The organism is Pseudomonas putida, from assembly GCA_041879295.1.
In the GTDB taxonomy this organism is placed as follows: domain Bacteria; phylum Pseudomonadota; class Gammaproteobacteria; order Pseudomonadales; family Pseudomonadaceae; genus Aquipseudomonas; species Aquipseudomonas putida_Y.
In genome coordinates, this window is sequence record CP047152.1 from 1832640 (window position 1) to 1890310 (window position 57671).

The window sequence follows — 57671 nt, forward strand, 5'->3', positions numbered from 1 at the left end:
CGACTACCTGACGCCTATGTCGTTCGGCAAGTCGGCAACTGCGATTCGTTTCCTGTTCCAGGCGGTATGCGGCGTTGCGATGTTCGCTTACTTCGTCTGGGGTGTGCAGATTCTCTGGGGTATCTGATCCATGGCTAGCATTCCAACCATTTCCTTCGACGCCATCATCATCGGTGGCGGCGGCGCCGGCATGCGCGCAGCGCTGCAACTGGCTCAAGGCGGCCACAAGACTGCCGTAGTCACCAAGGTCTTCCCGACCCGTTCGCACACCGTATCCGCCCAGGGCGGCATCACCTGCGCCATCGCTTCGGCCGACCCGAACGACGACTGGCGCTGGCACATGTACGATACCGTCAAGGGTTCCGACTACATCGGCGACCAGGACGCTATCGAATACATGTGTCAGGAAGGCCCGGCTGCGGTCTTCGAGCTGGACCACATGGGTCTGCCGTTCTCGCGCACCGAAACCGGCCGCATCTACCAGCGCCCGTTCGGCGGTCAGTCCAAGGACTTCGGTAAAGGTGGCCAGGCCGCCCGTACCTGTGCCGCTTCGGACCGTACCGGTCACGCGCTGCTGCACACCCTGTACCAGGGCAACCTGAAAGCTGGCACCACGTTCCTCAACGAGTACTACGCCGTTGACCTGGTGAAAAACCAGGACGGCGCATTCGTTGGTGTGATCGCCATCTGCATCGAAACCGGCGAAACCCTGTACATCAAGTCCAAGGCCACTGTGCTGGCCACTGGCGGTGCGGGCCGTATCTACGCTTCCACCACCAACGCCCTGATCAACACCGGTGACGGTATCGGCATGGCCCTGCGTGCAGGCGTGCCGGTGCAGGATATCGAGATGTGGCAGTTCCACCCGACCGGTATCGCCGGCGCCGGTGTACTGGTCACTGAGGGTTGCCGCGGTGAGGGTGGCTACCTGATCAACGCCCACGGCGAGCGCTTCATGGAGCGTTACGCGCCGAACGCCAAAGACCTGGCCGGCCGCGACGTGGTTGCCCGTTCCATGGTCAAGGAAATCATCGCCGGCAACGGCGTGGGCCCGAACAAGGACCACGTACTGCTGAAGCTGGACCACCTGGGCGAGGAAGTGCTGCACAGCCGCCTGCCAGGTATCTGCGAACTGTCCAAGACCTTCGCCCACGTCGACCCTGTGGTCGCACCGGTGCCGGTAGTGCCAACCTGCCACTACATGATGGGCGGCGTTGCCACCAACATTCATGGCCAGGCCATTACCATGGACGCCGACGGCCAGGATCACATCATCCCGGGTCTGTTCGCCGTAGGTGAAGTGGCGTGCGTATCGGTTCACGGTGCCAACCGCCTGGGCGGCAACTCGCTGCTCGACCTGGTGGTGTTCGGCCGTGCTGCCGGCCTGCACCTGGAGAAGGCGCTGAGCGAAGGCGTGGAATACCGCGACGCCAGCGACACCGACGTCGATGTTGCCCTGAACCGCCTGAACAAGCTCAACGAGCGTACCAGCGGTGAAGACGTTGCCAGCCTGAAGCGCGAGCTGCAGAGCTGCATGCAGAACTACTTCGGTGTATTCCGTACTGGCGAATACATGCAGAAGGGTATCGAGCAATTGGCCGGTCTGCGTGACCGTATCGCCAACGTCAAGATCAACGACAAGTCCCAGGCCTTCAACACCGCGCGTATCGAAGCGCTGGAGCTGCAGAACCTGCTGGAAGTTGCCGAAGCTACCGCCATCGCGGCGGAAGCCCGTAAAGAGTCCCGCGGCGCTCACGCCCGTGAAGACTTCGAAGACCGTGACGACGAAAACTGGCTGTGCCACACCCTGTACTACCCGGGTGAGAAGCGCGTTGCCAAGCGCGGCGTCAACTTTGCGCCGAAGACTGTTCCAGCCTTCGAACCAAAAGTCCGGACTTACTAAGGGTGGCTGCTATGTTGAAAGTCGAAGTTTATCGTTACAACCCGGACACCGACTCGGCGCCAAAAATGGAGTCGTTCGACGTCGATACCGGCGGCAAGGACCTGATGGTGCTGGATGTATTGGCACTGATCAAGGAAAAGGACGAGGGTTTCTCGTACCGTCGCTCCTGCCGTGAAGGCGTTTGCGGTTCCGATGGCATGAACATGAACGGCAAGAACGGCCTGGCCTGCATCACCCCGCTGTCGGCGGTTGTGAAGGGCGGCAAGCTGGTTCTGCGTCCGCTGCCAGGCCTGCCGGTCATTCGTGACCTGGTGGTCGATATGAGCATCTTCTACAAGCAGTACGAGAAGGTGAAGCCGTTCCTGCAGAACGACACCCCGGCACCGGCCATCGAGCGCCTGCAGTCGCCGGAAGACCGTGACAAGCTGGACGGCCTGTACGAGTGCATCCTGTGCGCTTGCTGCTCGACTTCCTGCCCGTCGTTCTGGTGGAACCCGGACAAGTTCCTGGGCCCGGCAGCACTGCTGCAAGCTTACCGCTTCCTTGCCGACAGCCGCGATACCAAGACTCAGGAGCGCCTGGCGTCCCTGGATGACCCGTTCAGCGTATTCCGCTGCCGCGGGATCATGAACTGCGTAAACGTTTGCCCGAAAGGTCTGAACCCGACCAAGGCAATCGGTCACGTACGTAACATGCTGCTGCAAAGTGGCACCTGATACAAAGCGTTGTACCTGCAGTAAGCCGAGGTGCGGGTGGTGAGCCCGCACTGAGGTAAAACCCGAACAAGGGCCCACAAAGCCCGCGTTCATTACCTATGAAGATATGAGACCAGCAGGGGCTTTCCGGGCTGGTACCCGGAAAATCAGCAGGATCCAGGTGGCGTGGTTCAGTCGCTGTTTTCGGACTTTTCCAGGTTTGCTGTGGCTCTCGCCGATCAGTCCCCTAATCGAGGGTGACCAAGCATGCAAGAAAGCGTGATGCAGCGCATGTGGGATAGCGCCCACCTTTCAGGTGGTAACGCTGCATATGTGGAAGAGCTCTACGAGCTCTACCTGCACGACCCTAACGCTGTGCCAGAAGAGTGGCGCACTTACTTCCAGAAGTTGCCAGCCGACGGCAGCACCGCTACTGATGTATCGCACTCGACAATCCGCGACCATTTCGTACTGCTGGCAAAGAACCAGCGCCGCGCCCAACCGGTTTCCGCCGGGAGCGTGAGCAGTGAACACGAGAAGAAGCAGGTTGAAGTTCTGCGACTGATCCAGGCCTATCGTATGCGCGGCCATCAGGCTGCCAAGCTCGACCCGTTGGGGTTGTGGCAGCGCCCTGCGCCCGTAGACCTGTCGATCAATCACTACGGCTTGACCAATGCCGATCTTGATACGACCTTCCGTGCCGGCGACCTGTTCATCGGCAAAGAGGAGGCGAGCCTACGCGACATCTTCGATGCACTCCAGAAGACATATTGTCGCACCATTGGCGCCGAATTCACCCACATCGTCGATTCCGAGCAGCGCAGCTGGTTCCAGCAGCGCCTGGAAAGCGTGCGCGGCCGTCCGGAGTTTTCCGCTGACGTGCAGGCCCACTTGCTCGAGCGCGTGACCGCCGGTGAGGGCCTGGAAAAGTACCTGGGCACCAAATACCCGGGCACCAAGCGTTTCGGCCTTGAAGGCGGCGAGAGCCTGATTCCGATGCTGGATGAAATGATCCAGCGTTCCGGCTCTTACGGCGCCAAGGAGGTCGTGATCGGCATGGCCCACCGTGGCCGCCTGAACGTGCTGGTGAACACCTTCGGCAAGAACCCGCGCGAGCTGTTCGACGAGTTCGAAGGCAAGAAGATGAACGAGCTGGGCTCCGGTGACGTTAAGTATCACCAGGGCTTCTCCTCGAACGTGATGACCCCGGGTGGCGAAGTGCACCTGGCCATGGCGTTCAACCCGTCCCACCTGGAAATCGTATCGCCGGTGGTCGAAGGTTCGGTGCGCGCCCGTCAGGACCGCCGCAACGACACCGTTGGCGACAAGGTGCTGCCGATCTCGATCCACGGCGACGCTGCATTCGCTGGCCAGGGCGTGGTCATGGAAACCTTCCAGATGTCGCAGACCCGCGGTTTCAAGACCGGCGGTACCGTGCACATCGTGATCAACAACCAGGTTGGTTTCACCATCAGCAACCCGCTGGATGCGCGCTCCACCGAGTACGCGACCGACGTTGCCAAGATGATCCAGGCACCGATCCTGCACGTGAACGGCGATGACCCGGAAGCCGTGCTGTTCGTCACCCAGCTGGCCATCGACTACCGCATGCAGTTCAAGCGTGACGTGGTCATCGACCTGGTCTGCTACCGTCGCCGTGGCCACAACGAGGCTGACGAGCCTAACGGCACCCAGCCGCTGATGTACCAGCAAATCAGCAAGCAGCGCACTACCCGTGAGCTGTATGCCGAGCAGCTGATCCAGGCTGGTCGCATCGACGCCGAGCGCGCTCAGGCCAAGATCGACGAGTACCGCAACGCGCTGGACAATGGCCTGCACGTGGTGAAGAGCCTGGTCAAGGAGCCGAACCGCGAGCTGTTCGTCGACTGGCGTCCGTACCTGGGCCATGCCTGGACCGCGCGTCACGACACCCGTTTCGACCTCAAGACCCTGCAGGACCTATCGGCCAAGCTGCTCGAGCTGCCGGAAGGTTTCGTGGTGCAGCGTCAGGTGTCGAAGATCTACGAAGACCGTCAGAAGATGCAGGCCGGTGGCTTGCCGATCAACTGGGGTTATGCAGAGACCATGGCTTACGCCACCCTGCAGTTCGAAGGTCACCCGATCCGTATGACCGGCCAGGACATCGGCCGTGGCACCTTCTCGCACCGTCACGCGGTGCTGCACAACCAGAAGGACGCCAGCACCTACATCCCGTTGCAGAACCTGTTCCCTGGCCAGCCACGTTTCGATCTGTACGATTCGTTCCTGTCCGAGGAAGCGGTACTGGCCTTTGAATACGGCTACTCCACCACCATGCCGAACGCGCTGGTGATCTGGGAAGCCCAGTTCGGCGACTTCGCCAACGGTGCGCAAGTGGTGATCGACCAGTTCATCACCAGTGGTGAGCACAAGTGGGGCCGCCTGTGCGGTCTGACCATGCTGCTGCCACACGGCTATGAAGGGCAGGGGCCGGAGCACTCGTCCGCGCGTCTGGAGCGTTACCTGCAGCTGTGCGCCGAGCACAACATCCAGGTCTGCGTACCGACGACGCCGGCACAGATTTACCACCTGCTGCGTCGCCAGGTCATCCGCCCGCTGCGCAAGCCGCTGGTCGTCCTGACGCCGAAGTCGCTGCTGCGCCACAAGCTGGCCATCTCGACCCTGGAAGACCTGGCAGAAGGCTCGTTCCAGACCGTGATCCCGGAAATCGACGCAATCGATCCGGCCAAGGTCGAGCGTCTGGTGCTGTGCAGCGGCAAGGTCTACTACGACCTGCTGGAAAAGCGCCGTGCCGAAGGCCGCGAAGACATCGCCATCCTGCGTATCGAGCAGCTGTATCCGTTCCCTGAGGACGATCTGGTCGAAATCCTTGCCCCTTACACCAACCTCAAGCATGCGGTCTGGTGTCAGGAAGAGCCGATGAACCAGGGCGCCTGGTACAGCAGCCAGCACCACATGCGCCGTATCCTGGGCCGCCACAACAAGGCATTGACCCTGGAATACGCCGGTCGCGACGCTTCCGCCGCGCCAGCCTGTGGTTACGCTTCGAAGCACGTCGAACAGCAGGAAAAACTGCTGCAAGACGCCTTCACTGTCTAACGCCTTCGCGCACCTGAAACCGAATTTAAGGAAACACAGATAATGGCTATCGAGATCAAAGCCCCAACCTTCCCGGAATCGGTTGCCGACGGCACCGTTGCCACCTGGCACAAGAAGCCGGGCGAAGCCGTCAAGCGTGACGAGCTGATCGTCGACATCGAGACTGACAAGGTTGTCCTGGAAGTACTGGCTACTGCCGATGGCGTGCTGGGCGATATCGTCAAGGGCGAGGGCGACACCGTCCTGTCCGACGAACTGCTGGGTTCGATCGTTGAAGGCGGTGCTGCCGCAGCACCAGCCGCGGCAGCCGCTCCTGCTGCTGCTCCGGCCGCTGCTGCCGCTGACGCCGGTGAAGATGACCCGATTGCTGCCCCGGCCGCGCGCAAGCTGGCTGAAGAAAACGGCATCGACCTGGCTACCGTGGCAGGTACCGGCAAAGGCGGTCGCGTCACCAAGGAAGACGTGGTTGCTGCTGTTGCCAACAAGAAGTCGGCACCTGCCGCTGCACCGGCTGCCAAGCCTGCCGCTGCTGCCGCTGCCCCGGTTGTCGTCGCTGCTGGCGACCGTACCGAGAAGCGCGTGCCGATGACCCGCCTGCGTGCCAAGATCGCCGAGCGTCTGGTCGAAGCCCAGTCCAACATGGCGATGCTGACCACCTTCAACGAAGTGGACATGACCGAAGTCATGGCCCTGCGTTCGAAGTACAAGGACCTGTTCGAGAAGACCCACAATGGCGTGCGCCTGGGCTTCATGTCGTTCTTCGTCAAGGCTGCTACCGAAGCGCTGAAGCGCTTCCCGGCCGTGAACGCCTCGATCGACGGCAACGACATCGTCTACCACGGCTTCGCCGACGTCGGTGTTGCCGTGTCCAGCGACCGTGGCCTGGTGGTACCGGTGCTGCGTAACGCCGAGTCGATGAGCCTGGCTGAAATCGAGAACGGTATCGCTACCTTCGGCAAGAAGGCCCGTGACGGCAAACTGGCCATCGAAGAGATGACCGGTGGCACTTTCACCATCACCAACGGTGGCACCTTCGGTTCGATGATGTCGACCCCGATCGTCAACCCGCCGCAGGCCGCCATTCTCGGCATGCACAACATCATCCAGCGCCCGATGGCCATCAATGGCCAGGTCGTGATTCGCCCGATGATGTACCTGGCGCTGTCGTACGATCACCGCCTGATCGACGGCAAGGAAGCGGTAACCTTCCTGGTCACTATCAAGAACCTGCTGGAAGATCCGTCCCGCCTGCTGCTGGACATCTAATCGCGCAGCTGTAAGCTGCAAGCCGCAAGCTTCAAGCTGAAGCCTGCTGGTCTTGCGGCTTGCAGCTTGCCGCTTGAAGCTAAAAAGGAATCTTTTATGACCCAGAAATTCGACGTAGTGGTGATTGGTGCAGGTCCTGGCGGCTATGTGGCTGCCATCAAGGCTGCCCAACTTGGTCTGAAGACTGCCTGTATCGAGAAATACACCGACGCCGAGGGCAAACTGGCCCTGGGCGGCACCTGCCTGAACGTAGGTTGCATCCCTTCCAAGGCGCTGCTGGACAGCTCCTGGAAGTACAAGGAAGCCAAAGAAAGCTTCAACGTCCACGGTATCTCCACTGGCGAAGTGAAGATGGACGTCGCCGCGATGGTTGGCCGCAAGGCTGGCATCGTCAAGAACCTGACCGGTGGCGTTGCCACCCTGTTCAAGGCCAACGGCGTCACTTCGATCCAGGGCCACGGCAAGCTGCTGGCCGGCAAGAAGGTCGAAGTCACCAAGGCTGACGGCACCACCGAAATCATCGAAGCCGAGAACGTGATCCTGGCTTCCGGCTCGCGCCCGATCGACATTCCACCGGCTCCGGTCGATCAGAACGTCATCGTCGACTCCACCGGCGCCCTGGAATTCCAGGCCGTACCGAAGCGCCTCGGCGTTATCGGTGCAGGCGTGATCGGCCTGGAGCTGGGCTCGGTATGGGCTCGCCTGGGTGCTGAAGTCACCGTGCTGGAAGCCCTGGACACCTTCCTGATGGCTGCCGACACCGCCGTGTCGAAAGAAGCCCAGAAGACCCTGACCAAGCAAGGCCTGGACATCAAGCTGGGCGCTCGCGTCACCGGCTCGAAAGTCAACGGCAATGAAGTCGAAGTGACCTACACCAACGCCGAAGGCGAGCAGAAGATCACCTTCGACAAGCTGATTGTCGCAGTCGGCCGTCGCCCGGTGACCACCGATCTGCTGGCTTCCGACAGCGGCGTGACCATCGACGAGCGTGGTTACATCTTCGTCGACGATTACTGCGCCACCAGCGTTCCGGGCGTGTACGCCATCGGTGACGTGGTACGCGGCATGATGCTGGCCCACAAGGCTTCGGAAGAGGGCATCATGGTCGTCGAGCGCATCAAGGGCCACAAGGCCCAGATGAACTACGACCTGATCCCTTCGGTCATCTACACCCACCCGGAAATCGCGTGGGTCGGCAAGACCGAACAGGCCTTGAAGGCCGAGGGCGTTGAGGTTAACGTGGGCACCTTCCCGTTCGCGGCCAGCGGCCGTGCGATGGCTGCCAACGACACCGGTGGTTTCGTCAAGGTCATCGCCGATGCCAAGACCGACCGCGTTCTGGGTGTTCACGTGATTGGCCCATCGGCTGCCGAACTGGTGCAGCAGGGCGCAATCGCAATGGAATTCGGCACCAGTGCCGAGGATCTGGGCATGATGGTCTTCAGCCATCCAACCCTGTCCGAAGCGTTGCATGAAGCAGCGCTGGCGGTGAATGGCGGCGCCATTCACGTGGCCAACCGTAAGAAGCGTTAATTATAAGAAACCACGGCGGGCTGCCCGTCGTGAGTCTTGCGTGCATGACTCACCGCGGAAAGTCCGCCGGACCGGATCACATGGGATAACCCGGGGTCAACGGTCACAGGTGGTGCGGCGCCACTGATGGCGCAGCGCCGAAGCGCAGTACCTAACGAAGACGGTAAAAAGCATGAATCTTCACGAGTATCAGGGTAAGCAGCTGTTCGCTGAATACGGCCTGCCAGTTTCCAAGGGTTTCGCAGTCGATACCCCTGAGCAAGCTGCAGAAGCCTGCGACAAGATCGGCGGGAACGAGTGGGTTGTAAAAGCCCAGGTTCACGCGGGTGGTCGCGGTAAAGCGGGCGGCGTAAAGCTGGTTCGCAGCAAGGAAGACGCCAAGGCGTTTGCTGCACAGTGGTTGGGCAAGAATCTGGTTACCTACCAGACCGATGCCAACGGTCAACCCGTCTCCAAGATTCTGGTCGAATCCTGCACTGACATCGCCAAAGAGCTGTACCTGGGCGCTGTAGTCGATCGTTCGAGCCGCCGTATCGTGTTCATGGCTTCCACCGAAGGTGGCGTGGACATCGAGAAAGTCGCTCACGAAACGCCTGAGAAAATCCTCAAGGCCACCATCGACCCACTGGTCGGCGCTCAGCCGTTCCAGGGTCGCGAGCTGGCATTCCAGCTGGGCCTGGAAGGCAAGCAAGTTCAACAGTTTGCCAAGATCTTCGTTGGCCTGGCCAAGCTGTTCAAGGATCACGACCTGGCGCTGCTGGAAGTGAACCCGCTGGTGATCAAGGCCGATGGCGACCTGCACTGCCTCGATGCCAAGATCAACATCGACGCCAACGCCATGTACCGTCAGCCGAAGCTGAAAACCTTCCACGACCCGTCGCAGGACGATGCCCGTGAAGCCCACGCTGCCAAGTTCGAACTGAACTACGTTGCCCTTGAAGGCAACATCGGCTGCATGGTCAACGGTGCCGGCCTGGCCATGGGTACCATGGACATCGTCAACCTGCACGGCGGCAAGCCGGCCAACTTCCTTGACGTTGGCGGTGGTGCTACCAAAGAGCGCGTAACCGAAGCGTTCAAGATCATTCTGTCCGACAGCAATGTCGCGGCCGTTCTGGTCAACATCTTCGGCGGCATCGTTCGCTGCGACATGATTGCCGAAGGCATCATTGGTGCAGTGAAAGAAGTCGGCGTCAAAGTTCCGGTTGTCGTTCGCCTCGAAGGCAACAACGCCGAACTGGGCGCTAAAGTACTGGCAGAAAGCGGTTTGAACATCATTGCGGCAACCAGCCTGACCGACGCTGCTCAACAAGTTGTCAAAGCTGCGGAGGGCAAGTAATGAGCGTCCTGATCAATAAAGACACCAAAGTCATCTGCCAAGGCTTCACTGGCTCGCAGGGTACTTTCCACTCCGAACAGGCCATTGCCTACGGCACCAAGATGGTCGGCGGCGTAACCCCAGGCAAGGGTGGCACCACCCACCTGGGCCTGCCGGTGTTCAACACCGTCAAGGAAGCCGTGGAAGCTACCGGCGCTGATGCTTCGGTCATCTACGTACCGGCTCCGTTCTGCAAGGACTCGATCCTGGAAGCTGCCTTTGGCGGCATCAAGCTGATCGTCTGCATCACCGAAGGCATTCCTACCCTGGACATGCTGGATGCCAAGGTCAAGTGCGACGAGCTGGGCGTTACCCTGATCGGCCCTAACTGCCCAGGTGTCATCACCCCGGGCGAGTGCAAGATCGGCATCATGCCAGGTCACATCCACTTGCCAGGCAAGGTCGGTATCGTTTCGCGTTCCGGCACCCTGACCTACGAAGCTGTGAAGCAGACCACCGACGCCGGCTTCGGCCAGTCGACCTGTGTCGGCATCGGCGGTGACCCGATCCCGGGCTCCAACTTCATCGACATCCTGAAGCTGTTCCAGGAAGACCCGAAGACCGAAGCGATCGTCATGATCGGTGAGATCGGCGGTTCGGCTGAAGAAGAAGCTGCGGCCTACATCAAGGCCAACGTCACCAAGCCTGTCGTTTCCTACATCGCCGGTGTTACTGCACCTGCGGGCAAGCGCATGGGCCACGCTGGCGCCATCATCTCCGGCGGCAAGGGCACTGCGGACGAGAAGTTCGCCGCCCTGCAGGACGCGGGTGTGAAAACCGTGCGTTCCCTGGCTGACATCGGCAAGGCCCTGGCCGAGCTGACTGGCTGGGAAGCCAAGAAGTAATACTGCTACACCCCCCACGCGCACAAAGGCCACCTTCGGGTGGCCTTTGTCGTATGTGGGGTTTCTGTATGCCTATGCCGCCCTCTTCGTGGGTAAGCACGCCCCCTCAGAGAGATGACAATCCCTGGGGGGCTATGCAGTACCTGTGGGAGCGGGTTCACCCGCGAAGGGGCCGGTGCTGGCGATAGGGATTCTTCGATAGGTTTAATAGGAATTTTCACGCAGACGAATGTTTCAATCCGAGGATAATTCCTCCTGTCCTCGGTCGCACAGACGACAAACATGTACGTACATCGGACAAGCAGCACTGTGCCAGTGCGTTTGACTGACAAAACAGTTACATTACGCGTTCACTCTGTGCCCGTACCCCAAAAGGGAACGACACGCTAAACGGGTCTGGCCTATCAAGCCGGGCAGCATTTCCCCTCATCCAAAGGGAAATCCCCTCTCGAATCCCGATTTCAGCAGTGTGGTACTACCTTAAATGAAAGTTCTCAAAGGCCAGGATATCCTGGCGCTTGGCTTTATGACGTTTGCGCTTTTTGTGGGTGCAGGCAACATCATCTTCCCGCCTATTGTCGGTTTGCAGTCTGGCCCGCATGTATGGATGGCTGCACTGGGCTTCCTGGTGACTGCCGTCGGCCTGCCGGTCATCACCGTGGTCGCCCTGGCCAAGGTCGGTGGCGGCATGGACGCCCTGAGCAGCCCGATTGGCAAGTTCTTCGGTGGCTTGCTGGCGGCCGTGTGCTACCTGTCGGTAGGCCCGCTGTTCGCCACCCCGCGTACCGCGACCGTGTCGTTCGAAGTGGGTGTTGCGCCGCTGACCGGTGAGAGCCCGCTGGCGCTGTTCATCTACAGCCTGGTGTACTTCGCCGTGGTACTGGCGGTGTCCATGTACCCAGGCAAGCTGCTCGATACCGTAGGCCGCTTCCTGGCACCGTTGAAGATCATCGCCCTGGCGGTGCTGGGCATCGCTGCCTTCGCCCTGCCAGCCGGAACCATTGGTGACGCACAGCCGGCCTATGCCGCTGCCGCATTCTCCAAGGGCTTCTCCGACGGCTACCTGACCATGGATACCCTGGGTGCCCTGGTGTTCGGTATCGTCATCGTCAACGCCATCCGCTCGCGCGGGGTGGAGTCGCCGAAGCTGATCACCCGTTACGCCATCATCGCTGGCCTGATCGCCGGTGTCGGCCTGGCGCTGGTATATATCAGCCTGTTCCGCCTGGGTGCCACCAGCCACGATATCGCGGCTGACGCCACCAACGGTGCCGCGGTGCTGCATGCCTACGTACAGCACACCTTCGGCTCGCTGGGCAGCGGCTTCCTGGCCGTGCTGATCGCGCTGGCCTGCCTGGTAACCGCAGTTGGCCTGACCTGTGCCTGCGCCGAGTACTTCAGCCAGATTCTGCCGCTGTCGTACCGCGCACTGGTGGTGATCCTCGCCGGCTTCTCGCTGCTGATTTCCAACCTTGGCCTGACCAAGCTGATCATGTTCTCGATCCCGGTGCTCACCGCCATCTATCCACCGTGCATCGTGGTGGTCGGCCTGAGTTTCGTGAAAGACCTGTGGAACTCGCCAACGCGCATCCTGGCGCCCGTGATGCTGGTATCGCTGCTGTTCGGCATGGTCGATGCGATCAAGGGCAGCAGCCTTGCCCACGTGTTGCCGGACTTCATGGCGCACCTGCCATTGAGTGATGCCGGCATGGCCTGGCTGGTGCCTTCGGTGGTGACCCTGGCGGGTGCCGTGGCCTGCGACCGCATGCTCGGCAAGCCGCGCGAGGCGTTGGCCTGACCGCACAAGTCGAAGCCTGAGGGCGGCACCGGCCACAAGCCGAAGGGTGCGCGCCAAGGGTGAAAACAAGAGAGCCCCGTATCCGTAAGGATGCGGGGCTTTTCGTTGGTTGCCTGTTACAGTCTCTTCGCAGCAGGCCAGGCATTTTCCAGTGTGCAGGTGTGCCTTTTGCCGCTTGCCAGCGTCGAAATCCGGTCCCTATCCTTTAGGCACATGGCCCTTTCGGTAACCCTGCATGAACTTCATCCAAAGCAACCTCAACAACCTGCTGGCCATCGCCTGGTTCGCCCTGTGCTGGGGTGGCTATACCCGCTATGCGATCTGGAAGGGGCGCGACACCGCTTGCCTGGCCAGTGTGCTGCACCTGTACCGCGAAGACTGGATGCGCCGCATGCTGCTGCGCGACAACCGCATCGCCGATGCCAGCGTGATCGGTAATCTGGAGCGCAACGCCTCGTTCTTTGCCTCCAGCACCCTGATCATTCTGGCTGGCATCCTCACCGTGCTCGGTGCCTCCGACCGGGCTCTGTCGTTGCTGGCCGACCTGCCGCTGGTTCAGCAGACATCTCAGGGCATGTCGGAGATCAAGCTGCTGTGCCTGGCCATGGTATTTGTCTATGCCTTCTTCACGTTCAGCTGGTGCATGCGCCAATACAATTTTGCCGCTGTGCTGGTGGGGTCGGCGCCGATGATCGGCGAGCGGCTGGTCAACGAGCTGGAGCGAAAGGCGTTCGCCTCCCGCGCGGCGCGCGTGCTTTCACTGGCTGCCAACCAGTTCAACTTCGGCCTGCGCTCGTACTATTTCGGCATGGCCATGCTGACCTGGTTCATCAGCCCCTGGCTGTTCATGGTGGTGAGTGTGGGCGTGGTATTGATCCTGTACCGCCGTGAGTTCCATTCCGATGTACTGGATGTGATGGTCTTCACGCCCACTGAAAGTGCCCCCACGGACGCGGGAAAGGAAAGCGCCGCTGGCAACGCTTGAGCCGATCAGGGGGCGCCACCCGGTTGTCTAGCGGCTGCCAGCCTGCGTCTGCAGCCAGGCGACTGTCGCTGGCGAGGCCTGGCTCAGGGGAATCGAAGCCTGGTGCACGCTGCCATCCCAGCCCTCCATGGTGATCCACAGTTCAGCGTTGGGCCGGGTCTTGGCTGGAACCGGGACGGAAGCGCCCATGCTGTACGGTGAACCGAAGAAAATGCTCCCGGCCGCGCGCAGGCTGCGTGGCTTGCCCACCCGCAGGTAAGTGGCCTTCACTTCGCCGATACAGTGGTTGCACAGCGCCGCACTGAAACTCTTGAAATACCCGGCTGGGCCTTCCTGGCGGGGCGCCGCAGCACGGAATTCGGCCAGACGCAGGCTCCATGGGCCTACTGCGACCACACCCGCCTCACGCTCACCCAGCCCGGCTTCTCCTTTGAACAATGCCTGGTCGGCAAAATACCTGGGCATGAACCCCAAAGGGACGAGTATCAGCAGGATGTTCAGGTGAAAGCGCCATTTCAGCCACAGGCGGCGTGAGGCCGAAGGTGCGTCGGCGGTGGTGGCTCGGCTCATCGGGCGGTCTCCGGCAGGTGGGCGTCTTGCGCGGCGGTAGCCGTCGGTGCGCTGCGGGGTTTGCGTTTCAGTGCGGCTGCAGTGGCCTGTGCGGTGCGCTTGCTCCAGATCAACAGGCCGCTGAGCACCATCAAGGTCAGCACCAGGCCAAAAACGAACCAGATCATCTTGACCCACAGCCCGCCGAAGTCGCCAGTGTGCAACGGGCGCATGGATTCGGTGACGAACTCCAGTGAGGTGCGATCATCCAGGGTGTGCGAGGTGGCGACCACGCCTGTGTACGGGTTGATGCTGGCGCTCTGGAACATCAGCGGGTACCAGCCGCGGCCACGGATGTTGAAGGTGTCATAGGCATTGCCTGGCAGGCGCACGAAGGATGCCTCGAAGCCGGGGATCTGCGCCTTTACCGTTTCGATGGCATGCTCCAGGCTGACCAGCCGGGGCGCTTCGCCAGCCTGCAGCAGCGGTACGTCATCGCGGGCCACCACCGCGGGTACGTCGCGGCTTGAGATCGAGATGTGGTTGTCGGCCAGCAACGCCTGGATCAGGAACCAGGTGCCGGTGATCGCGATCACGGCAATGAACCAGATCGACCAGATACCGCTCAGGCGATGGAAGTCACCCCAGAAGATGCGGGCACCTTGGCGAAAGCGCAGGGTAGGTTTCAGAAAGCCTTTCCAGAAGCGCTTGTAGACGACCAGGCCGGTGACCAGCGAGGCAAGCATCGGCAAGCCCAGCAGCGAGACCAGGTACCACCCCCACGGGTAGCCGTTGCCGAAAGGCACCAGCCACCAGCCATGCAAGGCGCGGGTGAACTGGCGGAAGTCGAAGGAGGGGCTGATGCCCTGGATCTTGCCTGTATAGGGGTTCACGTAGAGGTTCTGGGTGGTGTTGTCCGGCTGCACCACCTGCACCTGCAGCGCAAAGTGCGACTCGTCCGGGCGCATGATGTATTGCACATCCAGCTCGGGGCGCGCTTCACGCAGGGCCTTGAGCACCTGGTCGTAGGTCAGCAGTGGCGCATCATCGCTCGGCTTCGCCGCGCGTATCTCCGGTTTGGCCAGCCACACCAGCTCCTGGCTGACCACTGCCAGGGTGCCGGTGAAGCAGACGATCAGCACGAAGAACCAGATGGGCAGGGCCAGCCAGCTGTGAACCAGGAACCAGAGTTTCGAGCGTGACTTTTTGGACATAGGGGCCGGTGCCTTGTGGTTTGGGTGGCTTGCGCGTCGATCCCTCGCGGTATGAGGAAAATCCCGCCGGTACCCTTATGACGCGCGAGGGCAGGCAAACCGGAAAACCGTCTGTCATGGCAAACCCCAGGCCCCCGGCTGAGCCTGCCTTTGCCAGTGGCCGTGACGGGTTAATTTTCCCGGTGTTCCATCCGTTTCGTAGGGATAGCCGAGTTGTTACTCGAAACCCATGTGCACGGATGAATCCCGATGAATGTTGAGAAGTCCCTGAAGCTCGCCCGCCGTTTCATTGAGCTGCCGGTGGAAAAGCGGCGGCTGTTTCTCGAAACCCTGGCCAGCGAGGGTATCGACTTTTCACAATTCCCGATCCCTGCGGACGTTGCCGTCGACGATCGCCATGCACTGTCCTATGCCCAGCAGCGCATGTGGTTTCTGTGGCAACTGGACCCACACGGTGCCGCCTACAACCTGCCCAGTGCGGTGGTGCTGAAAGGGGCGCTGGACACCTCGGCGGTACAGCGCGCGTTCGAGCAGGTACTGCAGCGACACCAGGCCCTGCGTACTGTGTTCCAGACCCAGGGTGACGAAGTGGTGCAAGTGGTGCAGCCAGCGGCCATCGTCATTGAAGAACACGACCTTCGGGCGCTGGCCGGCGGGGCCCGCGACGCCGCTGTAGCGCAAGCCGTCCGGGACGAAGCCGGTTTGCCCTTCGACCTCCAGCAGGGCCCGCTGTTTCGCGTACGCTTGTTGAAGCTGGCGGCACAGGAGCACGTGCTGCTGTTGACCCTGCACCATATCGTCGCCGATGGCTGGTCGATGAACGTGCTCATCCAGGAATTCGTCCACGGCTACGACGCCTTGGTTCGCGGGCAGGTGCCGGTGCTGCCTGAGTTGCCGATCCAGTACAGTGACTATGCGCTGTGGCAGCGGCGTTGGCTGGAGGCCGGGGAGCAGGCGCGACAGCTGGCTTACTGGCAGGCCAAGCTGGGCGACCAGCACCCGGTATTGCAGTTGCCTGCCGACTACCCGCGCCCGCTGCATGCCAGCCGCCAGGGCCAGCGCCTGCCCATCGCGGTGCCACAGGGCCTGAGCGAGCGCCTGGTGGGCCTGGCGCGTCAGCAAGGGGTCACCTTGTTCAGTGTGCTGTTGGCCGGTTTCAAGCTGCTTTTGCAACATTACAGTGGCCTGCAGGACATCCGTGTCGGGGTACCGGTTGCCAACCGCAATCGCCAAGAAGTCGAGGGGCTGATTGGCGTATTCGTCAACACCCAGGTGTTGCGCACCGAGCTCGACCCGCAGATGTCCGTCGCCCAATTGCTGGCCGATATCCGCGAAACCACCCGCGCGGCCCAGAGCCACCAGGATTTGCCGTTCGAGCGTTTGGTCGAAGGCCTGCAAGTCGAGCGCAGCCTCAGCCACACGCCGTTGTTCCAGGTGTTGCACAACCATCAGGCGAACGTCGCCGACATCGGCGCCTTGCGCAGCGAATCAGGCCTTGAGCTGCACGTGCTGGAGCGCCACGAGCGCAGTGTCCAGTTCGAGCTCACCCTCGATACCGTGGAGCGCGACGGCCAGGTGCAGGCAGCCTTCACCTATGCCCGCGAATTGTTCGCCCCGGCCACCATCGAACGTATGGCGAGCCATTGGCTGAACCTGTTGCAGGCCATGGCCGCCGACCCGCTGGCGGCCATCGGCGATTTGCCGCTGCTGGGTGCCGGCGAGCGGCAGCGGCTGCTGCAGGCCAGCCAACCGGCCGCCAGCGAGTTCGCCGTCGACAACATACTTGCGCTGTTCGCCGCGCAGGTGGCGCAGCAGCCGCAGGCCCCGGCACTGGTGTTCGGCGACCGGCAACTGAGCTATGCCGAACTCGATGCCGATGCCAACCGGCTGGCACACCAACTGATCGAGTGGGGCGTCGGGCCTGAGGTACTGGTGGGTATTGCAGTCGAACGGTCGGTGGAGATGATCGTTGGCCTGCTGGCCATCCTCAAGGCCGGCGGTGCCTATGTGCCGTTCGACCCCGAATACCCGCAAGAGCGGCTTGCCTACATGCTCGACGACAGCGGTGTTCAACTGCTGCTGACCCAGCAGGCGCTGCTGCCCCGTCTACCGCAGGACACACAAGTGCGCTACCTGGTGCTCGACCAGGCAGCAGAGGAACTGGCGCGCTTCAGTACGACGGCTCCCCCTGCACAGCTGAATGCCGATAACCTGGCCTATGTCATCTATACCTCGGGCTCTACCGGGCGTTCGAAGGGTGTCACCATCAGCCATGGCGCCCTGGCCAACTATGTGCAGGCGGCCTTGCAGCGCCTGGCGCTGGGCCGGGTCGCGAGCATGGCGGTGGTTTCCACGCTGGCGGCCGACCTTGGCCATACCACCCTGTTCGGCGCACTGTGCAGCGGCAGCTGCCTGCATGTGATTGCCCTGGACATCAGTCTGGACGCCGAGCGTTTCGCCGCCTACATGCACGCACACGCCGTGGACGTGCTGAAAATCGTCCCTTCCCACCTGCAGGCATTGCTCGATGGTCCGCACCCGGCCCGGGCACTGCCGCAGCGTGCGCTGGTGCTGGGCGGCGAGGCTTGCCCCGCCGGGCTGATGGCACAACTGGCGCAGCTGGCCCCGCACTGCACGCTGTTCAACCATTACGGCCCAACCGAAACCACCGTGGGCGCGCTCGCTGATGCGGTCGAGGCGCCACCGGCGACGGGGCGTGCGCCGCTTGGGCGGCCGTTGGCCAACATGCAGGCTTATGTGCTGGACGCTTCGCTGCAACCGCTGAGCACCGGCTGCCAGGGCGAGTTGTATCTTGCCGGCGCAGGGGTAGCGCGAGGCTATCACCGCCGCGCGGCGATGACGGCCGAACGCTTTGTGCCCAACCCGTTCGGTGCCGCCGGTACCCGCGTGTACCGTACCGGCGATCTGGCGCGGCAGCTGGCGAACGGCCAGGTCGATTACCTGGGGCGGGTCGACCATCAGGTAAAGATTCGCGGTTACCGGATCGAACTGGGTGAAATCACCGACACCCTCAAGCGCCAGCCCGGTGTGCACGACGCCGTGGCCGTTATCCGCGGCAGTGGCAGCGCGGCCCGCATCGTGGCCTACGTGGTCCCCGACAGCCAGTCTGATGCCCCGCAGGTGCTTGCCGAAGTACAAGCGGCGCTGGCCAGGCAGTTGCCGGACTATATGCTGCCGAGCCGCTTCATGGCATTGCCCGGCATGCCACTGACACTCAACGGCAAGCTCGATTTACGTGCCTTGCCGGTGCCTGACGAAGGCCCGGCACAGGCCTACCGTGCCCCGCAGACCACCTTGCAGCAGCAGCTGGCGCTGATCTGGCAGGACGTGCTGAACGTCGCCCAGGTAGGGCTTGACGACAACTTCTTTGCCCTGGGTGGGCATTCCCTGCTGGCGACGCAGATCATCGCCCGGGTCCGGCGCATCCTGGGGCGTGACGTACCGTTGCGCAGCCTTTTCGAAAGCAACTCGCTACAGGGCTTTGCCGAACAGGTAATGGGCGCTGGCGCGCAGCACGTCGAGCCGATCGCCGCGGTGCCGCGTGACCAGCCCCTGGTCGCGTCGCACGCCCAGCAGCGGCAATGGCTGTTCTGGCAGATGCAGCCGCACAGCACCGCCTACCACACACCTATGGTCGTGCGCCTGCGCGGCGAACTGGATCGTGCCGCATTGACCCAGGCCTTCGCGATCCTCTGCGAACGCCATGAAGCCTTCCGCACGACGTTCGTCGAGCGCGATGGCGTGCTGCTGCAGCGCATTCAGCCTGCGGGTGAATTACCGCTGGCCTGGGACCGACTGCCGGCAACGGCCGAGCTGGCACACATACAGGCTCAGGTACTGGCCGAGACCCAGCGGCTGTTCGACCTGGGCACCGGCCCGTTGTGGCGCGCCAAGGTGCTGCAGTTGGGCGAGCAGGACCAGTTCCTGGTGGTCACCTTGCACCACATCATTTCCGATGGTGGCTCGATGAGCGTGATGGTGCGTGAGTTCGTTGCCCTGTACCAGGCCCTGCACCGGGGCGAGGCGCCGGCATTGGCCAAGCTGCCGATCCAGTACGCCGATTACGCCGCCTGGCACAAGAACTGGCTCGACCAGGGCGAACTCCAGCGCCAGCTGGACTACTGGCGCGGGCAGCTGGGAAGCGAGCAGCCCATCCTGGAACTGCCAATCGACCACCCGCGCAGCGCGCTGAAAGACCACCGTCTGGGGCGCGTCGCATTCGCCCTGGACAGCGAACTGGCGCAGCGCTTGCGGCAGTTGGCGCGTGAGCATGAGCTGACCCTGTTCCAGCTGTTCCTCGGCGCTTTTGCCCTGTTGTTGCAACGCTACTGCGAACAACCCGATGTGCGCATCGGCATACCGGTGAGCAACCGCAGCCGGCAAGAGCTGGAAAACGTCCTGGGCTTTTTCGTCAATACCCTGGTCATGCGCGTCGAAGTCGATCCGGCGATGAGCGGCGCAGCGCTGCTCAGCCAGGTCAAGGCTACGGCACTGGCCGGGCAGGCGCATCAGGACCTGCCGTTCGACCGCCTGGTAGAAGCCTTGAACCCGCAACGCTCGCTGGACCGTAACCCGCTGTTCCAGGTGATGTACAACCACCTCAGCATTGCCGGCCAGCAGGTGGGCAGCACCAGCCTGGCAGGTTTGCATGCCGAGGAAATGACCCTGCAGGGTGGCACCGCGCAATTCGACCTGACCCTGGAAACGTTGGAGACCGACGCGGCGATCAACGTGTCGTTCCTCTACGCTGCCGAGCTGTTCGAAGCCGCTACCCTGCAACGCATGGCTGAGCACTGGTGCAATTTGCTGCGCGGCCTGGCCGCCGACCCAGGCCAGGCTGTCGGCGAGCTGCCGTTGCTGGCGCCGCAGGAGCAGGCGGCCCTGTTGCAGGGCTGGCAACAGGCGGGGCTCGCGGTTGCGCCGGCGGCGGTTCACCAGCTGATTGCCGAACAGGCCCGGCGCCAACCGCAAGCGGTAGCGTTGCTGGTCGGCGACCAGCAACTGAGCTACGGCCAGCTCGAGGCCCGGGCCAACCAGTTGGCACATCGCCTGCGGGCGCTGGGTGTCGGCCCCGACGTGCTGGTGGGCATCGCCCTGGAGCGTTCGCTCGACATGGTTGTCGGCTTGCTGGGCATTCTCAAGGCCGGTGGCGCGTTCCTGCCGCTTGATCCTCAGTACCCGGCAGAGCGCCTGGCCTACATGATGCAGGACAGCGGCATCGACCTGTTGCTCAGTCACAGCCGGGTGCTGCCGGGCCTGGACGTGCAGGCCGGTATTCGTACGCTGCTGCTCGACCAACTGGTTGAACAGCCGGGCGCCGAACAGGCGCCCACCGTGGCATTGAGCCCACAAAACCTGGCCTACGTGATCTACACCTCGGGTTCTACCGGCCAGCCCAAAGGCGTTGCGGTTGCACACGGGCCGCTGGCCATGCACTGCCTGGCCACTGGCCAATGGTACGAAATGACCCCGGCGGACCGTGAGCTGCATTTCCTGTCGTTTGCCTTCGACGGTGCCCATGAACGCTGGCTGACCTCGCTGGTCATGGGTGGCAGCCTGCTGCTGCGCGACGATGAGCTGTGGAGCCCCGAGCGCACCTACGAGGAGATACGCCGGCATGGGGTGACCATGGCCGGATTCCCGCCGGCCTACCTGCAACAGCTGGCTGAGCATGCGGCGCATGCCGGTAACCCTCCGCCGGTTCGTCTTTACAGCTTTGGCGGCGATGCCATGCCGCGGGCGACGTACGAGCGGGTGCAGCAAAGCCTGCAACCTCAGGTGATGATCAATGGTTACGGCCCCACCGAGACCGTGGTCACACCGATGGTCTGGCGTACCCGCGCCGGGGATCATTGCGACAGCGCCTATGCACCGATCGGCCAGCCTGTCGGCGAGCGCAGTGCGTGTGTGCTGGACGCCGCCCTGGGCCTGCTGCCAGCAGGCGTGGCCGGGCAGCTGTACCTGGGCGGTGCCGGCCTGGCCCGCGGCTACCTGGGGCGCCCGGGCCTGACAGCCGAGCGCTTCGTGCCCGACCCGTTTGGCACCGAGGGTGCGCGTCTGTACCGCACCGGTGACCAGGTTTGCCTGCGCGCCGACGGGCAGTTCGATTACCTGGGACGAATCGATAACCAGGTAAAAATCCGCGGCTTCCGTGTCGAGCTGGGCGAAATCGAGGCGTGCCTGCTGGCGTGTGCCGAGGTGCGCGAGGCCGTGGTGGTGGCCGTGGACGGCCCAAGCGGCAAGCAGCTGGCGGCTTACCTGGTGCTGGCCGATAGCATTGCCGCACACGGGCCGGCCGAGCAGCGCGAGCAGCTGAAGGCGGCGCTGCGCCAGAGCCTGCCGGACTACATGCTGCCGACCCACTGGCTGGTGCTTGAGCAACTGCCGTTGTTGCCCAATGGCAAGCTCGACCGCAAAGCACTGCCGGCACCAGACTTCAGCGCCCTGCAGCAGGCCTACGTGGCGCCACGCAATGCCCTGGAGCAGCGCCTTGCCGCGTTGTGGCAGCGCGTGCTGAAGCTCCCGCAGGTGGGCGTGAGTGACAACTTCTTCGAGCTCGGGGGCGACTCGATCATCTCGATCCAGCTGGTCAGTCGGGCGCGACAGGACGGCCTGCTGTTCAGTGCCCGTGATCTGTTCGAGCATCAGACCGTGGCCGCACTGGCCAGCGTTGCCCAGGTCGGCGCATGCGAGGTGCAAGCCGACCAGGGGCCGCTCAGTGGCGAGCAGGTGCTGCTACCGGTGCACCAGCTGTTCTTTGCCCAGGCGATTCCGGCACGTCACCACTGGAACCAGTCGATCCTGCTTGAACCACGGCAGCCTTTGAACGCTGCTGACCTGGACCAGGCCCTGCAAGCCCTGGTCGAGCACCATGATGCCTTGCGCCTGAGCTTTGCGCCCGCCGATGACGGCTGGAAGGCGCGCTACCGCAGCCCTGCCCAGTGCGCCCAGGCGGCGCTGCTATGGCAGGCCGCGGTGGCCGACGAAGGTGCGTTGCAAACCTTGGTAGAGCAGGCGCAGCGCAGCCTGGACCTGGAAAACGGGCCATTGCTGCGTGCCTTGCTGGCAACGCTGGCGGACGGCAGCCAGCGCTTGCTGTTGGTCGTTCATCACCTCGTGGTGGATGGGGTGTCATGGCGCATCCTGCTGGAGGACCTGCAACAGGCCTACGCTGCCGTGCTTGCGGGTAACCAGCCGAACCTGCCCGCCAAGAGCCATTCCATGCAGGCATGGGCCAAGCGCTTGCAGGGGCATGCAGCGTACATGCAGGGCCAGCTTGGCTACTGGTGCGAGCAGTTGCAGGGGCGCGCCGCACTGCCACGTCGGCAGGTCAGCGACCTGGCCGCAGCCAATCAGCAGTGCCACGCCCACACGGTTTACAGCCGCCTGGACCGGGCATGGACCGAGCGGCTGCTGCGCGAGGCGCCGGCCGCCTACCGCACACGGGTCAACGACCTGCTGCTGGCAGCCCTGGTGCGGGTGATTGCAGGCTGGACCGGGCGCGACGAAGTGTCGGTGCTGCTGGAAGGTCATGGCCGTGAAGCACTGTTCGACGACCTGGACCTCAGCCGCACACTGGGATGGTTCACCACGGTGTTCCCGCTGAAGCTGGCGGTGCCCAGCGAGCGTTCCCACACCTTGAAGCAGGTCAAGCAGCACCTGCACAGCATTCCCGACAACGGTATCGGTTTCGGGGTGCTGGGCCAATGGGGCAGCGCCGAGGCGCGCCAGCAGTTGGGCCATGCACCGCTGCCGGAAATCACCTTCAACTACCTGGGCCAGTTCGATGGCAGCTTCGATCAGGCCGAAGCGCTGTTCGTGCCGGCCAGGGAAGACAAGGGCGCCGATCACGACGCGCAGGCGCCGCTGGGCAACCTGTTGAGCCTCAATGGCCAGGTGTACGGCGGTGAGCTGAGCCTGGGCTGGACGTTCAGTCGCGAGCTGTTCGATAGCGCCACCCTTGAGCGTCTGGCCGCCGATTACACCCGCGAGTTGCAGGCGTTGATCGAGCACTGCTGCACACCGGGGGTGTGTGGTGTAACGCCGTCCGACTTCCCGCTGGCGCGCCTGTCGCAAACCCAGCTGGACCAACTGCCAGTGCCCGCGGCCGAGATTGCCGACCTTTATCCGCTGGCGCCGATGCAGCAGGGCATGCTGTTCCACGCCTTGTACGAGCAGCAGGCGGGGGACTACGTGAACCAGATGCGCGTCGATGTCGACGGCCTGGATGTCGAGCGTTTCCGCCGTGCCTGGGAGGCCGTGCTGCAGCGCCACGATATCCTGCGCACGCAGTTCCACTGGGAGCACGAGCAGGCTCTGCAGGTGGTACGCAAACACGTTGATCTGCCGTTCGTGGTGCACGACTGGCAGGGGCGCGAAGGCCTTGAGGCTGCCCTCGAGCAACTGGCAGTCGACCAGCGCCAGCAGGGCTTCGACCTCAGCCAGGCGCCATTGCTGCGCCTGGCGCTGGTGCGCACTGGTCCGGCCCGACAGCACTTGCTCTATACCAGCCATCACATCCTCATGGATGGCTGGAGCAACTCCCAGCTGTTGGGCGAAGTGCTGCACCAGTACGCCCTGCTGGGCGACGGTCAGCTCTCGGCATTGCCACCGGTCACCAGCCGTTACAGCGATTACATCGGCTGGCTGGGCCGGCAGGACGCCGCTGCCGGTGAAGCGTTCTGGAAAGACTGCCTGCGCGACCTGCAAGGGCCCACCCGGCTGGCGCAGGCCATTGCCTACGAAGCCCAGGCCGAAGCCGGGCAGGGCTACGCCGAGCATGTGCAGGTGATCGATGCCGCCACCACCGGGCAGCTGGTGGCACTGGCGCGCCAACACAAGGTCACCCTCAACACCTTGCTGCAGGGTGCCTGGCTGTTGCTGCTGCAACGCTATACCGGGCAGGACAGCGTCACGTTCGGGGCCACGGTTGCCGGGCGCCCGGCGGCGCTCAAGGGCATCGAGCAGCAGGTGGGCCTGTTCATCAACACCTTGCCGGTCACTGCCAGCCCGGCCCCGCAGCTGCCGTTCGCGCAATTCCTGCAGCAGTTGCAGGCACAGAACGTGGCCATGCGCGAGTTCGAACACACCCCGCTGTTCGACATCCAGCGCTGGAGCGGGCAGGGCGGCGAGGCCTTGTTCGACAACATCCTGGTCTTCGAGAACTACCCCGTTTCCGAAGCGCTGCAGCAGGGTGCCCCGGCAGGCTTGAGCTTCGGCGAGGTCTACAGCCGCGAACAGACGCATTACCCGCTGACCCTGTCGATCAGCCAAGGGCAGACTTTGCAGTTGCACTACAGCCATGCGCTGGAGCATCTGCAGCGCCCGGCGCTGGCTGCGCTGGCCGACAACTTCCAGCATGTGCTGCAGCAGTGCCTGAGCTTGCCGCTGGACAGCTGCCTGGGCGCGTTCTGCCTGGTAGCCCCTGCCACCCGCGAAGGGCTGTTGCAGCACGTCAACCAGACGGCTGCCGATTACCCGCTGCAGCACAGTTATGCCGAGCTGTTCGAAGCGCAGGTGGCCCGTACCCCGCAGGCGGTCGTTGCGCGCTGCGGCGACCGGCACTACAGCTACAGCGAGCTGAACCGCCTTGCCAACCGAGTGGCCCATGGGCTGATTGCCCTGGGGGTCGGGCCTGACCAGCCAGTGGCCTTGCTGGCGCAGCGCAGCCTTGAGCTGCTGGGCATGATGGTGGGCACCTTCAAGGCCGCCGCCGGCTACCTGCCACTGGACCCTGGCCTGCCACAACAACGCCTGAGCCATATCGTCGCCTTGAGCCGCACCCCGGTGCTGCTCTGCACCGAGGCTTGCCGGGCGCAGGCCGAGGCCTTGCTGCACGCAGTGGACGAGGCACGGCGGCCGCAGCTGTTGGTGCTGGAAACCCTCGACCGGCCTGACAGCGCCGAGCACGATCCGCAGCGCTACAGTGGCCCGCAGCACCTGGCGTACGTGATCTACACCTCGGGTTCGACCGGGCAGCCCAAAGGGGTGATGGTCGAGCAGGCGGGCATGCTCAACAACCAGCTGAGCAAGGTGCCATACCTGGGCCTAGGGCCGGACGACGTGATCGCCCAGACCGCGTCGCAAAGCTTCGACATTTCGGTGTGGCAGTTCCTTGCAGCGCCACTGTTTGGTGGCTGTGTGCAGATTATGCCGAACGAACTGGCGCATGATCCCGAAGCACTGCTGCAGCAGGTGCGCGAGCAGCGCATCAGTGTGCTCGAGAGCGTGCCGTCGTTGATCCAGGGTATGTTCCAGGCCCCGGCCGTTACCCTGCCGTCGCTGCGCTGGATGCTGCCCACCGGCGAAGCGCTGGCGCCGGAAACCGCACGTCAATGGTTGCAGCGCTATCCCGATGTCGGGCTGGTCAATGCCTATGGTCCGGCTGAATGTTCCGATGACGTGGCGTTCTTCCGCGTCGACCTGGCGAGCACGCAAGGCGTGTACCTGCCCATTGGCAGCCCCACCGACAACAACCGCCTGTATGTGCTGGACGCCGCATTGGAGCTGGCGCCGCTGGGCGTCACCGGAGAGCTGTGCGTGGCAGGAACCGGCGTGGGCCGTGGCTATGTCGGCGACCCACTGCGTACCGCCCAGGCCTTTATTCCGCACCCTTGCGGGGCGCCCGGCGAGCGCCTGTACCGCACTGGCGACCTGGCCCGGCGCCGTGCCGACGGCGTGCTGGAGTACGTCGGCCGGGTCGATCACCAGGTCAAGATCCGCGGTTTCCGTATCGAGCTGGGCGAAATCGAAGCCGCGTTGCTCGACAGCGATCAGGTACGCGAGGCGGTGGTGATGGCTCAGCCTGGCGCCAACGGGCCGCAGTTGGTGGCCTATTGCGTGGCTGAAGACGCGGTGGCTGCCGACGCGCTCAAGCAACAGCTCAAAGCCAGCCTGAAAGCCCGTCTGCCCGACTACATGGTACCCGTGCACTGGGTGCTGATGGCGCGCCTGCCGTTGACGCCGAACGGCAAGGTAGACCGCAAGGCGCTGCCGCTGCCGGACATGAGTCAGGCACGCCAGGCCTATGTTGCCCCGCGCAGTGAACTGGAGCAGCAGCTGGCCGCGATCTGGCAGGACGTGCTCAAGCTTGAGCAGGTGGGGCTGGACGACAACTTCTTCGAACTGGGTGGCGATTCGATCGTTTCCATCCAGGTGGTCGGGCGCGCCCGCCAGGCCGGCATCGCCTTCAGCCCCAAAGATGTTTTCGAGCAGCAGACGGTGCAGGGCCTGGCGCGTGTCGCTCGGCGGGGTGCCGCTCAGCAGCAGATCGACCAGGGCCCGGTCAGCGGTGAGCTGCACCTGCTGCCGGCCCAGGCCGAATTCTTCGCGCTGGCTATTCCCGAGCGCCATCACTGGAACCAGTCGGTGCTGCTGGACGCCCTGCAGCCGCTGGATGCCGACCGGCTGGAACACGCCCTGCACCAGTTGGTGGTGCACCACGACGGCTTGCGCCTGAAGTTCGACGAAAGCGAACAGGGCTGGCGCGCCAGCTTCGGCGAAGCGCACGTGCGCCACGCGCTGTTGTGGCAGCGTGACTGTGCCGATGCGCAGGCGCTGGAGGCACTGTGCGACCAGGCCCAGGCCAGCCTGTGCCTGGGCAATGGCGACCTGGTGCGTGCGGTGCTGGTAACGCAGCCGGGCGAGTGCCAGCGCTTGTTGCTGGTGATCCATCACCTGTTGGTCGACGGGGTGTCCTGGCGGATCCTGCTGGAAGACCTGCAGCGTGCTTATCGTCAATGCGTGGCGGGCCAAACGGTGGTGCTGCCGGCCAAGACCAGTTCGCTCAGGGACTGGGCCGGGCAGTTGCAAGCCTATGCTGGCAGCGAAGGGCTTGGCAGCGAGCTGGCGTACTGGCAGGCGCAGTTGCAGCACGACCACGCCGAGCTGCCCTGCGACCACCCGGGTGCCGGGCAACAACGCCGACGTGCGCGCACGGTCAGCACGCAACTCGACCGCGAAGTGACCCGGCAGCTTCTGCAAGAGGCGCCCGCCACCTATCGTACTCAGGTCAACGACTTGCTGCTGACTGCGCTGGCGCGCGTGGTGGGTCGCTGGAGCGGCCAGGCCGCGACGCTGATTCAGCTGGAAGGGCATGGTCGCGAAGAACTGTCCGCCGACCTTGACCTCAGCCGAACCGTCGGCTGGTTCACCAGCCTGTACCCGGTGTGCCTGCGCGTCGAGGGCGAGCTGGGCGCGTCGATCAAGCAGGTCAAGGAGCAGTTGCGCGCCATCCCCAACAAAGGCCTGGGTTACGGTGTGCTGCGTTACCTTGGCAGTGACGAGCAGCGTCAGGCCCTGCAAGGCCTGGCAACACCACGTATCACCTTCAACTACCTGGGGCAGTTCGACGCCAGCTTCGATGGCGCCGGCGATGCCTTGCTGCAACCTTCCCGGCTGGGCGTCGGCGCCGAACAGAGTGCTGACGCGCCGCTGGAAAACTGGCTCAGCCTCAATGGCCAGGTCTATGGCGGCGAGCTGCGCATGGGCTGGACGTTCAGCCTCGACCTGTTCGACGAACAGACCGTGCAACGCCTGGCGGACGATTACGGGCGCGAGCTGCGCAGCCTGGTCGAGCATTGCCTGCAGGCCAACGAGGCCGGTGAACAGGGCATGACACCTTCGGACTTCCCGCTGGCGGGCCTGAGCCAGGCGCAGCTCGATACGTTGCCGGTACCGGCGGCGCAAGTCGAAGACATCTACGCGCTGTCGCCGATGCAGCAAGGCATGCTGTTCCACTCGCTGTACGAGCAAGGCAGCGGTGACTACATCAACCAGATGCGTGCCGATGTGCAGGGGCTGGATGCCGAACGCCTACGGGCCGCCTGGCAGGCAGTCTACGACCGCCACGAGGTACTGCGTGCCAGTGTGCTGTGGCAAGGCCAGCAGCAACCGTTGCAGGTGATCCACAAGCACCTGGCCGTGGCGCTGGTGTACCAGGACTGGCGCGAGCGACGGGAGCTGACTATCGCGCTCGACCAGCTGGCCAACGCCGAACGCCTGCGCGGGTTCGACCTGGGTAAAGCGCCGCTGCAACGCATCCAGGTCATCCGCATTGGCGACGATCACTACCACCTGATCGATACCAACCATCACATCCTCATGGACGGTTGGAGCTATTCGCAGCTGCTGGGGGAGGTACTCGAACAATACGGTGCCCAGGCCCGCGGCGAGCCTCGCCCAGCGGCGCCGGCAGGGCGCTACCGCGATTACATCGGCTGGTTGCAGCGCCAGGATGCGCAGGCCAGCGAGCAGTTCTGGAAAGCCCGCCTGGCGGACCTGGAACAGCCCACACTGCTCAGCCGCAGCCTGGCGACCGGCCAGCCATTGGCCGAAGCCGACGTGGCCGGGCAGGGGCAGGTTGTCTTGCTGCGTGATCGCCAGCAAACCCGCCAGCTCAGCGATTTTGCCCGGCAGCACAAGGTCACCCTCAACACCTTGATGCAAGGGGCCTGGTTGTTGCTGTTGCAGCGTTATACCGGGCAGGCGGCGGTCGCATTCGGTGTCACCGTAGCGGGCCGTCCTGCCGAGCTGCGCGGTGTCGAAGCGCACATCGGGCTGTTCATCAACACCTTGCCGGTGGTTGCCAGCCCGCGCCCGGAACAACCCGTGGTGCAATGGCTGCAAGCGTTGCAAAGCCTCAACCTGCAATTGCGTGAACACGAACACACGCCGTTGTTCGAGATCCAGCGCTGGGCCGGTCACGGCGGCGAGGGGCTGTTCGACAGCATCATGGTGTTCGAGAACTACCCAGTCTCGGAGATCCTCCAGCAAACGGCACCCGAGGGACTGCGTTTCGATGCGGTGCACAACCATGAGCAGGCCAACTACCCATTGACCCTGGCGGTCAACCAGGGCGAGACGCTGTCGGTGACCTTCGGCTACGACCGTGGCTGCTTCGCTGCCGCACTGGTCGAGCAACTGGCTGGGCACCTGCGACAGTTGCTGGAGCAGATTGTCGAGGCCTCGGCGCACCAGGCGCTGGGCAGCCTGACGCTGCTCGATGCGCAACAGCAGCAGGCCACCTTCGCCCAGTGGAACCCGGCCCCCGCCGAGCACCCGGCCGACCAGGCCCTGCACAGCCGGATCGAGGCCCAGGTGCAGCGCACCCCCGATGCCATCGCCGTCACCTGCGAGGGCCAGGCCCTGAGCTATGCCCAGCTCAACCAGCGCGCCAACGCCCTGGCCCGGCGCCTGGTCGACGACGGGGTCGGGCCTGACGTGCTGGTCGGCCTGGCTGCCGAGCGCTCGCTGGACATGGTCGTTGGCATCTTCGCCATCCTCAAGGCCGGCGGTGCCTACGTGCCGCTGGACCCGGCCTACCCGGCCGACCGTTTGGCCTACATGATCGAAGACAGCGGTCTGCAGCGCGTGCTGGCCCAGCCCCAGGTGCTGGCCAGCCTGCCGGTGCCGGCAGGCGTGCGCGTGCTCAGCCTGGAAAGCAACGATGACTGCAGCCAGGCCGACCCGCTGGCCTGCTCACCGGTCACGGTCAGCCCGGACAACCTTGCCTACGTGATCTACACCTCCGGTTCCACCGGCAACCCCAAGGGCGTACTGCTGCCGCAGCGCAACGTGCTGCGCCTGTTCACGGCCACCGACGCCGACTTCCGCTTCGGCAGCGACGACGTGTGGAGCCTGTTCCACTCCTATGCCTTCGACTTCTCGGTGTGGGAAATCTTCGGCGCCCTGCTGTACGGCGGGCGCCTGGTGATCGTGCCGCAGCACACCAGCCGCTCGCCCGAGGCCTTCTACCAGTTGCTGGCCGATGAACAGGTCACGGTGCTGAACCAGACCCCGTCGGCGTTCAAGCAACTGATGGCGGTGGCCACCACGGCCGAGCCGCAGCGGCCGCTGGCACTGCGCAGCGTGGTGTTCGGGGGCGAAGCGCTGGACGTCAACAGCCTGGCACCGTGGTTCGAACGCTTCGGCGACCGCCAGCCGCAGCTGGTGAACATGTACGGCATCACCGAAACCACCGTGCATGTCAGCTACCGGCCGCTGTCGCTGGCTGACCTGGGCAAGGCGGCCAGCAGCCCGATGGGCGTGCCGATCCCCGACCTGTCCTGGTATGTGCTCGACGGCGACCTGAACCCGGTAGCCAAAGGCTGCATCGGTGAGCTGTACGTGGGCCGCGCCGGCCTGGCACGCGGCTACCTCAAGCGCAGCGACCTGAGCGCCACGCGCTTCGTGCCGGACCCGTTCGGTGCCCCTGGCGGGCGCCTGTACCGCACCGGTGACCTGGCGCGCTACCACGCCGACGGGGTGATCGAATACGCCGGGCGCATCGACCACCAGGTGAAGATCCGCGGCTTCCGCATCGAGCTGGGCGAGATCGAATCCCGTCTGCAGGCGCAGCCGCAGGTGCGCGAGGCCCTGGTGCTGGCCCAGGAAGGCGCGACCGGCCAGCAGCTGGTGGCCTACCTGATACCCGCTGCCGAGGTAGCGCTGGAGCAGCAGGCCGGGCTGCGCGCGCAGTTGCGCGAACAGCTGAAGGAGGCGCTGCCGGACTACATGGTCCCGGCGCACCTGTTGCTGCTCGACCGGTGGCCGCTGACAGCCAACGGCAAGCTCGACCGCAAGGCCCTGCCCAAGGCCGATGCCAGCCTGTTGCAGCAAGGTTATCGCGCCCCGCGTAGCGAGCTTGAACAGCAGCTGGCAGCCATCTGGCAGGACGTGCTCAAGCTTGAGCAAGTGGGCCTGGACGACCACTTCTTCGAACTGGGCGGCCACTCGCTGCTGGCCGTCAGCGTGGTTTCGCGGGTGCAACTGGAACTCGGCCTGAGCCTGACCCCGCAACTGATTTTCCAGCACCCGACCCTGGCGAGCTTCGCCGAACAGCTGGCCCAGGCATCTGCGCCGGCGGACACACAAACACTCAGCAAGCTGTCGGCTCTGCTGGACGAAATGGAGGAGGTGTGATGGACACCGCAGTCGCCACGAAAATTGCCCAGCGCTTCATCAATCTGCCGCTGGAAAAGCGTCGCCAATACCTGCAGAAAATGCTTGAAGAAGGCGTGTCCCCGGCCAACCTGCCCATTCCGCTGGTGCGCGACGACACCACCGTGGTGCCGTTGTCGTTTGCCCAGGAGCGCCAATGGTTCCTGTGGCAGATGGAGCCCCAGGGCACTGCCTACAACATCGGGGTCAGCCTGCGCCTGCATGGCCCGCTGAACCTGCAGGCCTTGCAAGGCAGTTTCGATACGCTGCTGGCGCGGCACGAGAGCTTGCGCACCACGTTCACCCATGACAGCCGCGACGGTGGCCCGCGCCAGCAAATCGCCCCACAGCTGACGGTAGCGATCGAATGCCGTGAGCGCGGCGTGGGCGATGAGCAGGCGCAGATTCAGGCCTTCGTCGAAGCCCACCGTGAGCAGCCGTTCGACCTGCAACACGGCCCCGTGTTGCGCGTGGCGTTGCTGCGCCTGGCGGCCGAGGACCATGTGCTCAGCCTGGTGGTGCACCACATCGCCGCTGACGGCTGGTCGCTGAAGGTCATGGTCGACGAACTGCTGCAGGGTTACAGCGCCTGTTGCCGAGGGCATGCCGTGGCTGTTCGGCCGCTGCCCATCCAGTACGCCGACTATGCCATCTGGCAACGGCGCTGGATGGAGGCCGGTGAACGCGAGCGGCAGCTGGCCTATTGGCAAGCGCAACTGGGTGGCCAGCAGCCGGTGCTGGAACTGCCGACCGATCGGCCCCGCCCGGGGCTGATGAGCTACCGCGGCGCACGACACGACTTCAGCTTGCCGGCCGAACTGTGCCAACGCCTGCAAGACCTGGCCCGCCACGAAGGGGTGACCTTGTTCGTGCTGTTGCTGGCCGCGTTCCAGGCCTTGCTGCAGCGCTACAGCGGGCAGCAGGACATTCGCGTCGGTGTGCCTATCGCCAACCGCAACCGGGTAGAAACCGAAGGGTTGATCGGGTTTTTCGTCAACACCCAGGTACTGCGCGCGCAAATCGAGCCGCAGCAGACCTTCCGCGCGCTGTTGCAGCAAGCCCGCCAGGCCGCCAGCGACGCCCAGGCCCATCAAGAGCTGCCGTTCGAACAACTGGTCGAAGCCTTGCAGCCGGGGCGCAGCCTGAGCCACAGCCCGTTGTTCCAGGTCATGTTCAACCACCAGCGCCAGGGCAATGGCCAGCAGGCCGCCAGCGACACAGCGCTGCGTATCGAGGCTTTGCCTGGTGAAACGCGCACCGCGCCGTTTGACCTCACCCTGGAAACCTTCGAAGCGCCAGGGCAGATCGGCGCTTCTTTGAACTACGCCACCGATCTGTTCGATGCCACGACCGTGGCGCGCATGGCCGGGCACTGGGTGCAATTGCTGGACGGCATCGTGGCCGACGCGGGCCAGCGAATCGCCGCGTTGCCATTGCTCAGCGACAGCGAGCTGGACGTGATCGGGCAAGCCTGGAATGACACGGCGGTGCTGGTTGCCGACGCCTGCATTCAGCACTTGATCGAGCAGCGTGCCGATGCCACGCCGCATGCACCGGCGGTGCAGTTCGAAGACCAGACACTGAGCTACCAGCAGCTCAACGAACACGCCAACCGCCTGGCCTGGCGCCTGATCGAAGGCGGCGTAGGGCCGGACGTCAAGGTCGGGGTGGCCCTCGAACGCTCGCCACAGATGCTCGTCGCGTTGTTGGCCGTGCTCAAGGCCGGGGGTGCCTATGTACCGCTGGACCCTCATTACCCGGACGAGCGGCTGGCCTACATGATGGAGGACAGCGGCATCAGGCTGCTGCTGACCCAACCTTCGCTACAGGCACGCCTGCCGATACCGGTCACGGTTCAGTGCCTGTTGCTGGCGCCCGAGCACCTGCTGGGCAGTGGCTGCAACGCGGCAGCCTACGGTGTGCACAACCCGCAGCTGCAACTGTCGGCCGAGCACCTTGCCTACATGATCTACACCTCGGGCTCCACCGGCAGGCCAAAAGGGGTGATGGTGCCCCACGGCGCCCTGGTCAACTTCATCGCCAGCATGGCCAAGGCGCCGGGGCTGGCTACCGGCGATCGCCTGTTGTCGTTGACCACGTTCTCGTTCGATATCTTCGGGCTGGAGGTGTACCTGCCTCTGGTGCAGGGTGCCTGCGTGGTCCTGGCCGGTCCGGATACCGCACAGGACCCGCAGCGGGTACTGGAGCTGGTCGCGCGGCAGGCGGTGACCGTGTTGCAGGCCACCCCTTCGACCTGGCGCATGCTGCTAGACAGCGGCCGCGGTGAGGTGCTGGCGGGCTGCACGAAGTTATGTGGCGGTGAAGCGCTGAGCGATGACCTGGCGCAGCGGCTGCTGGCCCTGGGCGGGCCGTTGTGGAACCTGTACGGGCCGACCGAAACCACCATCTGGTCAGCGCTGCACCGCTTGCAGCCCGCCAGGCCGCAGGCGTTGCTCGGCAGGCCGTTGGACAATACCCGGCTCTACCTGCTGGGTGAGGACCTGGCGCCGGTACCCGTTGGCGTTGCCGGCGAGCTGCTGATTGGCGGGGCGGGGCTGGCGCGCGGGTATTACCAGCGGCCTGGGCTGACCGCCGAGCGTTTCGTCCCCGACCCGTTCGCCGAGAACGGTGAGCGGCTGTACCGTACCGGCGACCTGGCACGCTATCGGGCCGATGGTGTGGTGGAGTACCTCGGACGAATCGACCAGCAGGTGAAGATTCGTGGCTATCGTATTGAACTCGGTGAAATCGAGGCACAACTGGCGCGTCATCCCGCCATTCGCGAAGCGGCGGTGGTCGCCCGGCCGGGGCCTGGAGGCCAGCAACTGGTGGCTTACCTGGTGCCGCAGGACGTGGCCGTGGTCGACGATGGGCAAACGCGCGAGGCACTGGGCGAGGCGTTGAAGCGGCAACTGCGCAGCGCGTTGCCGGAGTACATGGTGCCGACCTGGACGACGTTCGTCGCGACCTTCCCCCATACCCCCAATGGCAAGCTTGACCGCAACCGGCTGCCTGCCCCCGACCTGAGTGTCGCCCGGGTGGCCTACCTGGCACCGCAGAGCGAGCTGCAGCAGCAAGTGGCGCAGATCTGGCAGGAGGTACTGCACGTCGATCAGGTCGGCCTTGCCGACAACTTCTTCGACCTCGGCGGGCATTCGCTGCTGGCCACCCAGGTCACCGTGCGCCTGCGTGAGCAGTTGAAGCTGGAAACAGCAGTCAAGGCGCTGTTCACCACCCACGACCTGCAAGCCTACTGCGCCGAGATCGCAGTCGCCCCGCCGCAAACCCAGGCGGTCAACGATGCCTTGGCTAAATCCTTGGAGGCCCTCAAACGTCTATCAGCCGAAGATCTGGAAAATCTGATCTCTTGACAGGGGAAGGGCGTGCAAAAGTTAATCGAATCGGTAGCAACACTGTCGGCAAAGCAACGCAAGGCGCTGGCAGTGCTGCTCAAGCAGCAAGGTGTCGATCTGTACAGCGTGGCACCTGTTTTTCGACGCGATCCGACCGAGCCGCTTTCGCTGTCCTTCGCCCAGGAGCGGCAGCTGTTTCTTTGGCACCTTGAGCCAGACAGTGCCGCCTATCACCTGCCCACTGCGCTGAACCTGCGCGGCGCACTGGACCTGGCTGCCCTGCAGCAAAGCTTCGATGCGCTGGTGGCGCGCCACGAGTCGCTGCGCACCACCTTCGCCACTGACTGTGGGCGCACCACGCCAGTGATCCATGCCCCCGCGCCGGTGAGCATTGCCAGGCACACCCTGGCCCTGGCGCCCGGCGAGGACCGGGCGGCACGGCTGCGCACCTGTATCACCGAAGAAATCCGCCAGCCGTTCGACCTGGCCCAGGGCCCGCTGCTGAGAGCCAGCCTGCTGTGCCTGGGGCCGGACGATCATGTGTTGCTGATTACCCAGCACCACATTGTCTCGGATGGCTGGTCGCTGGCGTTGATGGTGCAGGAACTGGTGCACCTGTATCGCGCGTACAGCAGCGGCCAGCCTGCCAGCCTGCCGGCGTTGCCGATCCAGTACGCCGACTATGCCGTCTGGCAGCGCCAATGGATGGATGGCGGCGAACGGCAGCGCCAGCTGGCCTACTGGACTGCCCAGCTGGGCGGTGAACAGCCTGTGCTGGCGTTGCCCAGCGACCGCCCGCGGCCGTTGCACAGCAGCTACCGTGGCGCCCGCATCGACCTGCCACTGAGCCCGGCACTGGCCGATGGCCTGCGGCAACTGGCGCGGCGCGAAGGGGTGACCCTGTTCATGCTGTTGCTGGCGACCTTCCAGTGCCTGTTGCACCGCTATAGCGGGCAGTCGGACATCCGCGTCGGCGTGCCGGTCGCCAACCGCACGCGCAAGGAAACCGAAGGCCTGATCGGCTTCTTCGTCAATACCCAGGTGCACAAGGCCGACATTGATACGCACCAACCGTTCGCCCGCCTGTTGCAGCAGGTCAAGGCCACTGCGCTGGAGGCCCAGGCGCACCAGGACTTGCCCTTCGAGCAGTTGGTGGATGCACTGCAGGTCGAACGGAGCCTGAACCGCAGCCCGTTGTTCCAGGTCATGTTCAACCACCGCAGCGCCGAGCGCCGGCTGCCAGGGGCCACACAGCTGCCAGGCTTGAGCGTGGAAGTGCTGGCGTGGGAAGAAGTGAACGCCCAGTTCGACCTGACCCTGGACACGGTCGAGACCGCGGATGGCCTGTGGGCATCGCTGACCTACGCCACCGACCTGTTCGACGCACCAAGTGTCGAGCGCATGGGGCAACATTGGCAGCACCTGCTGCACAGTGTGGTAGCCCAGCCGCAACAGCCGGTGGGCGAGTTGCCGATGCTGAGCCCGCAGCAGGCGCAAGCGGTACTGCACGACCTTAACGACACCGCCACCGACTACCCCGGCGACTGGCGCGTGCACCAGCTGTTCGAGGCGCAGGCGCGTCGCCAGCCGGACGCCACGGCACTGCTGTTCGGCGACCAGCGCATGAGCTATCGGGCGTTGAGTGAGCTGTCCAGCCAGTGGGCGCACAAGCTGATCGAACAGGGTGTCGGCCCGGAAAGCCTGGTGGGTATTGCCGCCGAGCGTTCGCTGGAAATGGTCGTTGGCCTATTGGCGATCCTTAAAGCTGGCGCCGCCTATGTACCGCTGGACCCGGACTACCCGGCCGAGCGGCTGGCCTACATGTTCGAAGACAGCGGCATCGAACTGCTGCTGACCCAGGCGCACTTGCGCGAGCAGTTGCCGGCGTTTGCCGGGCAGGTCCTTTTGCTGGACCAGCCCGGCGAACTGGGCGGGTACTCGCGGCAGGTGCCGGCGTGCCGGCTGCACCCGGAGAACCTGGCCTACGTCATCTACACCTCCGGCTCGACCGGGCGGCCGAAAGGCGCCGGCAACCGCCACCTGGCGTTGTACAACCGGCTGGCGTGGATGCAGCAGGCGTATGCGTTGGGCAGTGCCGACACGGTGTTGCAGAAGACGCCGTTCAGTTTTGACGTGTCGGTGTGGGAATTCTTCTGGCCGCTGATGACCGGTGCGCGGCTGGCCCTGGCGGCACCGGGCGAGCACCGCGAGCCGGAGCGGCTGATCGACACCATCGAGCGCCACCAGGTCACCACCTTGCATTTCGTGCCGTCGATGCTGCAGGTGTTCGTCCGCGAGCCGGGCCTGCAGCGCTGCCACAGCGTGCGGCAGGTGATCTGCAGCGGCGAGGCGCTGGCGGTGGACACCCAGCAGCAGGTGTTCAGCCACTTGCCCGGTGCCCGCCTGCACAACCTGTACGGGCCGACCGAGGCAGCGATCGACGTCACCCACTGGACCTGTGTCGACGAAGGGCGTGACAGCGTGCCGATCGGCCGGCCGATCGCCAACCTGTACACGCACATCCTTGGCCCGGCGTTCGAAGCCCTGCCGCAGGTAGCCATGGGCGAGCTGATGCTCGGTGGCCAGGGCCTGGCGCGTGGTTACCATCGTCGCCCGTCGCTGACGGCCGAGCGTTTCGTGCCCGACCCGTTCGGCAGCCACGGCCAGCGGCTGTACCGCACCGGCGACCTGGCGCGCTACCGCGACAGCGGGGTGATCGAGTATTGCGGGCGTATCGACCATCAGGTGAAGGTGCGCGGGCTGCGTATCGAACTGGGTGAAATCGAGGCGCGGGTGCTGGAGCACCCGCAGGTGCGCGAGGCGGTGGTGCTGGCCCAGGACAGCGGGCATGGCCAGCAGCTGGTGGCCTACGTGCTGGCCGAGGAGCAGGGCATGGCGGTGGACGCCGCCGCACTGCGTGACAGCCTTCGCGAACAGCTCAAGGGCAGCCTGCCGGACTACATGGTGCCGACGCACATCCTGCAGGTGCAGGCCTGGCCGGTGACGGCCAACGGCAAGCTCGACCGCAAGGCCCTGCCCAAGCCCGACAACAGCGCCCTGCAGCAGGCATACAGTGCACCGCAAGGCCCGCTGGAACAGCAGATCGCGGCGATCTGGCAGGACCTGCTGAAGCTGGAGCGGGTCGGCCGCAGCGACAACTTCTTCACCCTCGGTGGCGACTCGATCGTTTCGATCCAGGTGGTCAGCCGCGCCCGCCAGGCGGGCATCCGCTTCACCACCAAGGACCTGTTCCAGCACCAGACGGTACAAGACCTGGCCGCAGTCGCCGAGGTGGGGTGTACGGTACAGGCCGACCAGCGCCCCTTGCACGGGCCCACACCGCTGCTGGCGGTGCAGCATGCCTTCTTCGACACAGCCATTGCCGAACGCCAGCAGTGGAACCAGTCGGTGCTGTTCCGCCCGTTGCAGGCGCTTGAAGCACAGGCGCTGGAGCAGGCGCTGCAGGCCCTGGTCACGCACCACGACAGCCTGCGCCTGAGCTTTGTCGAGGTTGATGGGCAATGGCAGGCCAGCTACCGGCCTGCCGGGCCGGTACAGCCACCTTTGCTATGGTGCGCGACACTGGCCGATGCCGGTGAGCTAAAGGCATTGGGCACCGAGGCCCAGCGCAGCCTCAACCTGGCCGATGGGCCGATGCTGCGCGCGGTGCTGGCAACCTTGGCGGACGGCAGTCAGCGCCTGTTGCTGGCGATCCACCATCTGGTCGTCGATGGGGTGTCCTGGCGTATTCTGCTGGAGGACTTGCACCGGGCCTACCAACAATGTGCGGCCGGGCAGGCGCCACAGTTGCCCGCCAAGACCAGTGCCTTCAGGGCCTGGGCCGAACAGTTGCAGGCCTACGCCGCCAGCGACACGTTGCAGGCCGAACTGGGCTATTGGCAGGCGCAGTTGCGCCATGCCAGCGGCAGCCTGCCGCAGGACAACAGCGCTGGTGCCCTGAGTAACCGGTACGCCCGCACGGTCTACAGCCACCTGGACGGGGCCCTGACCCGACAGCTGTTGCAGCAGGCACCGGCCGCTTACCGCACCCAGGTCAACGACCTGCTGCTGACTGCGCTTGCGCGGGTAATCTGCCGCTGGAGCGGCGAACCCTCGACGCTGATCGAACTGGAAGGGCACGGGCGCGAAGCGCTGTTCGACAACCTCGACCTGGGCCGCACGGTCGGCTGGTTCACCAGCCTGTTCCCGCTGCGGCTGAGCCCGGCGGCAACGCTGGATGGGTCGATCAAGCAGGTCAAGGAACAACTGCGCGCCGTGCCCGAAAAGGGCATTGGCTATGGTGTGCTGCGCTACCTGGCGGACGCTGCCAGCCGTGAGTGCCTGCGTGCCTTGCCTGTACCGCGCATCACCTTCAACTATCTGGGCCAGTTGGATGGCCACCTGGCAACCGATGAGCAGGCGCTGCTGGTGCCCTGCGCAGATCCCAAAGGCGATGAGCAGAGCCTGGACGCGCCATTGGGTAACTGGCTGACGCTCAATGGCCAGGTCTATGCCGGTGAGCTGAGCCTGGGCTGGACCTTCAGCAGCGACATGTTCGAAGTCGCCACCGTACAGCGCCTGGCCGATGAATACAGCCACGAGCTGCGTACCCTGGTCGAGCACTGCTGCCAGCGCGAACACGCTGGCATGACCCCTTCGGACTTTCCGTTGGCTGGTCTGACCCAGGCCCAGCTCGACAGCCTGGCGCTGCCGCCAGCGATGATCGAGGACATCTTCCCGCTTTCGCCCATGCAGCAGGGCATGATGTTCCATACGCTGCTGCAGCAGGGCGGGGATTACATCAACCAGATGCGGGTTGATGTGACTGGCGTGGATCCCGAGCGCTTCCGTGCTGCGTGGCAAGCGGCAGTCGACTGCCATGACCTGCTGCGTGGCAGCTTCATCTGGGGTGAGCTGGCCAGCCCGTTGCAGATCATTCAGCGCGAGGCGCAATTGCCGTTCGCGGTGCATGACTGGCGTGGCCGTGACGACCTTGCCGATGCGCTGGAGGCGTTCGCTGCTGCAGACCGCGCGGCCGGCTTCGACCTGGTCCGGCCGCCGCTGTTGCGCCTGACCCTGATTCGCCTCGACGCGCAGCGTTATCACCTGATCTACACCAGCCACCACATCCTGATGGATGGCTGGAGCAATACCCGGCTGCTGGGCGAGGTGCTGCAGCGGTACCACGGCAGCGTGCCGGAGCAAGGGCCGGGGCGCTTCCGTGACTACATTGCCTGGTTGCAGCGCCAGGATGGCGCAGCCCGCCAGGCGTTCTGGACTCGACAGTTGCAATGCCTGGATGCCCCCACGTTGCTGGGCCGGGCCAGCGACTGGGCAGCAGGGAGCGAAGGGCAGGGGCAGGTCGAGCTGGCACAGCAACTGGATGCCCGGCAGGCCGCCTGCCTGGACGCCTTTGCCCGTGAGCGCAGGGTCACCGTCAATACCGTGGTGCAAGCGGCCTGGCTGCTGGTGCTGCAGCGCTATACCGGCCAGACCTGCGTCGCCTTTGGTGCGACCACGGCTGGGCGGCCGGCCGAACTCAAGGGCATCGAGCAACAGATCGGCCTGTTCATCAATACCTTGCCGGTCATTGCCAGCCCACGCCCGGAGCAAGCGCTGGGTGACTGGCTGGACACCGTGCAGGCGCTGAACATCGCCCTGCGTGAGTACGATCACACGCCATTGTTCGATATCCAGCGCTGGGCCGGGCAGGGCGGCGAAGCGCTGTTCGACAGCATCCTGGTGTTCGAGAACTACCCGGTGTCCGAAGCGCTGCAGGCCGATACCTCCAGCAGCCTGGTGTTTGGTGAGGTGGCGAACCACGAACAGACCAACTACCCGCTGACGCTGGTGGTTAACCTGGGTACGCACCTGTCGCTGCAGTTGAAAGTCGATCGGGCACGGTTCAGTGCTCGGCTGGCCGGGCAACTTGGCGAGCACCTGTTGCAGGTGTTGCAGCAGATGCTTGAGAGCAGCGCCGAAACGGCGTTGGGCGAGTTGCCGATGCTGAACCCGCAGCAGGCGCAAGCGGTGCTGCATGACCTTAACGACACCGCCACCGACTACCCCGGCGACTGGCGCGTGCACCAGCTGTTCGAGGCGCAGGCGCGTCGCCAGCCGGATGCCACGGCACTGCTGTTCGGCGACCAGCGCATGAGCTACCGGGCATTGAGTGAGCTGTCCAGCCAGTGGGCGCACAAGCTGATCGAACAGGGTGTCGGCCCGGAAAGCCTGGTGGGTATCGCCGCCGAGCGCTCGCTGGAAATGGTCGTTGGCCTGCTGGCGATCCTCAAGGCCGGCGCCGCCTATGTACCGCTGGACCCGGACTACCCGGCCGAGCGGCTGGCCTACATGTTCGAAGACAGCGGCATCGAACTGCTGCTGACCCAGGCGCACTTGCGCGATCAGCTGCCGGCGTTTGCCGGGCAGGTGCTGCTGCTGGACCAGCCCGGCGAGCTGGGCGGTTATTCGCAGCAGGTGCCGGCGTGCCGGCTGCACCCGGAGAACCTGGCCTACGTCATCTACACCTCCGGCTCGACCGGGCGGCCGAAAGGCGCCGGCAACCGCCACCTGGCGTTGTACAACCGGCTGGCGTGGATGCAGCAGGCGTATGCGTTGGGCAGTGCCGACACGGTGTTGCAGAAGACGCCGTTCAGTTTTGACGTGTCGGTGTGGGAGTTCTTCTGGCCGCTGATGACCGGTGCGCGGCTGGCCCTGGCGGCACCGGGCGAGCACCGCGAGCCGGAGCGCCTGATCGATACCATCGAGCGCCACCAGGTGACCACCTTGCACTTCGTGCCGTCGATGCTGCAGGTGTTCGTCCGCGAGCCGGGCCTGCAGCGCTGCCACAGCGTGCGGCAGGTGATCTGCAGCGGCGAGGCGCTGGCGGTGGACACCCAGCAGCAGGTGTTCAGCCACTTGCCCGGTGCCCGCCTGCACAACCTGTACGGGCCGACCGAGGCAGCGATCGACGTCACCCACTGGACCTGTGTCGACGAAGGGCGTGACAGCGTGCCGATCGGCCGGCCGATCGCCAACCTGTACACGCACATCCTTGGCCCGGCGTTCGAAGCCCTGCCGCAGGTAGCCATGGGCGAGCTGATGCTGGGTGGCCAGGGGCTGGCGCGTGGTTACCATCGTCGCCCGTCGCTGACGGCCGAGCGTTTCGTGCCCGACCCGTTCGGCAGCCACGGCCAGCGGCTGTACCGCACCGGCGACCTGGCGCGCTACCGCGACAGCGGGGTGATCGAGTATTGCGGGCGTATCGACCATCAGGTGAAGGTGCGGGGGCTGCGTATCGAACTGGGTGAGATCGAGGTACGGGTGCTGGAGCACCCGCAGGTGCGCGAGGCGGTGGTGCTGGCCCAGGACAGCGGGCATGGCCAGCAGCTGGTGGCCTACGTGCTGGCCGAGGAGCAGGGCATGGCGGTGGACGCCGCCGCACTGCGTGACAGCCTTCGCGAGCAGCTCAAGGGCAGCCTGCCGGACTACATGGTGCCGACGCACATCCTGCAGGTGCAGGCCTGGCCGGTGACCGCCAACGGCAAACTCGACCGCAAGGCTTTGCCCAAGCCCGACAACAGCGCCCTGCAGCAGGCCTACCGGGCACCGCAAACCCCGCTCGAGCAGCACGTTGCGGGTATCTGGCAGGAGGTGCTCGGCCTTGAGCGGGTGGGCCTAGGCGACCACTTCTTCGAGCTGGGTGGTCACTCGTTGCTGGCCACCCAGGCGGTATCGCGGATGCGCAAGCTGCCGGGTATGCAAGTGACTTTGCGTGACCTGTTCGATCACCCGGTGCTGGAGCGCCTGCTGGCAGCGCTCGGCGGCGCAGGCAAGGCTGCGACCGCGCACGGTGTCGAGCTATTGGCCCATGGTAAAAAAGCCACCGCGCCATTGTCGTTGATGCAGCGGCGCTTGTGGGTTGCCGAGCAATTGTCCGGGGGCAGCGCTGCCTACGGCATGCCATTGGCCCTGCGCCTGCAAGGGCCGCTGCAGGTCGAGGTGTTGCGCAACAGCCTGAACGCGCTGGCGCAGCGACATGAAGTGTTGCGTACGGCCTACGTGCAGGACGACGAGGGTGATCCGCTGGCGCAGATTGCTGACCAGATCGAGGTGGATATCGCCCTCGACGACTGGTCCGGGTTCAGCCACCAAGAACAGCAACGGTGCATCGCCGAAGCCACCCTGGCCAACGCCAGCACCCCGATTGCACTGGAGCATGCACCGTTGTTGCGCTGCCGTCTGGCACGCCTGGCAGACCAGGAGCATGTGCTGTTCTTCGCCATGCACCACATCATCTCCGACGGCTGGTCGATGGGCGTGCTGGTCCGCGACCTGGTTGAAATCTACCGTCACAGCGCCCCAGGGCAGACCCACCTTCTGGCGCCGTTACCGCTGCAGTATTCAGACTTCGCCTTGTGGCAGCAGGCCCTCGAGCAGGCGGGTGAGCTGCAGCGCCAGGCAAGCTACTGGCAACAGGCCTTGGCGGGCCATGCCGGCCGCCTTGACCTGCCACTGGAACAGCCGCGCAGCGAGCAGGGCTCCCATGCCGGCGGTGCGGTGGACTTCAGCCTGTCGCCAACATTGACCGATGCGCTTGGCCAGTTCGCGGCCAAGGCCGGGGTGACCCTGTACAGCACGCTGCTGGCGGCGTTCCAGTGGTTGATGCACCAGACCAGCGGTGCCCATGACGTACTGGTCGGGGCCGACACCGCAGGCCGGCAGCACAGCGAACTGGAAGGCCTGATCGGCTTCTTCGTCAATGTGTTGCCGCTGCGTTCCAGGGTGAGTGATGGGCTGGCCTTCGGTGACTTCGTGCAGGGCACCCAGCGCACCTTGCTCGCGGCCCTGGAGCATCAGGACCTGCCGTTCGACATGATCGTCGAGGCCCATGGCGCCCCGCGGGTGCGCGGCATGAACCCGCTGGTGCAGGTGCTGTTCGTGATGAACAACCTGCCCGTACGCAGCGAAGCCCTGGCCGATATTACCGTGCAGGCGCTGCCCGCCCCGGCGCTGTATTCGAAGTTCGACATGGCCCTGTTCATCGAACAGGAGGCCGGGCAGCTCAGTGGCAACTGGCAGTTTGCGACAACGCTTTTCAGGCAAGAGCATATCCAGCGACTCGTCAGCGCATGGATCGCGATGCTCGAACAGATCGTCAGTGTTCAGGATATGAGGTGGCAAGCGATGAACGTTCCATTACAGGGTGGCGGCCTGGCCGGCAGCACACCGGTAAGCGCCCCGGCCAGCAAGGCCGACAAGCTGGGCAAATTCCTCAAGCGCTCTGCCGGCGCAACTGCAGCTGCATCGCCACGGGCTGCGGTGCGCGAGTCGCTGCTGGTGCCAGGCCAGTCGTTCCCGTTGCTCGTCGAGCCTGGCGACGCATCGATCGACCTGATCGAGTGGGTGCGCAACAACCGGCCGCTGGTCGAGCGCAAGCTGGGCGAGCATGCAGGCATCCTGTTCCGCGGCTTTGCCCTGGAGGGTATCCAGGGGTTCGAAGCATTCGCCGAAGCAGTCCAGCCGGGGCTTTATGGCCAATACGGTGACCTGCCGAAGAAGGAGGGGGGCAGGAATACCTACCGCTCCACGCCGTACCCGGAAAACAAAATGATCTTGTTCCATAACGAGAGTGCGCACCAAGACAGCTGGCCGCGCAAGCAGATGTTCTATTGCGAGCAGCCTTCGCCGGTCGGCGGTGCCACGCCGGTGGTCGACTGCCGCCTGATGTACGAAAAGCTGCCGCAGGCACTGCGGCAAACCCTCGAGGACAAAGGACTGCTGTATGTGCGCACGTTCGCCGACAAGCTCGACGTGCCATGGCAGCATTTCTTCCGCACCGATGACCGCGCCGAGGTCGAGGCCCGTTGCCGTGCCGCTGGCATCGAATGGCGCTGGCTGGACAACGACGAGTTGCAGACCCGTACCCGTTGCCCGGCGATCATCACGCACCCGATCACCGGCGCACGCTCGTTCTTCAACCAGGTGCAGTTGCACCACATCTATTGGCTGGAGCCGGATGCGCGTGAAGACCTGCTGGCCATGTTCGGCCTGGAGCGCATGCCACGGCATGTGTACTTCGGCGATGGTTCGTCGATCCCAGACCAAGACATGCAACTGATCGGCGAGCTGTATGAAGCCTGCGCCGTGCGGTTCCAATGGCAGAAAGGCGACGTGATCCTGGTCGACAACATGCTGGCAGCGCATGCCCGTGACCCGTACGAGGGGTCGCGCAAGATCGTCGTGGCGATGGGCGACATGTTCGACCGGGCAGCGCTGGAGGCGGCTGCGGCCACGCAGGTGATGGCGACCGAGGAGGCCGAGGAATGAACAGTTACGTAGACCAGGCCGACGACATCGGTTTTGCCCTGACCGTCGACCAGCAACACTGGCTCGATGCCTTGCCCGCTTGCCCGGACTGGTCACAGGCCGCGACGCTGCTGAAGATCTGCGTTCAGGGCCAGCCGGACCCGGCGCGCCTGAGACAGGCACTTAGGCGCCTGGTCGAGCGCCACCCGATATTGGTCGGGCGCCTGGGCACTGCCTCGGGATACCGCGGTATGCGCCAGTTCATCGGCGCCCGGCGGCCAGCCCTGACGCTGGCAGTGCAGGCCGAGGCAGATGCGCCGGCACTGCTTGAGCCTTGGCTGCGGCAGCGCTTCGAAATCGACCAGCTGCCAGCCGCCCAGGCGTTGCTGGTACCGGCCGCCGAAGCCGGGCAGTGGCATTTATGGCTGGGGGTGGCGGGCTTTGCCTGCGACGAGGCGGGCATGGCCATGCTGTACCGTGACCTGACGGCGTTGTATGACACGCCAGCCGGGCCGGATGAAGACCTGCCTGAAGCTTTCGGGCAGTATCTGGAGTGGCGTGCCGAAGTGGCCCAGGATGAGGATGCAGCGGCAGCCCGTGGCTACTGGCAAGGGCACCTGATGCCAACGGAGCAGGGCATGAGCGCGCCTTGGCCAGCCTATCGCCAGGACCAGCCAGCGACACACCAGGCACACCATCAGGTGAATCTGCCGCTGGCCTTGCAGGGGCAGTTGCAACGCTTGGCCGACGCCCGTAAGGCCAGCCTGGACACGCTGCTGCAGGCGGCCTGGTGGGGCTTGCTGGGCCGGCTTGGCGACAGCAACCGGTTGTTGGGCGCATGGCAGCACGATGCGCGACAGGATTATGACTACTTCGCGAACAGTGCGGGGGCGTTCAGCAAGCTATTGCCGTTGTGCCTGCAGTGGGCTGACGAAACCCGTTTCGGCGAGCACCTTGCAGCACTCGGCGCCGCGCTGGAGCAGCATGTGGCGTGGCAGGAGTACTGGGTACCGGAATGGGTGCCCACAGCCGTGCCGACCGTGGCGTTTTCCACTACTCCGGCGCTCGCGCCGCAGGTTGCCGGCGGGCTGTGCTGGCAGGGCGAGCTACTGGCGCCACGCCTGCCGGCGGGCATTGAGCTGCAGCTGCGCATTTGCCCAGCGGCGGGTGCTGACCAACCGATTACCGTGAGCCTGGATTACCTGGCCGGGCGCTACAGTGCGCGCGGCATGCAAGGCCTGCTGGAGCAGTACATCGAGTTGCTGCGCAGCATCGTCCAGGCGCCGGACCGCCCGCTGCGGCAGTTGAACCTGCTGGGTGAAGCCGAGCGCCAGCGCCTGCTGTCGATCAACCCCGCACCGCAGCCACTGGGCGCGACGTCATTGGCGGCGCAGATCAGCCAGTGGGCAATCGACACCCCCGACGCGCTGGCGCTGATTGCAGATGACGCGGGGCTGAGTTACGCCCAACTGGAGCTGACAGTGCAGCGCCTGGCGCTGGCGCTGCAGCAGGCTGGCGTGCAACCCGGGGCGGTGCTGGCACTGGCACTGCCGCGCTCGCTGGACTGGGTCGTGGCGATGTTGGCCTGTTGGCGCGTCGGCGCGGCTTACCTGGCGCTGGAGCCGCACTGGCCCGTTGCCCGGCAGGTGCGCCTGATGACACAGGCCGGGGCCACGCAGGTGCTGGTCGAACCGGCAGCGGTGGCCAGCCTGCGTGAGCAGGGCGTGGAAGCGCTGAGCCTCGACAGCCTGTACCCGCTGGCGGTTGACACTGCACGGCTGCAACCGCACGCCGCCAGCGCCAGCGATGCCGCCTATGTTCTGTTCACCTCGGGCTCGACAGGCACCCCCAAAGGCGTGGTGGTCGAGCACCGGCAACTGCTGAACTACACCGCAGGCGTGTGCCACACGCTGGCGCTGGAGGACTGTCGTCACTTCGCCTTCGGCTCGACCGTGTCGGCCGACCTTGGCCATACCACGCTGTTCGCTGCCTTGTATGTGGGCGCGACACTGCACGTGGCCGCCGACGAGGTGATGAAGGATGCCGAACTGTTTGCTGCGTACCTCGAGCAGCAGGCAATCGACTGCCTGAAGATCGTGCCATCGCACCTGAGCGCGCTGCTGGAGTCGAGGGCACCGGCAGTACCGGCCACCGTCATTCTGGGGGGGGATGCCCCGAGCGCGGCGTTGCTGCAGCGCCTGTTGCAGATACGTCCGGACTGCAAGCTGTTCAACCATTACGGCCCGACCGAAACCACGGTCGGGGTCATGGTGCACCCGGTACGGGCGGTGCCGACTGGCACCCTCGGGTTGTCGCAGGTGTTGCCCAATAACCAGGTCTATGTGCTGGATCAACACTTGCAGTTGGCGGTCACCGGCATGCTGGGCGAACTGTATGTCGGTGGGCAGCAGGTGTGTCGCGGCTACCTGCAAGCCGTGCAGAGTGACCAGCCGGCTTTCGTCGAGAGCCCGTTCGTGGCAGGCGAACGGCTTTACCGCACCGGCGACCTGGCGCGCTATCGCCCGGACGGTGCTATCGAGCTGCAAGGCCGGCGCGACCATCAGGTGAAGATACGCGGCTTCCGCATCGAGCTGGCGGAGATCGAGGCACAGCTGTCGGGCGCACCGCAGGTGGTCGAGGCGGCGGTGTTGTGTGATGGAGAAGCGCTGAGCGCGTATGTCAGCTTGCGCGACGAGGCCACGGCGGCTGCCCTGGACGCGGTCCGCGAGTACCTTGGCCAGCAACTGCCGGCGGTGATGCTGCCGCGTACCCTGCAGGCATTGCCGCGGTTGCCGCGCCTGGGCAACGGCAAGCTCGACCGGCCAGCGTTGCGGCAGATGGGCAATGAACCTGCGGCGGGTCTGCTGGCCCCGCGTGATGCACTGGAAACCGTGATTGCGCAGCGCATGGCGCAACTGCTGGGGCTGGAGCAAGTGGGCATCGAGCAGGACTTTTTTGCACTGGGCGGGCATTCGCTGCTGGTCATCAAGCTGGCGGCCGGTATCCGCAAGTCGCTGCAGTGCGACATCAATCCGGGTGTCATTTTCGACCACCCGACGGTTGCTACCCTTGCCCAGGCGCTGCGCGAGCGCGAAGCCAACCCTGGCCAGTTGCTCAAATTGGCCCAGGCTCGTCTGCGGCTCGACAGCATGAGCCCTGAAGAAAAAGCCCGGCTGCTGGAAAAGAGCCGCTAAGCCTCACCACGCCCAGGGGCGGGCAACCCGCCCCTGAGGTCTTTTGCATTGCCCCCCGTACTGCCGTGCCGATTGCGTGGAAGGATGCCGGCAAGATACTAATGCAAAAAATTCTCATTCTGGATTTTCCAGGGTGATGCGTCTTATGTAGGAGCGCGCTGAAAGCCACACGTGGCAAGCCGTTTTGACTTGCGTGTCAGGCGTCTGTCGCGGGATCTGCCCGGGGGAGGATGGGCAGCTCGGCCGTTTGGAGGCCGTTGGCGGGCGCGGGACGATTTCATTACCCGATATAAATAGAGAAATACCATGCCAGCAGGATTTTTCGAGTTCAAACCATTGGCCAAGGCGCTTTGCATGTCCCGCTCGATCAGCGCCCGCTCATCCCGGGCGTTGCTCGGTAAAGGGGTGCTGGGCGCCGCATTGATGCTGCCCATGGCCGCCCAGGTCTGGGCTCAGGGGGTCAACTTCGACATCGCTGCCCAGTCGCTGCCCAACGCCTTGCGTGCGCTTGGTGAGCAGGCCGATGTGCAGTTCATCTACAACGCCTCGGAAATGGCCGACCTGCGTGGCAACGAAGTGCGTGGCAGCTACACCGTCGACGCGGCAGTGGCCAAGCTGTTGCGCGGCTTGCCGGTCAGCTACAGCCTGGAGGGCGATACCCTGACCCTGGTGCGGCGTGAGCGCGCTGCGTCCTCGGCGCTGGAACTGGGCGCCACCAACATCACGGGCAACACGTTGGGCGTGACCACCGAAGGCAGCAACTCGTATACCACCGGTGGCGTCACCATCGGCAAGAGCGAACACAAGCTCAAGGATATTCCGCAGAGCGTGTCTGTGATGACCCGCAAGCGCATGGATGACCAGAACATCACCGACCTGACGGAACTGTTGGCCAACGCCCCAGGCATGACCTTCGCCAAAAGCCCGGGCACCGGCGGCTTCATCACCTCGCGCGGTTTTGAAATCGACTCGCTGCAGTACGATGGCGTGCCCATGACCCGTGGCATCTATGCGCTGGGCAGCTACCTGACCGAACCCACGGCATTCTATGACCGTGTCGAACTGCTGCGTGGCGGCGCTGCGCTGCTGCAGGGGGCCAACAGCCCCGGTGGCGCGATCAACTTCGTGCGCAAGCGCGGCCAGGCCAAGCCGACGGTCACCCTGACCGCCCAGGCCGGTTCCTGGGACCACTATGCCACCCAGGTGGACGTTGGCGGCCCGCTGAACGAGGCGGGCAACATACGTGGGCGTGCGGTGGTCGACTACGATACGCGCAACTCTTTCATCGACTATGTGGGCGGCTGGGAACAGAAGGTCTACGGTGCGCTGGACTTCGATCTGTCTGAAGACACCACCCTCGGTGTCGGCATCAGCGATCGCAAGACGCGTTTCACGCCCATGGTCGCCGGTTTGCCGCGCTTCAGTGACGGCCGCGACGTAGGCTTGTCGCGCTCGACATTCACCGGCTCCGACTGGAACCGCGGCATGACCGAGCAGCTGGCGTTGTATGTCGACCTCGAGCACCGCTTCAACGACCACTGGAAGTTCAAGACCGCGGCGGTGGCGATCAACGAGCGCAACGAAATGACCTACGCCTACGTGGTAGCCCCGACCGGCCTGGCCAACGATGGGTCCGGCTTGTTCGACTGGCGCTACGCCACCGATTTCAACTCCCACAGCCGCGGCCTGGACATGTTCGTCGATGGCGACTTCAACGGGTTTGGCTTCGACCAGGAAGTGGTGTTCGGCGGTAACTACTCACGCTTCACCAGCGACAACACCATGGCGGTGGTGCGCAGCGCCGGGGCGAACATTTTCGATCTCGACAACCACTTGCCCTTCGAGAACTACGACAGCCTGGCGGCCCGTGGCACGCGTACCGACAGCCAGTACACGATCGTGCAGAAAGGTATCTACGGTACCTGGCGCGTCAAGCTGACCGACCCGCTGACCCTGATCCTCGGTGGGCGTACCAGCTGGTACTCCTACGATTACGACTCTCAGGTCTATCAGGCCGGTGTTCATGAGTACGACAGCCCGGCTTCCAAGGCCAACAACGGTGTCGTGACGCCTTATGTGGGGCTGGTTTATGAACTGACCCCGCAATGGTCGGCCTATGCCAGCTATGCCGACGTCTTCATCCCGCAGAGTGCCAAGGGCGTCGGTGGCTCCACGATCGAGCCGATCGTTGGCAGCAACTACGAACTCGGTCTGAAGGGGGAACTCTACGATGGCCAGGTCAATACCAGCGTTGCCCTGTTCCGCTATGACCACGAGAACCGAGCGGTGCCGGTTCAGGATGTCACGCAAATCTGTGATGGGTCCAGATGCTCGGAAGCGTCCGGCAAAGTGCGTAGCCAGGGCCTTGAGGCCGAGATCAACGGTGAGGTGCTGCCAGGCCTGCAAGCGTCGGCCAGTTACGTCTACAACACCACCAAGTACCTCAAGGACAACACGAACGAGGGCAAGATCTTCTCCACCTGGACGCCGAAACACTCGGTGAAGGTGTGGACGGACTACACCCTGCCTGGTGACTTCAGCCGCTTCAGTGTCGGCGGCGGTTTCAACAGCCAGAGCAGTACCGTTGCCTTCGATCGCAAGTTCGATTCGCCCGGCTTCACCATCTGGAATGCGCGCCTTGGTTACAAGGTCAGCGACGAAGTCAGCCTGGCGGTCAACTTCAACAACATCTTCGACAAGGTCTACTACATTCCGTCGTATGCGGCCGTCACTGCCAACAACTATTACGGCGACCCTCGCAACTTCATGTTCTCGGTCAAATACACCCCGCAGTTCTGAACCTGGGGCCACGCAGGCCATCTTGGCGGGTACCCCGCCCAGATGGCCTGCGCCAGGTCACAGCTCCCGCGCTACACGAAAGCCCAGGAAGTCGCCACGTACCGTGCGTTCGCGATCATTGCGATTGCCCGAACGCGAGAAGATCGGCGCTTCACCCCAGTCATTACCGCGCATGTGCGCCGCCTGGCAAAGCCCGCCGTCGGCCTCCATCCAGGCACTGCCATCGCTGGGCGCGCCGACGTAGTCCTTGTGGTAGCAGTCGGCGACCCATTCATACACGTTCCCGTGCATGTCATAGACGCCAAAGGCATTGGGCGGGTAGCTGCCAACCGGTGAGGTATAGCTGTAGCCGTCCTTGGGGCCGTAGGTATTGGCATGCTTGCTGATCTGGTAATCGCCTTCTTCGTCGAACGGGAACGGAAACGGCCCGGTGGAGCCGGCCCGTGCCGCGTACTCGCGTTCGGCCTCGCTGAGCATGCGGTAAGTGTGGCCGGTCTTTTTGCTTAGCCACTGCGCATAGGCCTGCACATCGTAGTAATCGACGCACACTGCCGGCTGGCGCGGCCCTTGCGGGTAGCGAGGCTTGCTGGCCTGGCACAGGCGCCCTGGGCGTTTGTCACCGTCCTTGATGACCACGCCGGTTTCCTTGATATAGGCATCCAGCTCGCCGGCGGTGACCTGGAAGCGGCTGATGGCGAAGGGTTTGGCGAAGGTCACGGTATGTTGCGGGCCTTCGTCGGGTTGCTTGCCCGGCTCGTCATCCGGCGTGCCCATGACGAAACTGCCCGCAGGCAGCACGACCATTTCCGGGCAGCCGGCCTTGCAATCCTGGAAGACCTCGCCCGGGGTCTTGCCGGCAGCCTGGGCGAGTAGCGGGCAGGCCGCCATGGCCAGGGCAAGGGCCAGGCCGGTGACGGTGTAGGGGGCGCACTTCATGGCGAACGTTTCCTTTTTGGCAGGTGTGACGGGGTATTCAGGGTGCCGGGCAGCTACGGCCAAACGCCTCGATGAACGAGTCGATCAGGGGCTGCTCCAGCATCATGGTTTCGTGTGGGTAGGGTGAGTGCAGCGAAACGTCCAGCTCACCCCCTGCGCAGAACTGGCGGATGACCTGCTCGGCGGAGTGAATGTGTGCTGCGCTCTTGTGCACCTGCGACCACCAGCAGCTGGGCTTGACCCTGAGCGGAGTGAGGGTGAAATCGGCGAAACTCGCTTCCAGCTGGTCGTGGATGTCGAACGCCTGGGCATTCATGATCTGGGCCTTGGCACTGGCCAGCACGCCCTGGACATCGGTGCCAGCGTCAGCCAGGTGCGCCGTGGCCCACTGGTAGAACGCCTTGATGTCCTGAGTAGGGTTGGCGTGCAGCTGCTCGGTGGCGGCCTGCCTGGCCTGCGGGAACAACAGCCCGAACAGCTCGACGGTGTCTTGCAGTTCGCGCTGGCCCGGTGCATCGCTGTGGCGGGCTGGGCGAGGGGTGTGATGGGGGAACGCGGCGCGGCTCAACTGCGCCTCGGGCAGAGTGCTATCGACCAGCCCCAGGAATGCGACCTCGCAGCCGGCCTGTTCCAGCTGCCGGGCGATGTCCCAGGCAATGCTGCCGCCCAGCGACCAGCCCATCAGGCGGTACGGCCCGGACGGTTGTGCCTGGCGGATCTGTGCGGTGTAGTCGGCGATCATTGCTTGCCAGCCCTGCTGTTCGGCCGGCGCCGGGCTGCCGCCCCGGTGCTGCACGCCGTAGACGCAAGCCTGCTGCTCCAGGCAGCGGGCCAGCGGCTGATAGCTGAAGACCATGCCGCCGCTGGGGTGGATACAGAACAATGCAGGCAGCGGTGTGGCCGGGCGGTTGAGGGGCACGATGCACGGGCTCGCAGAGGCATGCTCACGGCCCAGATGTGCGGCCAGCAGGTCGATGCGGGGGTAGGCGAGCAGGTCCTGGATACGCACTGCCAGGCCCAGTTCCTGCTTGATGCTGGCCAGCAGCTGGATAGCCAGCAACGAGTGGCCACCCAGTTCGAAGAAGTGATCGTCGCGGCTGATACGTTCGACGTTGAGCGCGGTTTGCCACAACGTGGCCAAGGCCTGTTCAAGCGTGCCTTGGGGAGCGTTGTAGGCTTGCTGCAACAGGTTGGCATCGGCCTTGGGTAAGGCCTTGCGGTCGAGCTTGCCGTTGGCCGTCAGCGGCCACCGGTCGAGCAGCAACAGGTGCGCCGGGACCATGTAGTCCGGCAGCGCCTCCTTCAGCTGTTCGCGCAACTGCGCGCGCAGCCCGGCCTGCTGCTCCAGCGCTACCTCGGCAGCGGGTATCAGGTAGGCCACCAGTTGCTGGCCGGTCGCGCCTTCCTGGGCCAGCACCAGGGCCTCGCGCACCTGCGGCTGGGCCTGCAGGCGGGCTTCGATCTCGCCCAGCTCGATGCGGAAGCCGCGGATCTTCACCTGGTGGTCGATGCGCCCGGCGTATTCGATCACCCCGTCGGCGTGGTAGCGCGCCAGGTCACCGGTGCGGTACAGGCGCCCGCCAGGGGCACCGAACGGGTCCGGCACGAAGCGCGTGGCGCTCAGTTCGCTGCGCTTGAGGTAGCCGCGTGCCAGGCCGGCGCGGCCCACGTACAGCTCACCGATGCAGCCTTTGGCTACCGGGTTCAGGTCGCCGTCGAGCACATACCAGGACAGGTCGGGGATCGGCACGCCCATCGGGCTGCTGGCCGCCTTGCCCAGGTCAGCCAGCGACAGCGGCCGGTAGCTGACATGCACGGTGGTTTCGGTGATGCCGTACATGTTCACCAGCTGCGGCTGGCGGTCGCCGAAGCGTTCGAACCACGGTGCCAGGCTGTTGACGTCCAGCGCTTCGCCCCCGAACACCACGCTGCGCAGTGCCAGCGGCCGCTGCGGCTCGGCCGTGGTGGCCACCGCCATCAGTTGCTTGAACGCCGACGGGGTCTGGTTCAGCACCGTGACCTGTTCATCGGCCAGCAACTGGTAGAAGGCCTCGGGCGAGCGGCTGGTGTGCTGCGGCACGATCACCAGGCGCCCGCCGTACAGCAGGGCGCCGAAGATTTCCCACACCGAGAAGTCGAAGGCATAGGAGTGAAACAGGCTCCACACGTCGTCGCTGCCGAAGCGGAAGTCGGCGTCGGTGGCCGTGAACAGGCGCAGCACGTTGCGCTGCGGCAGCAGCACCCCCTTGGGCTTGCCGGTGGAGCCGGAGGTGTAGATCACGTAGGCGAGGTTGTCCGGGCTGACCGTGACCGGCGAGCAGGCCAGCGGGTCGGCCTGGCTGCAGTCATCGTTGCTTTCCAGGCTGAGCACGCGCACGCCTGCCGGCACTGGCAGGCTAGCCAGCACCTGGGGCTGGGCCAGCAGGCGCTGCAGGCCGCTGTCTTCGATCATGTAGGCCAAACGGTCGGCCGGGTAGGCCGGGTCCAGCGGCACGTAGGCACCGCCGGCCTTGAGGATGGCGAAGATGCCGACGACCATGTCCAGCGAGCGCTCGGCAGCCAGGCCGACCAGCACGTCGGGCCCGACCCCGTCGTCGACCAGGCGCCGGGCCAGGGCGTTGGCGCGCTGGTTGAGCTGGGCATAGCTCAGGGCCTGGCCCTCGCAGGTGACGGCGATGGCATCGGGGGTGCGCTGCACCTGGGCCTCGATCCGGCTGTGCAGGGCCTGATCGGCCAGGTGCTCGGCGGGGGCCGGGTTCCACTGGGCGAAGGTGGCCTGCTGCTCCGGCGTGCCCAGCATGTCGAGCTCGCCCAGCCGTTGCTCGGGCCCCCGGGCCATGGCCAGCAGCAGGTTCTGCCAGTGCCGGGCCATGCGTTGCACGGTGGCGTGGCTGAACTGGCTGCAGTCGTATTCCAGGCTGAAGCCAAGGCCGTCGGCTGCGTATTCAAGGTCGATGCCGATCAGGCATTTGGCCTGGGCGCTGGCGGTATCGAGGAAGTCCAGCTGCAGGGGGCCCAGGGCCAGCGGGCCGCTGGCAGTCCCGGCCACGCGCCAGTTGAACAGCGCCTGGAACAACTGGGTGGGTAGCACCTGGCCGTTGTGCTGCAGCGTCTCCAGGTACAGCTCCATCGGGTAGTCGCTGTGGCTCAGGGCCGCAATAGACTGCTCGCGCAGGTTTTGCAGCAGGGTCTGCACGGATTGCTGCGGGTCGAGTTCGGCGCGGTAGATCTGGGTGCTGACGAAAAAACCTACCAGCTGCTGGGTTTCGCTGCGGTTGCGCCCGGCGCTGGGCACGCCGAGGGTGAATTGCCGCTGGCCGCTGTAGCGGCCCAGCAGCACCTGCCAGGCGGCCAGGGCGATGACGAAGGGTTGCACGCCCTGCTGCCGGCTGAGCTGCAGCAGGGCCTGGAACACCTCGGCGTCCAGTTGCAGGCCATGGTAGCGGGCACTGGTGCCCTCAGGCGGCACGCCAGCGCAGCGCGGGTCGAGGTCACCCGGCAACATCAACGGCTGCAGTTCGTCACCCAGCCGGGTATGCCAGTAGCGGGCAGACGCTTGGCACGCATCACTTTGCAGGTAAGCCTGGCGTTGCCAGATGGCGTAATCGGCATACTGGATGGCGGGCCGTTGCAGCTTGCAGGCTCCCTGGGCGGCTGCCTGCGAATAGGCGCCCACCAGGTCCTGCAGCAGGATTGGATTGGACCAGGCGTCTGAAACGATGTGGTGCATGTTCAGCAGCAACACATGCTCGTCACCTTGTACTTTCACCAGTCGGGCCCGGATCAGGGGCGCCTTGCCGAGGTCGAACGGTGCCAGCGCATCCGCTTCGATGAGCCGCTGCAATGCATGAGGGCGTTGCGTGGCGGGCATGGCGGTCAGGTCGTCGCAGGGCATTTCGAGGCGTGCGTCGGCTTCGACGAACTGCTGCGGTATGCCCTCGACCTCGGCGAACCTGCTGCGCAGGATGTCATGGCGGTCGACCACCGCCTGCAAGGCCATGGCCAAGTGCTGGCCATGCAGTTCACCCTTCAGTGACAGTGCCCGTGGCAGGTTGTACGCCGCGCTCTGCGGGTTGAACTGCTGCAGGTACCACAGGCGCTGCTGGGCGAATGAGAGGGGGGCTGGGCCGGCGCGCTCGCGTGGTGCTATCCGGTCGGGTTCGGACGGCTCATCCTGGAGGAGGGCGAGCAAGGCGTCGTCCAGCAAGTCTTCAGCGAGCGAGTCGGCATCCAGTGATTCGTGCATGGCGGTCCCTGTGGCAGTCGAGTCGAAGGACAGCAGCATGGGGGCCGGCCTCGCCGGGGAATGGCCGCTGTCCTCTGGAGAGGTGTATGGCCAGTAAACGAGCCGCCGCACGGCAAATTTACCGGCAGGCGCAGGGGCGGGGCGGGTGGGCAGGCCCCGGCCAGGGCGGCCGACGGCCTGGCTGGGGCGAGGGATGCAGCCGGTCAGGCCGGCTGGGCTGCGGTGCGGACCTTGCCGCTGTCCATGTGTACCAGCTGGTCGGCAATATCGAAGTAGCGGTCATCGTGGGAGATGACAATGATGGTCTTGCCCAGGCGCTTGAGGTCCGGCAGCAGCTCTGTGTAGAAGATGCGGCGGAAGGTTGGGTCCTGATCGGCTGCCCACTCGTCGAACACCAGCACCGGGCGCTGCTCCAGCCAGGCGCTGATCAGTGCCAGGCGCTTGCGTTGCCCGGTGGACAGGTCGGTGGTGGTGAAGGCGCCGTCGCGTACGCTGACCTTGTGCGCGATCTCCAGGCGTTGCAGGTATTGGGTAGCATCGTCGGGAATCTGCTGGTCGCCCTGGACCACGTCGTCGAACAGGTAGTAGTCGGCGAAAATGGTGGTGAACAGTTGTCGGTAGTCATCCCGGTCAAGCACCGAGACCGGCTGACCATCCAGCAGGATGTCACCACTGTGCGGCGCATACAGGCCAAGCAGCAGCTTGATCAGCGTGGTCTTGCCACAACCGTTCTCGCCGACGATGAACACGATGTCGCCCTGGTTGATCGTGAGGTTCACCGGGCCCAGGCGAAACGGCGTGCTGCCCTCGACTGCCGGAAATGCGTACTGCACATTGCGCAGCTCCAGGCTGTCGATGGCCTGGCGGGGAGCGCCTTTGCCGTCGAGCAGCAGGTCAGGTTCGGGCGAGGAAAACTGCTCTGACAGCTCGGCAATGCGCTGGAATGCCACCTGTGCCTTGCTGACCAGCGGCAGTACGCTGACCAGATGGTCCAGTGGGCCTTTCATGTACAGCAGCACCAGCACGAAGCCGGTCATTGCCGCCTGATCGACGCTTGTCCAGGTGCTCTGCAAGGCCAGTGCCAGGCCGATGACGATGAAGAACAGCGTCGAGCCGAACGTCTTGGCCAGGATGTAGGTGTTGACTGCCTTGATCTGGATGGCGCTGATCCGCTCGCTGATCCCCTGAATGTGTCGGGTGAACATGCGATACCGGCGCGGCCGGTGTATGCGCAGCTCCTTGGCGCCCTGGGCAATTGCGTTGTAATGCTTCTGCAGATCGTCCTCGGCCTCGCGGGCGGTGTTGAACCCCTTGATGCCGCGCGTGCGGGCGATGACCTGGGCGGTAATGCCGGCGCCCAATGCCAGCAGCATCAGCAGGAACAGCGGGCCGGACAACGTTGCCAGGTAGCCCATGCAGCCCAGCGTCACCGTCAGCGAAATGGTCAGGGGGGCGAAGGCGAACGAGAAATCGCTGATGGTATCGATATCGTGGGTCAGCACCGGGATCAGGCGGTGGCTGCGATAGCGCTCGATCTGCTCGATGGGCGCCGAAAGCACTTTTTCGCCCAACTCCTTGCGCAGTTTGGCGATGATCTTCTGGCCAACGAA

The 57671-nt window shown here is 64.6% G+C and carries 20 protein-coding genes (2 of these 20 cut by a window edge); 15 read left to right on the plus strand and 5 right to left on the minus strand.

Annotated features, from left to right (window positions below):
- The 10 genes from sdhD to GST84_08490 form a co-directional block, all read left to right on the plus strand.
- On the plus strand, nucleotides 1-127 hold the end of the coding sequence (gene sdhD, locus GST84_08445; protein ID XGB12392.1) for a succinate dehydrogenase, hydrophobic membrane anchor protein. It extends 242 nt beyond the left edge of the window; 127 of the gene's 369 nt are visible here — the last part of the coding sequence; its start codon lies beyond the left edge, outside the window; it ends in the stop codon at nucleotides 125-127.
- 3 nt (nucleotides 128-130) lie between these two features.
- Nucleotides 131-1903, plus strand: a complete 1773-nt coding sequence (locus GST84_08450; protein ID XGB12393.1) for a succinate dehydrogenase flavoprotein subunit — start codon at nucleotides 131-133, stop codon at nucleotides 1901-1903.
- Nucleotides 1904-1914: 11 nt separating this feature from the next.
- Nucleotides 1915-2619 (plus strand): succinate dehydrogenase iron-sulfur subunit, encoded by a 705-nt coding sequence (gene sdhB, locus GST84_08455; GenBank protein XGB12394.1) that lies wholly within the window; start codon nucleotides 1915-1917, stop codon nucleotides 2617-2619.
- Between the two features lie 246 nt (nucleotides 2620-2865).
- On the plus strand, nucleotides 2866-5697 hold the full coding sequence (locus GST84_08460; GenBank protein XGB12395.1) for a 2-oxoglutarate dehydrogenase E1 component: 2832 nt from the start codon (nucleotides 2866-2868) through the stop codon (nucleotides 5695-5697).
- A gap of 42 nt (nucleotides 5698-5739) precedes the next feature.
- A complete protein-coding gene (gene odhB, locus GST84_08465; GenBank protein XGB12396.1) occupies nucleotides 5740-6963 on the plus strand; it encodes a 2-oxoglutarate dehydrogenase complex dihydrolipoyllysine-residue succinyltransferase in 1224 nt (407 codons plus the stop codon).
- A 96-nt stretch (nucleotides 6964-7059) separates the two neighbouring features.
- On the plus strand, nucleotides 7060-8496 hold the full coding sequence (lpdA, locus tag GST84_08470; GenBank protein ID XGB12397.1) for a dihydrolipoyl dehydrogenase: 1437 nt from the start codon (nucleotides 7060-7062) through the stop codon (nucleotides 8494-8496).
- Between the two features lie 172 nt (nucleotides 8497-8668).
- A complete protein-coding gene (gene sucC / locus GST84_08475; protein ID XGB12398.1) occupies nucleotides 8669-9835 on the plus strand; it encodes an ADP-forming succinate--CoA ligase subunit beta in 1167 nt (388 codons plus the stop codon).
- Nucleotides 9835-10719 (plus strand): succinate--CoA ligase subunit alpha, encoded by an 885-nt coding sequence (gene sucD / locus GST84_08480; protein XGB12399.1) that lies wholly within the window; start codon nucleotides 9835-9837, stop codon nucleotides 10717-10719. The genes sucC and sucD overlap by 1 nt, the downstream gene beginning before the upstream one ends.
- A gap of 484 nt (nucleotides 10720-11203) precedes the next feature.
- Nucleotides 11204-12517 carry a branched-chain amino acid transport system II carrier protein gene (brnQ, locus tag GST84_08485; GenBank protein ID XGB12400.1) on the plus strand — a complete coding sequence of 438 codons (1314 nt, stop codon included), beginning with the start codon at nucleotides 11204-11206 and terminating at the stop codon, nucleotides 12515-12517.
- A gap of 235 nt (nucleotides 12518-12752) precedes the next feature.
- Entirely contained in the window at nucleotides 12753-13502 is a 750-nt protein-coding gene (locus tag GST84_08490) for a DUF599 family protein (GenBank protein XGB12401.1), read from the plus strand.
- 27 nt (nucleotides 13503-13529) lie between these two features.
- Here the strand turns inward: GST84_08490 and GST84_08495 are convergent, their stop codons facing one another.
- Both GST84_08495 and GST84_08500 read right to left on the minus strand, forming a co-directional pair.
- Nucleotides 13530-14072 (minus strand): thiamine pyrophosphate-binding protein, encoded by a 543-nt coding sequence (locus GST84_08495; GenBank protein ID XGB12402.1) that lies wholly within the window; start codon nucleotides 14070-14072, stop codon nucleotides 13530-13532.
- Entirely contained in the window at nucleotides 14069-15265 is a 1197-nt protein-coding gene (locus GST84_08500) for a PepSY domain-containing protein (GenBank protein ID XGB12403.1), read from the minus strand. The genes GST84_08495 and GST84_08500 overlap by 4 nt, the downstream gene beginning before the upstream one ends.
- Before the next feature lie 249 nt (nucleotides 15266-15514).
- On the opposite strand from GST84_08500, the gene GST84_08505 reads away from it, so the two are divergent.
- The 5 genes from GST84_08505 to GST84_08525 all read left to right on the plus strand — a co-directional run bounded on the left by GST84_08505 (nucleotide 15515) and on the right by GST84_08525 (nucleotide 50879).
- A complete protein-coding gene (locus GST84_08505) occupies nucleotides 15515-31207 on the plus strand; it encodes an amino acid adenylation domain-containing protein (protein ID XGB12404.1) in 15693 nt (5230 codons plus the stop codon).
- Nucleotides 31207-34596 (plus strand): non-ribosomal peptide synthetase, encoded by a 3390-nt coding sequence (locus GST84_08510; GenBank protein XGB12405.1) that lies wholly within the window; start codon nucleotides 31207-31209, stop codon nucleotides 34594-34596. Before GST84_08505 ends, GST84_08510 begins: the two co-directional genes overlap by 1 nt.
- A gap of 12 nt (nucleotides 34597-34608) precedes the next feature.
- Nucleotides 34609-44907: an amino acid adenylation domain-containing protein gene (locus tag GST84_08515; protein ID XGB12406.1), complete on the plus strand. Its 10299-nt coding sequence runs from the start codon at nucleotides 34609-34611 to the stop codon at nucleotides 44905-44907.
- The gene (locus tag GST84_08520; GenBank protein ID XGB12407.1) at nucleotides 44904-48080 is read left to right on the plus strand and encodes an amino acid adenylation domain-containing protein; all 3177 of its coding nucleotides are present in this window, start codon (nucleotides 44904-44906) and stop codon (nucleotides 48078-48080) included. The genes GST84_08515 and GST84_08520 overlap by 4 nt, the downstream gene beginning before the upstream one ends.
- 306 nt (nucleotides 48081-48386) lie before the next feature.
- Nucleotides 48387-50879, plus strand: a complete 2493-nt coding sequence (locus GST84_08525) for a TonB-dependent siderophore receptor (protein XGB12408.1) — start codon at nucleotides 48387-48389, stop codon at nucleotides 50877-50879.
- Between the two features lie 57 nt (nucleotides 50880-50936).
- On the opposite strand, the gene GST84_08530 is transcribed toward GST84_08525, so the two are convergent.
- From GST84_08530 to GST84_08540, 3 genes are all read right to left on the minus strand, one after another.
- Nucleotides 50937-51815: an SUMF1/EgtB/PvdO family nonheme iron enzyme gene (locus GST84_08530; protein XGB12409.1), complete on the minus strand. Its 879-nt coding sequence runs from the start codon at nucleotides 51813-51815 to the stop codon at nucleotides 50937-50939.
- A gap of 37 nt (nucleotides 51816-51852) precedes the next feature.
- Entirely contained in the window at nucleotides 51853-56061 is a 4209-nt protein-coding gene (locus tag GST84_08535; GenBank protein XGB15731.1) for an amino acid adenylation domain-containing protein, read from the minus strand.
- Between the two features lie 203 nt (nucleotides 56062-56264).
- Nucleotides 56265-57671: the 3' portion of a cyclic peptide export ABC transporter gene (locus GST84_08540; GenBank protein ID XGB12410.1), read on the minus strand. The gene runs 243 nt beyond the window's last position; only the last 1407 of its 1650 coding nucleotides appear in the window; its start codon lies off the right edge, out of view — the gene reads right to left on this strand; it ends in the stop codon at nucleotides 56265-56267.

What these genes read in the sequence shown, in the direction of transcription:
- GST84_08450 (XGB12393.1), top strand. Translation starts at nt 131, where the DNA reads ATGGCTAGCATTCCAACCATTTCCTTCGACGCCATCATCATCGGTGGC.
- sdhB (XGB12394.1), top strand. Translation starts at nt 1,915, where the DNA reads ATGTTGAAAGTCGAAGTTTATCGTTACAACCCGGACACCGACTCGGCG.
- GST84_08460 (XGB12395.1), top strand. Translation starts at nt 2,866, where the DNA reads ATGCAAGAAAGCGTGATGCAGCGCATGTGGGATAGCGCCCACCTTTCA.
- odhB (XGB12396.1), top strand. Translation starts at nt 5,740, where the DNA reads ATGGCTATCGAGATCAAAGCCCCAACCTTCCCGGAATCGGTTGCCGAC.
- lpdA (XGB12397.1), top strand. Translation starts at nt 7,060, where the DNA reads ATGACCCAGAAATTCGACGTAGTGGTGATTGGTGCAGGTCCTGGCGGC.
- sucC (XGB12398.1), top strand. Translation starts at nt 8,669, where the DNA reads ATGAATCTTCACGAGTATCAGGGTAAGCAGCTGTTCGCTGAATACGGC.
- sucD (XGB12399.1), top strand. Translation starts at nt 9,835, where the DNA reads ATGAGCGTCCTGATCAATAAAGACACCAAAGTCATCTGCCAAGGCTTC.
- brnQ (XGB12400.1), top strand. Translation starts at nt 11,204, where the DNA reads ATGAAAGTTCTCAAAGGCCAGGATATCCTGGCGCTTGGCTTTATGACG.
- GST84_08490 (XGB12401.1), top strand. Translation starts at nt 12,753, where the DNA reads ATGAACTTCATCCAAAGCAACCTCAACAACCTGCTGGCCATCGCCTGG.
- GST84_08495 (XGB12402.1), bottom strand. Translation starts at nt 14,072, where the DNA reads ATGAGCCGAGCCACCACCGCCGACGCACCTTCGGCCTCACGCCGCCTG.
- GST84_08500 (XGB12403.1), bottom strand. Translation starts at nt 15,265, where the DNA reads ATGTCCAAAAAGTCACGCTCGAAACTCTGGTTCCTGGTTCACAGCTGG.
- GST84_08505 (XGB12404.1), top strand. Translation starts at nt 15,515, where the DNA reads ATGAATGTTGAGAAGTCCCTGAAGCTCGCCCGCCGTTTCATTGAGCTG.
- GST84_08510 (XGB12405.1), top strand. Translation starts at nt 31,207, where the DNA reads ATGGACACCGCAGTCGCCACGAAAATTGCCCAGCGCTTCATCAATCTG.
- GST84_08520 (XGB12407.1), top strand. Translation starts at nt 44,904, where the DNA reads ATGAACAGTTACGTAGACCAGGCCGACGACATCGGTTTTGCCCTGACC.
- GST84_08525 (XGB12408.1), top strand. Translation starts at nt 48,387, where the DNA reads ATGCCAGCAGGATTTTTCGAGTTCAAACCATTGGCCAAGGCGCTTTGC.
- GST84_08530 (XGB12409.1), bottom strand. Translation starts at nt 51,815, where the DNA reads ATGAAGTGCGCCCCCTACACCGTCACCGGCCTGGCCCTTGCCCTGGCC.
- GST84_08535 (XGB15731.1), bottom strand. Translation starts at nt 56,061, where the DNA reads ATGCACGAATCACTGGATGCCGACTCGCTCGCTGAAGACTTGCTGGAC.